Origin of the sequence: Lacticaseibacillus daqingensis (assembly GCF_003946115.1) — a bacterium.
GTDB lineage: Bacteria > Bacillota > Bacilli > Lactobacillales > Lactobacillaceae > Lacticaseibacillus > Lacticaseibacillus daqingensis.
Map to the genome: position 1 here is coordinate 1 of NZ_RHOH01000011.1, position 57,241 is coordinate 57,241.

The 57,241-nt window shown below is 55.9% G+C and carries 53 protein-coding genes (1 of these 53 cut by a window edge); 19 read left to right on the forward strand and 34 right to left on the reverse strand.

Going from position 1 to position 57,241, the window contains the following annotated elements; translation table 11 throughout:
• Positions 1-80: 80 nt before the first annotated feature.
• From EKM88_RS10910 to EKM88_RS10940, 7 genes are all read right to left on the reverse strand, one after another.
• Entirely contained in the window at positions 81-806 is a 726-nt protein-coding gene (locus EKM88_RS10910; RefSeq protein WP_125706111.1) for a glucosamine-6-phosphate deaminase, read from the reverse strand.
• An 84-nt stretch (positions 807-890) separates the two neighbouring features.
• Complete coding sequence (locus EKM88_RS10915) at positions 891-1,316, reverse strand: PTS sugar transporter subunit IIA (RefSeq protein ID WP_125706113.1); 426 nt, start codon at positions 1,314-1,316, stop codon at positions 891-893.
• A gap of 15 nt (positions 1,317-1,331) precedes the next feature.
• Positions 1,332-2,150 carry a PTS galactosamine transporter subunit IID gene (gene agaD, locus EKM88_RS10920; RefSeq protein WP_125706115.1) on the reverse strand — a complete coding sequence of 273 codons (819 nt, stop codon included), beginning with the start codon at positions 2,148-2,150 and terminating at the stop codon, positions 1,332-1,334.
• Complete coding sequence (agaC, locus tag EKM88_RS10925) at positions 2,140-2,946, reverse strand: PTS galactosamine transporter subunit IIC (protein ID WP_125706117.1); 807 nt, start codon at positions 2,944-2,946, stop codon at positions 2,140-2,142. The genes agaD and agaC overlap by 11 nt, the downstream gene beginning before the upstream one ends.
• Before the next feature lie 38 nt (positions 2,947-2,984).
• Complete coding sequence (gene agaB / locus EKM88_RS10930; RefSeq protein WP_125706119.1) at positions 2,985-4,202, reverse strand: PTS galactosamine transporter subunit IIB; 1,218 nt, start codon at positions 4,200-4,202, stop codon at positions 2,985-2,987.
• Positions 4,203-4,810: 608 nt separating this feature from the next.
• Positions 4,811-5,569 (reverse strand): hypothetical protein, encoded by a 759-nt coding sequence (locus tag EKM88_RS10935; RefSeq protein WP_125706121.1) that lies wholly within the window; start codon positions 5,567-5,569, stop codon positions 4,811-4,813.
• Between the two features lies 1 nt (position 5,570).
• Entirely contained in the window at positions 5,571-6,083 is a 513-nt protein-coding gene (locus EKM88_RS10940) for an RNA polymerase sigma factor (protein ID WP_164512085.1), read from the reverse strand.
• Positions 6,084-6,214: 131 nt separating this feature from the next.
• Between EKM88_RS10940 and EKM88_RS10945 the strand changes: the two genes are divergently transcribed.
• Positions 6,215-6,961 carry a gamma-glutamyl-gamma-aminobutyrate hydrolase family protein gene (locus EKM88_RS10945; protein WP_125706125.1) on the forward strand — a complete coding sequence of 249 codons (747 nt, stop codon included), beginning with the start codon at positions 6,215-6,217 and terminating at the stop codon, positions 6,959-6,961.
• A 127-nt stretch (positions 6,962-7,088) separates the two neighbouring features.
• Positions 7,089-7,889: a gamma-glutamyl-gamma-aminobutyrate hydrolase family protein gene (locus EKM88_RS10950; RefSeq protein WP_125706127.1), complete on the forward strand. Its 801-nt coding sequence runs from the start codon at positions 7,089-7,091 to the stop codon at positions 7,887-7,889.
• 92 nt (positions 7,890-7,981) lie between these two features.
• Here EKM88_RS10950 and EKM88_RS10955 read toward each other — a convergent pair whose 3' ends face one another.
• Positions 7,982-9,118 carry a baeRF6 domain-containing protein gene (locus EKM88_RS10955; protein ID WP_125706129.1) on the reverse strand — a complete coding sequence of 379 codons (1,137 nt, stop codon included), beginning with the start codon at positions 9,116-9,118 and terminating at the stop codon, positions 7,982-7,984.
• A 325-nt stretch (positions 9,119-9,443) separates the two neighbouring features.
• Between EKM88_RS10955 and EKM88_RS10960 the strand changes: the two genes are divergently transcribed.
• A complete protein-coding gene (locus tag EKM88_RS10960; RefSeq protein ID WP_125706131.1) occupies positions 9,444-9,767 on the forward strand; it encodes a YxeA family protein in 324 nt (107 codons plus the stop codon).
• Positions 9,768-9,849: 82 nt separating this feature from the next.
• On the opposite strand, the gene EKM88_RS10965 is transcribed toward EKM88_RS10960, so the two are convergent.
• The 4 genes from EKM88_RS10965 to EKM88_RS10980 all read right to left on the reverse strand — a co-directional run bounded on the left by EKM88_RS10965 (position 9,850) and on the right by EKM88_RS10980 (position 14,151).
• Positions 9,850-10,056 carry a helix-turn-helix domain-containing protein gene (locus EKM88_RS10965; protein ID WP_125706133.1) on the reverse strand — a complete coding sequence of 69 codons (207 nt, stop codon included), beginning with the start codon at positions 10,054-10,056 and terminating at the stop codon, positions 9,850-9,852.
• Positions 10,053-10,658 (reverse strand): DUF2975 domain-containing protein, encoded by a 606-nt coding sequence (locus tag EKM88_RS10970; protein WP_164512086.1) that lies wholly within the window; start codon positions 10,656-10,658, stop codon positions 10,053-10,055. Before EKM88_RS10970 ends, EKM88_RS10965 begins: the two co-directional genes overlap by 4 nt.
• Before the next feature lie 115 nt (positions 10,659-10,773).
• Positions 10,774-11,334, reverse strand: coding sequence for a hypothetical protein (locus EKM88_RS10975; protein ID WP_125706137.1), 561 nt, complete (start codon positions 11,332-11,334; stop codon positions 10,774-10,776).
• A 441-nt stretch (positions 11,335-11,775) separates the two neighbouring features.
• A complete protein-coding gene (locus tag EKM88_RS10980) occupies positions 11,776-14,151 on the reverse strand; it encodes a phosphoketolase family protein (RefSeq protein ID WP_125706139.1) in 2,376 nt (791 codons plus the stop codon).
• A gap of 659 nt (positions 14,152-14,810) precedes the next feature.
• On the opposite strand from EKM88_RS10980, the gene EKM88_RS10985 reads away from it, so the two are divergent.
• From EKM88_RS10985 to EKM88_RS11015, 8 genes are all read left to right on the forward strand, one after another.
• The gene (locus tag EKM88_RS10985) at positions 14,811-15,977 is read left to right on the forward strand and encodes an RNA-guided endonuclease InsQ/TnpB family protein (RefSeq protein ID WP_125706141.1); all 1,167 of its coding nucleotides are present in this window, start codon (positions 14,811-14,813) and stop codon (positions 15,975-15,977) included.
• Positions 15,978-16,168: 191 nt separating this feature from the next.
• Positions 16,169-16,330 (forward strand): hypothetical protein, encoded by a 162-nt coding sequence (locus EKM88_RS13345; RefSeq protein WP_164512087.1) that lies wholly within the window; start codon positions 16,169-16,171, stop codon positions 16,328-16,330.
• Between the two features lie 485 nt (positions 16,331-16,815).
• The gene (locus tag EKM88_RS10990) at positions 16,816-17,403 is read left to right on the forward strand and encodes a TetR/AcrR family transcriptional regulator (RefSeq protein ID WP_125706143.1); all 588 of its coding nucleotides are present in this window, start codon (positions 16,816-16,818) and stop codon (positions 17,401-17,403) included.
• An 18-nt stretch (positions 17,404-17,421) separates the two neighbouring features.
• A complete protein-coding gene (locus tag EKM88_RS10995; RefSeq protein WP_125706145.1) occupies positions 17,422-19,950 on the forward strand; it encodes a YhgE/Pip domain-containing protein in 2,529 nt (842 codons plus the stop codon).
• A 390-nt stretch (positions 19,951-20,340) separates the two neighbouring features.
• Complete coding sequence (locus EKM88_RS11000; protein ID WP_125706147.1) at positions 20,341-22,278, forward strand: BglG family transcription antiterminator; 1,938 nt, start codon at positions 20,341-20,343, stop codon at positions 22,276-22,278.
• 1 nt (position 22,279) lies between these two features.
• A complete protein-coding gene (locus EKM88_RS11005; protein ID WP_125706149.1) occupies positions 22,280-23,014 on the forward strand; it encodes an SIS domain-containing protein in 735 nt (244 codons plus the stop codon).
• 12 nt (positions 23,015-23,026) lie between these two features.
• Positions 23,027-23,305 carry a PTS sugar transporter subunit IIB gene (locus EKM88_RS11010; protein ID WP_125706151.1) on the forward strand — a complete coding sequence of 93 codons (279 nt, stop codon included), beginning with the start codon at positions 23,027-23,029 and terminating at the stop codon, positions 23,303-23,305.
• The gene (locus EKM88_RS11015) at positions 23,305-24,672 is read left to right on the forward strand and encodes a PTS ascorbate transporter subunit IIC (protein ID WP_125706153.1); all 1,368 of its coding nucleotides are present in this window, start codon (positions 23,305-23,307) and stop codon (positions 24,670-24,672) included. Before EKM88_RS11010 ends, EKM88_RS11015 begins: the two co-directional genes overlap by 1 nt.
• Positions 24,673-24,881: 209 nt before the next feature.
• On the opposite strand, the gene EKM88_RS11020 is transcribed toward EKM88_RS11015, so the two are convergent.
• From EKM88_RS11020 to EKM88_RS11055, 8 genes are all read right to left on the reverse strand, one after another.
• Positions 24,882-26,774, reverse strand: coding sequence for a BglG family transcription antiterminator (locus EKM88_RS11020; protein ID WP_125706155.1), 1,893 nt, complete (start codon positions 26,772-26,774; stop codon positions 24,882-24,884).
• A 79-nt stretch (positions 26,775-26,853) separates the two neighbouring features.
• On the reverse strand, positions 26,854-27,672 hold the full coding sequence (locus tag EKM88_RS11025) for a PTS system mannose/fructose/sorbose family transporter subunit IID (protein WP_125706157.1): 819 nt from the start codon (positions 27,670-27,672) through the stop codon (positions 26,854-26,856).
• Entirely contained in the window at positions 27,665-28,462 is a 798-nt protein-coding gene (locus EKM88_RS11030) for a PTS mannose/fructose/sorbose/N-acetylgalactosamine transporter subunit IIC (protein WP_125706159.1), read from the reverse strand. The genes EKM88_RS11025 and EKM88_RS11030 overlap by 8 nt, the downstream gene beginning before the upstream one ends.
• A gap of 12 nt (positions 28,463-28,474) precedes the next feature.
• Positions 28,475-28,951, reverse strand: a complete 477-nt coding sequence (locus tag EKM88_RS11035; protein WP_125706161.1) for a PTS system mannose/fructose/N-acetylgalactosamine-transporter subunit IIB — start codon at positions 28,949-28,951, stop codon at positions 28,475-28,477.
• Positions 28,952-28,963: 12 nt separating this feature from the next.
• Positions 28,964-29,377 carry a PTS sugar transporter subunit IIA gene (locus EKM88_RS11040; RefSeq protein ID WP_164512088.1) on the reverse strand — a complete coding sequence of 138 codons (414 nt, stop codon included), beginning with the start codon at positions 29,375-29,377 and terminating at the stop codon, positions 28,964-28,966.
• A 27-nt stretch (positions 29,378-29,404) separates the two neighbouring features.
• Entirely contained in the window at positions 29,405-30,460 is a 1,056-nt protein-coding gene (locus EKM88_RS11045; RefSeq protein ID WP_125706165.1) for an SIS domain-containing protein, read from the reverse strand.
• A gap of 256 nt (positions 30,461-30,716) precedes the next feature.
• The gene (locus tag EKM88_RS11050; RefSeq protein WP_125706166.1) at positions 30,717-31,910 is read right to left on the reverse strand and encodes an acetate/propionate family kinase; all 1,194 of its coding nucleotides are present in this window, start codon (positions 31,908-31,910) and stop codon (positions 30,717-30,719) included.
• Between the two features lie 126 nt (positions 31,911-32,036).
• Positions 32,037-33,365 (reverse strand): replication-associated recombination protein A, encoded by a 1,329-nt coding sequence (locus EKM88_RS11055; RefSeq protein ID WP_125706169.1) that lies wholly within the window; start codon positions 33,363-33,365, stop codon positions 32,037-32,039.
• Positions 33,366-33,493: 128 nt separating this feature from the next.
• Between EKM88_RS11055 and EKM88_RS11060 the strand changes: the two genes are divergently transcribed.
• Positions 33,494-33,808 carry a hypothetical protein gene (locus EKM88_RS11060; RefSeq protein ID WP_125706171.1) on the forward strand — a complete coding sequence of 105 codons (315 nt, stop codon included), beginning with the start codon at positions 33,494-33,496 and terminating at the stop codon, positions 33,806-33,808.
• A 20-nt stretch (positions 33,809-33,828) separates the two neighbouring features.
• On the forward strand, positions 33,829-34,398 hold the full coding sequence (locus tag EKM88_RS11065; RefSeq protein WP_125706173.1) for a GNAT family N-acetyltransferase: 570 nt from the start codon (positions 33,829-33,831) through the stop codon (positions 34,396-34,398).
• Positions 34,399-34,530: 132 nt separating this feature from the next.
• Here EKM88_RS11065 and EKM88_RS11070 read toward each other — a convergent pair whose 3' ends face one another.
• The 3 genes from EKM88_RS11070 to EKM88_RS11080 all read right to left on the reverse strand — a co-directional run bounded on the left by EKM88_RS11070 (position 34,531) and on the right by EKM88_RS11080 (position 38,463).
• Positions 34,531-35,415, reverse strand: coding sequence for a hypothetical protein (locus EKM88_RS11070; RefSeq protein ID WP_125706175.1), 885 nt, complete (start codon positions 35,413-35,415; stop codon positions 34,531-34,533).
• A 443-nt stretch (positions 35,416-35,858) separates the two neighbouring features.
• Positions 35,859-37,316, reverse strand: a complete 1,458-nt coding sequence (locus EKM88_RS11075; protein WP_125706178.1) for an NCS2 family permease — start codon at positions 37,314-37,316, stop codon at positions 35,859-35,861.
• A gap of 151 nt (positions 37,317-37,467) precedes the next feature.
• A complete protein-coding gene (locus EKM88_RS11080; RefSeq protein WP_125706180.1) occupies positions 37,468-38,463 on the reverse strand; it encodes a D-2-hydroxyacid dehydrogenase in 996 nt (331 codons plus the stop codon).
• Between the two features lie 184 nt (positions 38,464-38,647).
• Here EKM88_RS11080 and EKM88_RS11085 point away from each other — a divergent pair, with 184 nt between their 5' ends.
• Positions 38,648-39,709, forward strand: a complete 1,062-nt coding sequence (locus EKM88_RS11085; RefSeq protein ID WP_125706182.1) for a D-alanine--D-alanine ligase family protein — start codon at positions 38,648-38,650, stop codon at positions 39,707-39,709.
• Between the two features lie 465 nt (positions 39,710-40,174).
• On the forward strand, positions 40,175-41,197 hold the full coding sequence (locus EKM88_RS11090; protein WP_125706185.1) for an LLM class flavin-dependent oxidoreductase: 1,023 nt from the start codon (positions 40,175-40,177) through the stop codon (positions 41,195-41,197).
• A gap of 310 nt (positions 41,198-41,507) precedes the next feature.
• On the opposite strand, the gene EKM88_RS13685 is transcribed toward EKM88_RS11090, so the two are convergent.
• Complete coding sequence (locus tag EKM88_RS13685; RefSeq protein WP_225418413.1) at positions 41,508-41,591, reverse strand: putative holin-like toxin; 84 nt, start codon at positions 41,589-41,591, stop codon at positions 41,508-41,510.
• A gap of 506 nt (positions 41,592-42,097) precedes the next feature.
• Here EKM88_RS13685 and EKM88_RS11095 point away from each other — a divergent pair.
• Together EKM88_RS11095 and EKM88_RS11100 are read left to right on the forward strand one after the other, a co-directional pair.
• Positions 42,098-42,724 carry a LysE/ArgO family amino acid transporter gene (locus EKM88_RS11095; RefSeq protein ID WP_125706187.1) on the forward strand — a complete coding sequence of 209 codons (627 nt, stop codon included), beginning with the start codon at positions 42,098-42,100 and terminating at the stop codon, positions 42,722-42,724.
• Between the two features lie 146 nt (positions 42,725-42,870).
• Positions 42,871-43,446 (forward strand): helix-turn-helix transcriptional regulator, encoded by a 576-nt coding sequence (locus EKM88_RS11100; RefSeq protein WP_125706189.1) that lies wholly within the window; start codon positions 42,871-42,873, stop codon positions 43,444-43,446.
• Between the two features lie 41 nt (positions 43,447-43,487).
• Here the strand turns inward: EKM88_RS11100 and EKM88_RS11105 are convergent, their stop codons facing one another.
• The 5 genes from EKM88_RS11105 to EKM88_RS11125 form a co-directional block, all read right to left on the reverse strand.
• Entirely contained in the window at positions 43,488-44,777 is a 1,290-nt protein-coding gene (locus tag EKM88_RS11105) for an adenylosuccinate synthase (protein WP_125706191.1), read from the reverse strand.
• A gap of 168 nt (positions 44,778-44,945) precedes the next feature.
• Positions 44,946-46,100, reverse strand: coding sequence for a hypothetical protein (locus EKM88_RS11110; protein ID WP_125706194.1), 1,155 nt, complete (start codon positions 46,098-46,100; stop codon positions 44,946-44,948).
• A 199-nt stretch (positions 46,101-46,299) separates the two neighbouring features.
• Complete coding sequence (gene dnaB / locus EKM88_RS11115; RefSeq protein WP_125706196.1) at positions 46,300-47,688, reverse strand: replicative DNA helicase; 1,389 nt, start codon at positions 47,686-47,688, stop codon at positions 46,300-46,302.
• 122 nt (positions 47,689-47,810) lie between these two features.
• Positions 47,811-48,266, reverse strand: coding sequence for a 50S ribosomal protein L9 (rplI, locus tag EKM88_RS11120; RefSeq protein WP_125706198.1), 456 nt, complete (start codon positions 48,264-48,266; stop codon positions 47,811-47,813).
• Between the two features lie 17 nt (positions 48,267-48,283).
• A complete protein-coding gene (locus EKM88_RS11125; protein ID WP_125706200.1) occupies positions 48,284-50,284 on the reverse strand; it encodes a DHH family phosphoesterase in 2,001 nt (666 codons plus the stop codon).
• A gap of 150 nt (positions 50,285-50,434) precedes the next feature.
• On the opposite strand from EKM88_RS11125, the gene EKM88_RS11130 reads away from it, so the two are divergent.
• Positions 50,435-51,037: a sugar O-acetyltransferase gene (locus EKM88_RS11130; RefSeq protein WP_225418475.1), complete on the forward strand. Its 603-nt coding sequence runs from the start codon at positions 50,435-50,437 to the stop codon at positions 51,035-51,037.
• Positions 51,038-51,189: 152 nt separating this feature from the next.
• Here the strand turns inward: EKM88_RS11130 and EKM88_RS11135 are convergent, their stop codons facing one another.
• Together EKM88_RS11135 and EKM88_RS11140 are read right to left on the reverse strand one after the other, a co-directional pair.
• Positions 51,190-51,471, reverse strand: a complete 282-nt coding sequence (locus EKM88_RS11135) for a hypothetical protein (RefSeq protein ID WP_125706202.1) — start codon at positions 51,469-51,471, stop codon at positions 51,190-51,192.
• A gap of 127 nt (positions 51,472-51,598) precedes the next feature.
• Positions 51,599-51,832: a hypothetical protein gene (locus EKM88_RS11140; RefSeq protein ID WP_125706204.1), complete on the reverse strand. Its 234-nt coding sequence runs from the start codon at positions 51,830-51,832 to the stop codon at positions 51,599-51,601.
• A 345-nt stretch (positions 51,833-52,177) separates the two neighbouring features.
• Between EKM88_RS11140 and EKM88_RS13350 the strand changes: the two genes are divergently transcribed.
• On the forward strand, positions 52,178-52,336 hold the full coding sequence (locus EKM88_RS13350; protein WP_164512089.1) for a hypothetical protein: 159 nt from the start codon (positions 52,178-52,180) through the stop codon (positions 52,334-52,336).
• Between the two features lie 384 nt (positions 52,337-52,720).
• Here the strand turns inward: EKM88_RS13350 and EKM88_RS11145 are convergent, their stop codons facing one another.
• The 3 genes from EKM88_RS11145 to EKM88_RS11155 form a co-directional block, all read right to left on the reverse strand.
• Positions 52,721-53,941 (reverse strand): MFS transporter, encoded by a 1,221-nt coding sequence (locus EKM88_RS11145; protein WP_125706206.1) that lies wholly within the window; start codon positions 53,939-53,941, stop codon positions 52,721-52,723.
• Positions 53,942-54,719: 778 nt separating this feature from the next.
• A complete protein-coding gene (locus EKM88_RS11150; protein ID WP_125706208.1) occupies positions 54,720-55,229 on the reverse strand; it encodes a transcription repressor NadR in 510 nt (169 codons plus the stop codon).
• Positions 55,230-55,330: 101 nt separating this feature from the next.
• Positions 55,331-57,241, reverse strand: partial view of an HAD-IC family P-type ATPase gene (locus EKM88_RS11155; RefSeq protein WP_125706210.1) — the 3' portion only. The gene runs 777 nt beyond the window's last position; the window shows 1,911 of its 2,688 coding nt (coding positions 778-2,688); its start codon lies off the right edge, out of view; it ends in the stop codon at positions 55,331-55,333.

Below are 57,241 nucleotides of genomic sequence, written 5' to 3' on the forward strand. Positions count from 1 at the left end.
CTCGCAAGGTCTTAGGCTGGAAGACACCATCAGAAGTCTACCTGGGTAAAAAGTTGCACTTGAGTTGACAATTCGTCGTGCTATTCTAATTCCTGGCCGGCCGCTTGATCCACGTAGAAGCGACAAGGATGGGCGGCCAGCTTCAGCAACGTTGCGGGCAGCTGATTCGTCGGCGCCGTCCGCACGGTCTTGCGCACGATCGCCGCCTTCTGGGCCCCGGTCGCCATCAGTACCACTTGCTTGGCCGCGAGAATTTGCGCAAAGCCCAGCGTGATCCCGGACTCAAGCGGAAAGTCCTGATCGAAATACTTGCGCATCACCCGCTTGGTCGTCTCGGCCAGCGCCACCTGATGCGCCTGCGCGGTCACCTCGACCCCGGGTTCATTGAAGCCGATGTGCCCATTCATGCCGATGCCTAACAGGATATAGTCAATGCCGTGCAGGGCCACAAAGTCATTGATGCGTGCGATTTCCTCGGGCAGATCCTCAGCGTCGGTGCGAAAAAAGTGAATTCGGCGCGGACTGATCTGCGCAGGCGCAAACAGGTGGGTGGTCAGCGTTTCGATACAGGTCCCTTTTGTTTGAGGCGTCAACCCGACCCACTCATCAAGGCCCAAGAATCTGACGCGGCTCAGATCCACCTCGCCTGCCAGTGCACGCCTTGCGAGTTCTCGCATCACCGGGATCGGCGTATCGCCCGCGGCAATGCATAGTGTCGCGTCCGGCTTCTGCTGAACGACCGCCACAATTTCATCAACAACTTGCGTCACCAGCTGCGCGGTAGACCGAAATACTTGATCGTTCATCGTGTTCCTCCTCAACCAAAAAGAGACCCGCAAGGCGAGTCCCTCATCAATCAGACAACGCTACCAGACCGACTCTTGCTGTGGCTAAATGCCATCCTCATCTTCGTCAGGCGCATCCGTTGCGTCATCCGAAAGATCTAACACCTGCGCGGAGCGTTGCGTCACCGCAACTAACGCATTGGCGTAGTCCGGCAGGGACGCGTAAGTGCCAAAGATGGTTTCGAGCAACGAGGCAAGATTGCACCCCGCCACCACGACCACATCGTGCCGATTAAACGCCAGCTTGGCGGCTTCTTTGTACGGCGTGCCCCCCACGAGGTCGGTAAAAATCAAGGTCGGCGTGTCGGTCAGAGCTGCCTGCAGTTTGCCGCTCAGTGCTTCTTCACTTAAGTCTTCGGTGAAGTCGATAAACGTAAAGGTGTCTTGCGGCCCCGCTAGCAGGTCCAGCGCCCCTTTCATCCCGGTCGCGAACCGCCCGTGACCCGTAACGATCGTCTGATATTGTGCCATCTTTCTAATCCTCTCTTACATAATGCCGAAGAAGGAGCAAACGATACAAAGGACGAAGACGACGGCAATCAAGACGATTGGCGAGACCTTCTTTTTCTTCAGCAGCCAGAACAGGAAGAACGTGAACGCTAACGGCAGGATATTCGGGAAGACCTTATCCAGGAAGTCCTTCTGCAGCGCAACGGTCCCGATCTTCACCTTCAGCGACAGGGAAACATACGAACTGATCAAAGCGCCGATCACTGTCAGCCCCATGATGGTCGCAACGCGGGCGATGATCTCCGAGTTTTCCTGGATCACATCGATCGCCTTGGTCCCCAGGTTATAACCCAAGTGGGCAAACGGGATCCGGCAAAGGAATACGCCAACATAGACCAAGAAGTACAGGATCGGGCCAAGCGGATTGCCTTTCGCGGCAAACGACGCGGCGATCCCGCCGACGATCGGCATCAGGGTGAACCAGTAGATGGCATCCCCGATCCCGGCCATTGGACCAAACAGGCCGTTCTTCAGCCCACGAATCGTCTGACGACTCACATGCTTCTCTTCCATACTGGTCAAGAGCCCCATCAGGATGGAAACCAACGGTGGTGAGGTGTTGATGAACTCCATGTTGTCGGTCATCGCCTCGGATAAGCCCTTCTTGTCCTTGCCGAAGATCTTCTTCCACACTGGGACCTGGGCCCAAGCCCAGCCACCGGCCTGCATCCGCTCATACGAGAACGCGGCTTGCAGCAGGGAGGAGCGAATCCCCAGCATGGTGATATCATGGCTCGTCAGCTTCTTGTCTGAACCCTCAGATGTTGGCGTGGTTTTGATTTCATCAGATGCCATCTTCTTCACCTCCACTTACACCGCTTTGTTTAAGCGCTTCGATCTGATCTTGCAGCTTCTTGTTCTTCTTATCCCGGAAGAATTCGATCATCGCGAAGACCACCCCGATGACCGCTGCCGGCAAAACGTTGCTGTAGTTGATGAAGGATGCCACCACGAAGCCGAGTAACAGGAACGGCAGGTATTCCATCCGTAACAGCACCTTGAGTAGCATGGCGAACCCAACGGCTGGCAGTGCGGCCCCCGCAAGTTCGAACCCGTGGATCAGCCACTTCGGCATCGCTTCGACCAGCGCCTGCATCGGCGTCTGGGCCGCGTATGCCGACAGGAAGATCACGATGAAGAAGGCGGCGCAAACGATTGCCATCATCAGGTAAGCGTAACGGCCAAACTTTTTCGTGTCAGCCTGCTCAGCGGCCTTGTCCATGCCGGGCATGAAGACCGTGAAAATTGAGTAGAACATCAGGAGAATGTATTGCATTAACATCGCAAACGGCAGGGATAACGACATTGCCGTCGCAGGCGCAACGCCTGTCGTGTGCGCGATCACAACGGTCATGATCCCGCAGACTGCAGGGTTAGGCGGCTGGGTCCCACCAGCAGGCGTCAAACCAGCGAAGGCCAGTTCGGTCAACCCACCAGCAATGATCCCCATCTGCACATCGCCCAGAATAAGGCCCGCGACCGTACATGAAATGATTGGTCGGAAGATGTAAAGGACTTCCAGCCAGGAATCCAACCCCGCAACGATCGCGAAGAGTCCCAGCATCAGCCCTTGCATTAAGGTGATTGCCATCTGACTTCCCTCCTCAGGAAAGAGTGCTTTAGTTGTGGTTAGAAGTTCACTTGTGTCTTACGATCGCCCGGCACGTCTTGGATGTAGACATTGACACCTGCATGAACGAGCCGCATCAAGTCGTCCTTGTCTTGTTGGTCCACATAGACCTTCTTGGTCACTTCTTCTTTGCCCGGGGCAAAGTGCATGTTCCCAACGTTGACTTCCTTGATCGGCACCCCACCTTCAACCAGTGCCGCAGCATCGCCAGGAGTCTTCACCACGATGAAGATCTTCTGCCGGTCGGCTGCTTTGCTGATGATGTCGATGGTTTTTTGCAGCGTGAAGAACCGGATCTGAGCGCCGGATGAATCCGCTGTGCTCTTCATCAGCTTCTGTTGCAAAACGTCCTCAGATGCTTCGTCATTAGCAACTAGAATGAGATTGGCCCCCAGAGTCTTGGTCCAAGTAACCCCCACCTGTCCATGAACAAGTCGATTGTCGATCCGTGTTAGCAAGATATGTGGTTCTGCCATTGTCTCTTCTCCTTTGTCTTTGACGAAAAACACCTTAGACTTCGCGGGTGCGATCGCCGAGCTAAAATACACAACATGGTTCTTTTGGTTCACATACGTGGTCGTCGCCTTCACATACGAAGTCCGTGGCGTCGCGGTCAAAAACCCGCGCAGGCGAGACGGCACATTATCGACACCGGTCTGGATCGCGTGCTCCAGCATCGCCGGAGACAAACCATAGCGGTGGGCTAACAGCGGGATCAACTCATTGTCTTGGATCTCCTTTGCCGTCAACATGGGAAAGTGGTCAAACGCCATGTATGTCGTGCGGTCGATCAGCGGCTGCCGATCGGCCAGGTACAGCTGACTGACTTTGTACAGATAGTCATTATCCGAAAGGTGCATCATCTGGCGAATCGACGGCTCCTGACCGTCTGCGAGGATCAAGAACTCACGCAGTTCGATGTAAAGCGAGTGTCCACGCGCGCGCAATTGGACGCTCGGTGCATCGACAAAGCTGATCTCCTCATCGCTATTGAAGCGATCGCGGACAAAACTACCTTGCCCCTGCCGCTTTTCGATGTAACCCTTCTCTTCCAGCTCCGCAAGCGCTTTGCGCACCGTGATCCGACTGACGTCGAAGAGGTCACAAAGCTGTTTTTCGGAAGGAAGTTTGACCCCGATCGCCAACTCACCGTTGTCGATCTCACGCATCAGTTCAGCCGAAATCTGTTCGTATTGCCAATATGGTTGTCTGTTCATGATAATCACCTGCTTGTTATGTTCGTATGACAACCATAGCCTGAGTATAGTGCGCCCCAAGCGAGGATGTCAACGCTTACAATTAGAAAAAGTCAAAATTTCTAGCTACGAATTGCCCGTGTATCAACGTTCTAACACATGACATGACGGATTCGCGCATAACAGGGGCACCCCCTGCATCATTGCCGTGTCCAACAAAATCAGCGCTAGATCAACGTTCCAGCGCGGCTTTCCAACATAACAAGTTGGCTCACCTGCGCTTTCTGCATAACAAGTGTGCGCGCACAACGCGCCTTCGTCAACTGATATCGAACCGCCCCTTCGCATCGCTGATGACCCTGCCGGTTTCTTATTTTGGCGTGGCCGCCAGCAGAGATCCTGGCCCACCCCGTGAATTCGGTGTCACACCAAAAGAGGCTGAGACGAAAAGCGGTTTTAGCCCAGAGTATAAGAGCGGCTCCCTGCAAAACCCGAACTTAGGTTTTGTAGGGAGCCGCTCTTATACGGTCAGGGCGTTGCTTTTTGTTTCGTACTATTCCGGAATAGTTGTGATTCATTCTTGGGCCGTTAATTATGTCTCAGTCTCTTTGAATCACCCTAACCCGGCGTCACTTCAACGCCAGCCGAATCGCCCACACGATCCCGTACACCAGTGGCGGCAACATGATCAGCCCGAAGCACCCGAGCCCCAGGCGCACCTGCAGGTTGACATTGCTCAGCCAGTAGTCAAGCCGGCGCACGCGGGTGACGTGGTCCGTGATAACGATGTCCGCCATGGCCGGGATCTCCAGCAGGTTGCGTTTGAGCAGCGCCGCGTTCGCGCTGGTCAGCGTTTCGGTGAAGATGTTGCCATCTGTGGTCTGAAAATCAACGACGGCCCAGGTAATGGTCTCGCGCGACCAAAAATGGTGGTTGCCCGGGATGCTCATCCGCCGCTGCTTCAGCTTCATCGCCTGAATGTGCGTGTAAGGGTAGCTGAAGTACGCGGTGGGGTCATCGAGAAACTCGATCACCACCAAGAACAGCATCCGGCGGGTGGTGAACACCAGCAGGCGGTTGCCGCGCAGGCTGGCTTGCGCGGCAACATAGGCCTTGGCGGTCGTCATTTTGGGCGCGTACATCCCCATCACCCCGTCCGAGCCGGCGGCCGAGTTGGCCTCGTTGGTCATCGGCAGCAGGTTCACGAGCTGCTCCCCTGGTGCCAGCAGGTCCGTCACCTGCGCCAAGACTTGGTGCATCGTGATGTACATCGCCGCCTCGCGCGCCTTGTAGCGTTGCTGCAGTGCGCTGGTCAGCCCGCGCGGCTTCGTGGGAATGCCATTCATGGCGTTCACCACTTCAATAAATGGGTTCGATAGAATCGGCATGCTACGCCCTCCCTTGACGCAACTTCTTGCGCCCACGCGACAGGTCCTGATAAACCGCCGCGCGCGAGCACTTCAGCTGCTTGGCGATCTCCGCCGGCGTCAACCCCTGCACAAAATACAGCGTAAACACCTGCCGTGCCCTTGGCTCAAGCGGCGCCAGCAGGTCGGCCAGTGCATCGGGACTGGCGGCCGGCGGCGCCGCTAGGTACACGGTATCGATGTCCAGCGCGTCAAAGTTGCCCGCCAGGCCGCGCACGTAGTCGACCGCCTGATGCTTGGCAATGGCCCCGAGCCAGCTTGAAAATGCGCCCTTGGCCGGATCGAACTGACCGATGCGTGTCCACACCTTGTAGTACACCCGGTTTTCCACATCCTTCAGCGCGTTTTGCGCCTCGGCGGCCGGCAGGTGCCGCTTGATGACCGCGCGCACGAACTCCCCGTGCGCCGTGATCAGCGCCAACAGCGCGTCATCGGACTGCGCGCGCAACGCGGCGACAAGCGCGTCATCTTCCATGGCCGATCCCCCCTTTTTCTCCGCTACACCTATCATACGACGCGCCGACCGGATTTCTGACAGCCAAAGCGCAAAAAGTCGCGGCCACCCCCTGAAATTCGTTACGATAGAGGAAGAAAGGTGGTGCGCCCATGAGACCCACGATTGCCATTGTTGCCGACACAATGTCGGAGCCGTCCGATGTGATCAACTACAATAACGCCGATATCATTCCGAATATGATCAAAAACGCGCTGATCCAAACCGGTGGCACCCCCATCGTCCTACCGTTCCCCGAGCAGTACGGGCTGGTGAACACGCTGGTGGACCAGTACATCCGCCTGTTCGACGGGTTGATGCTGCCGGGTGGGCCGGATATCGACCCGCAGTTTTACGGCGAGGACCCCACGCCGCAAATGGGCCACGTCGTCTACCCCGAGGACGTCTTTGAGCTGGCGCTGATTCGCGCCACGGTGAAGGCAGGTAAGCCGATTTTTGCCATCTGTCGAGGGATGCAGATCCTCAACGTGGCGCTGGGCGGGAACCTCTACCAGGACCTGGAAAGCAACTTCCCCACCGCCACCATTCGCCACGCGCAGGCGCCCAACGGCCAGTACCCGCACCACCCCGTGCGCGTCCGCGACGGCAGTCACCTGCACGCCGTGATCGGCAAGCGCGCCATCGTCAACTCGCGCCACCACCAGGCCGTGCGCCAGCTGGGACACGGTCTGCAGGTCAGCGCCACGGCCCCGGATGGGGTGGTCGAGGCGATCGAAAGCACCCACGGCGACCAGTGTCTGGGCGTCCAGTGGCACCCCGAGAACCTGTACCTAGACGACCACATCCAACTCCGCCTGTTCGCCGACCTGATCCGCCGGGCCCAGGGCCGCAGGATCTAGCTCAGAAGGGCCGCCACGCCCGGCGCCCATTTTAGTCTACCGCGTTAAGGGGTTCTGACCTGACAGGGGGTGGGCCAAGTCGGTATGATTAAGTTAGGTCACCAATCTAAGCAAAGGAAGTGAGCTCATGCGCCCCATTATTGCCGTTACCACCGACACCATTCCAGATCCGTCCGTCAACACCAAGCCCAACACGGTCGACATCGCCCCGACCATGTTCAAGGACACCATCCTCCAAGCCGGCGGGGTGCCGATCATTATCCCTTACCCGAGTCACCCTGGCCTGATCGACGAAATGATCGCCGCCTATCTGCCCCTGTTCGATGGGCTCCTGCTCCCTGGTGGGCCAGACGTTGACCCGACCCTGTACGGCGAGCAACCGAGCCAAGCGATCGGCGAAACCAATCCGCCACGCGATCAGTTCGAGCTCGCCTTGATCCGGGCCACCCACGCAGCGCGCAAGCCGATGTTTGGCCTGTGCCGCGGCAGCCACATCCTAAACGTGGCTTTTGGCGGCACCCTGTATCAGGACCTCGCCACGCAAAACCCGGCGGCCCTCCGCCACCTCCAGCGCACCTCCGGCGAGTACCCGACCCACCACGTCAACATTGCGGCCAACTCGCGGCTTCAACGTCAAATCGGTGCCACCGCTTACGTCAACTCGCGGCATCATCAGGCGGTGCGCACCGTCGGCCGCGGCATGCGCGTGGCCGCCACCGCACTGGACGGGACGATCGAGGCCTTCGAAAGCATCGACGATGACCTGGTGCTTGGCCTGCAGTGGCACCCCGAGAACCTCTGGGCCACCGCGCCGGAGCAGCTCAACATCTACCACGATTTCATCCAGCGCACCCTAGCGCACCGGATCCATCGACAGGCCGCCGCGCCCCCCGCAACAGAACAGGTTGCGGCAGAACAGGCCGGCTAAGGGCACAGCACAAAAAACCACGGAACAGAAAAGGACGAGCCCACGAGGGGACTCGTCCTTTTCTATTGGGTCAGCCACCGACCGCGTGACGCTTATGGCGCCGGCACGTACCGCAGCACCGCCACTACTGGCTGATCCTGCATGTTTTCCGGTAGCACCCGCACCTCTCCGCCTTGGGCCAACACAGCGTCGGCCAAGTCGTTGAGCAGGTTGTTGTGCTTGGCGCGCTCGGACTTGAACTCCAGGCCGCCGTTGTCCAGTCGGGCGTTGATGCGGGCGCCTTGGCGAATCACCAGCATCGCCACGGCGTGCTGGTTCAGCGCGCTGATGACGCTGCCCAAGTCCTCACGGAACAGGCCGCTGCCGCGCGCCTTGTCCAGCGTTGCCAGCGTCTTTTGGTGCCGGCGGATGCCGTTGTCGAGGCGCAACACGTTCAGCGCCGCATCAAGGTCGGCCAGCGTCAGGCCCCCCGGGTTCAGTTCCACCTGCATGGAGCCGCTCAGGTAGCTGTTGCGGCTCACCTCGCGGAACACCGCCAGGTTTTGCGGCAGGCCGAACAGGATCAGGCGGCGCTGGTTCGGCTTGGAGAAGTGGTCGGCAATGTAGGTGTCCACCGCCTGGTAGTACCGGCGCTGGTCGATTTCCTCCTCCGCCGACTTCTCGTTGTGACCGTGGTAGCTGACGTGCCCCGGGCCGATCGTCTGCGCGTTGGTCTCGCCGCCGCGCAGCTCCGTCCCCAGCGTTCCCTTGAGCGTCAGCGGCGCATCCGCTGCCAACTCGGTAGCCGTCAGCACATCGCCCATGTTGTGGTACAGCGCGATGCTGTCACGCTGCAGTGCCAGCAGATCGAACTCAAAATGCCGCTGCATATCCAAAAGCATCGGCAGCACCTGCGGCATCTCGGTGACCATGGCCACCTCACTGACCGGATACTCCAGCGCGCGGGCGTACACCTGCTGGCCATCGCTCAACAGGCCCAGCCCCGGGCTGGCCACATCCGCCAAGCGCTTCGGGTCGCTCAGCCACGGGTCCAGCTGCGCGTCAAAGGCAGTCCAGGCGGCGTCCGGCCACGTGGTCGCCATCACGTCCTTGGCGTGATTGATCAGGTGGCGCAGCGTCAGCCGGTTTTTCTCCAGCTGATTGGCCTCGATCGGCAGGTACAACGACACACATGGCGTCGTCGCGGTGGCAAGAAATTGCTGTAAGGATAACTCCGTCTGAATAGGCATCGCAAAACTCCTTTCGCAAGCGGCCACGGTGGCACCTGGCCCTGGTGGCAGGTCCCACCGTGCGTCGCTTGGCTTGACCAGGGCGACCGGGAGGCGCGGTTGCGCCTCCCACTACCTCTAGCGTACCAAGTTTGAGGGTGGCGCGGCAACGTTGAGCCTTTCACCGCAAGCCGACGATGATTTAAATTGTGATAACTAATTATTTTATCGTTCGGGCCGAATTTGGTGTGCCTGTTTTATTCATTTTGTATTGTCAAGACATAGTTGTTATCATAAGTTGTATTCACGGACGTTGCTTACTGCCAACCTCAGAAAGGATCTCATCATGCGTATTGGTAAACCCATCATCAGCTTCACCGCCGCTTTGCTCCTTCTCGGCGCCGGCGTCGTGTTCTTCGTCCACACCCCCTGGACCGACCGGCTGAACCCGCTGATCCCAACCACCACCAGCTACGCCACGGTGCCACGCGACACGCAGACCTACACCAACGTCAAGCTCTACACCCGAGCCGGCAAGCCGCTGCCCGACACGCTCGGACGCGTCGGCGGTTTTGATGCCACCCGACAGTTCATTCAGATCCACCACAAGGGCCAGTACGTGCAGCGCATCCGCTACATCGCCCAGCTCCCGTACCCAGCGGCGCACTAGCGACACGAAAACAGACCACCAGACTGCCCGCACACGACTTGCGGAAGCGTCTGGTGGTCTGTTTTTTGAAGGATGCACGAGGTCACTCGTCCGGTACGTACGCCAGCAGGTCCCCGGGCTGACAGTCGAGCGCCTGGCACAGCGCGGCCAGCGTTGAGAAGCGGATCGCCTTGGCGCGTTCGTTTTTGAGAATGCTGAGGTTGGCCTCGGTGATGCCGATCGCGGCGGCCAAGTCCACCCCCTTGACCTTGCGGCGCGCCATCATCTCGTCCAGGTGCACGACGATCATACCAGCCCCTCCGTTTCTTCTTGCAGGCTGACCCCATACGCGAACACGTAGCCCATGATGAGCACGCCGAACACCGCCGTCAGGGGCAAAAACGGGTTGAACGACATCCCACCACCCAACGTTGCCGGCGTGAATGTGGCCAGAAGCCACCGGGTCAGCCATGGCAGCACCAGCTCGTGCAAACCAACGTTCACCAGACCCACGTACCCCGCAGTGATCAGCAGGCGCGCGTTGGCCCGCGTGAACACTTCCGCCTGCGCAATGCGGCTAAAGAACCGCACCCCCAGCCACAGCAGACAAGCGATCAGCCCCAGCTGCACCAGTTGCAGGCTGATCAGGATCACCCGCACCCCCAGCGTCACGGTTCCCATCAGCACCCAGTCATCATTGATCAGCCCGCCGACAAAGCCGGAATAATCCGAGTGGTACGGCGCGATCAGGTTAGCGTTGGTGTATGTGTGCCCCCCGTGGATCACCGTTGGCAGGCCCAACCGCCCCGACAGCACGACCAGCATCGACAGCCCCACCGCGATCAGCAACACCTGCAACACGACCCGCACGAACACCGCCATCCACGTCATCGCCCGCTTCGAAATCATCATTTGTCCCGCCTCCTTGGATGGCTTCAGTATCGCACGACGATTATCGATTTGCAACAAGAATATATCGATAAACGATAATTTCAGACCAACAGCAAAACCGCTTGCCAGCCTCGGCTCAGCGCGGGAAGAATCCAGCACGGTCTGCCACGAACGCTTGCCCATCAATCTCGGCCCGCCCGGTTCGTGCTGTTTTCTTGAACACCTGAATCGGATCGACATTGGGATGATTAGCATAAATGACGATCACCGTCGGATTGACCCGCTTGTAAAAGCCGTACTGCCTCACGTAGAGATTGTAAGACCCACGCCAACTCAGCCAGCTCACTGTGGTATAGGTCACCGCATAAGTCTTGCCCCGCACCCGCATCCGGAATGCGTCCGAAAACAGCATCTCTCTGCCTCGCACTTCGCCGAACGTCGACACCGACGTCTCTTGAGTCAACGCCAAAACCCCGGCAAGCGTGAGCAGGACCGCCAACCGGGTTGCGATACGCCCCACGATCCCGAGCTGAATGGCGCCATTGTTGCGCAAAATGAGCGCGCCGGTGCACAATAGCACGCAAATCAGTTCAGCCAGCGCGCCAAGGGGTGTTTGGATCAGTACAATGTTGGCCAAGCTCCCGACTAAGGCCGACATGAGTGCAACAGCAGTGAAGAGCCTTTTTTCTTTCTTCATGGGGCCTCCCGGATGACGTCAAAAAGCTAACTGACGTCATTATCCGTCAGCTAGCCTTTGAACAGGGAGATTAAATTGCGTGACTTAATCAAAGCTTACTTTAGGCGTAAGCTTTTCGACTTACTTACTTCTTTCCGGTCTTCGTCTAGCTACGCAAAGCAACGCAGAAGCAAATAGCTACGGCCCAGCACTCAGTCCCAAAGTACAGGACCAAGCACTGGGCCTAGGCTATTTGTTCTGCTAAGAACGCTTCGCCTCCGTCCGGCTACGCCGAACTCCGGTGGCGTGCAGGCTTCGCCGGCACGCATGCTCTGCTCTGGTTCATCGAGCTGCGTGGCGCATGAGGGTTGGGCTAAGTCATCCTGCCACTCGCGCCTAAGTGCGGGCGCAAGCGTCAGGCTGCCTTAGCCCAACCCTCATAACCGCGCCACTTCGCTCTTGTTACTTGATCTCCTTCCAAGACCACTCCAGGACTTCTGGGATGTCCTCGCCGTTTTCACGGATGTAGTCGTGGTGGTACTGGAGGGTATCGTCCATCTTCTGGATGAAGGCACCGGCCTTTTCCGCGTAACCTGGCACGTGGGCGATGATATCCTTGGCCAGGTGGAAACGGTCGAGCTCGTTCAGGGCGCGCATGTCGAACGGCGTGGTGATTGCGCCTTCTTCACGGTAGCCATGCACGTGCAGGTTGTGGTTGTGGCGGTCGAAGAAAATGTCTCGGATCAGGTCTTCGAAGCCGTGGAAGCCGAAGAAGACAGGCTTATCAGTGGTGAAGTAGCGGTCGAATTCTTCATCGCTCAAACCACGGGGGTCGCGGTCAGGGCTCTTGAGCTTGAGCAGGTCCACCACGTTGATGAAGCGGATCTTCAGCTCTGGGAAGTTGTCGTGCAGCAGGTTGATGGCCGCCAAGCTTTCCATGTTTGGCTCAGTCCCGGCAGCGGCGATGACCACGTCGGGTTCCACGCCATCGTCGTTGGAGGCCCAGTCGATACGCTTGAGGCCCTTGTCGGCCAGCACTTCGGCTTCGGCCATGGAGTAGAACTGCGGCCGCGGCTGCTTGGAGGTGATCAGCAGGTTGATGGTGTTTTGGCTGGTGAACACCTTCGGCGAGATCGCCAGCAGGGAGTTGGCGTCGGCCGGCAGGTATTCGCGGATGAACTCACCCTTCTTTTCGGCCAAGTGGGTCAAGATGCCTGGGTCTTGGTGCGTGTAGCCGTTGTGATCCTGCTGGAAACTGGTGGAAGTCGATACCACGTTCAAGGACGGGTATGGCTTGTGCCAGTCTTCGCGGCTGGCTTCGCGCATCCACTTGAAGTGCTGCGTCAGCATGGAATCCACGACGCGCAGGAACGCCTCGTAGGAGGTGAACAGGCCGTGGCGGCCAGTCAGCGTGTAGCCTTCGTTGAAGCCTTCCGCCTGGTGTTCAGACAGCTGCGAGTCGATGATGCGCCCACTTGGGGCCAGCCCTTCGTCGCGGCCTTCGTGGTTGATCGGTTCGAGCCACTGCCGGTTGGTGGTTTCAAACAGGCCGAACAGGCGGTTACTCATGGTTTCATCCGGGCCAAAGACGCGGAAGTTATCCGGGTTGAGCTTGATCAGATCGCGCAGGTAATCGGACCAGATGATCATATCCTGCTTGACGTTTTGGCCGCGCTTGGAGTTATCCAGCGCGTAATCGCGGAAGTCTGGGAGCACCAGCGGCTTAGCGTTCTTGCCGACGTTGGTGATCGGGTTCGACGCCATGCGCTTGTCACCCTTCGGCGTCATCGCCTTGAGTTCAGGACGCAACACGCCGTTGTCGTCAAACAGTTCTTCCGGCTTGTAAGACTTCAGCCAGTCCTCCAGGGATTCCGCGTGCGTCATGTCGTCGCGCTTCACTGGGATCGGGATCTGGTGGGCACGGAAGGAGCCTTCGATCGGCTCACCGTCCCAGCTTGCCGGGCCGGTCCAGCCTTTTGGCGTGCGCACGATCAGCACTGGCCAGTGCGGCATCGTGGTGTCGCCGGTTTCGCGGGCGTGCTTTTGGATGGCCTGGATCGACTCGATGGCGCTATCCATCGCCTTGGCCATCTCTGGGTTGAGCTTGTCGGCATCGTTGCCTTCAACGAAAATCGGTGCCCAGCCCATCCCCTCGAAGTACTTACGCAGGTCGTCATCAGACTTGCGCGCAAGGATCGTCGGGTTGGAGATCTTGAACCCGTTCATGTGGACGATCGGCAAAACGGCCCCGTCCGTGATCGGGTTGATGAAGGTGTTGGAGAACCAGCTGGCTGCCAGCGGGCCGGTTTCGGTTTCGCCGTCACCGGTCACGGCTGCCACGATCACGTCTGGGTTGTCGAGGATGGCGCCGGTCGCATGGCTCAGCGCATAGCCCAGCTCGCCCCCTTCGTGGATGGAGCCCGGGATCTGCGCGTTGGCGTGACTGGCCGCCCCACCTGGGAAGGAGAAGCGCTTGAAAAGGATCTTCATGCCTTTTTCATCCTGCGTGATGTTCGGGTACTTCTCGGTGTAAGACCCGTCGAGGTAAGCATTGGAGATCATCACCTGACCGCCGTGACCGGGGCCTTCAATATAGAACATGTTGAGGTCGTACTTGTTGATGATCCGGTTCAGGTGCGTGTAGATGAAGTTCTGGCCCGAAATCGTGCCCCAGTGGCCGATCGGGTAAAACTTCACGTCGCTGGATTCAAGCGGCCGCTTCAACAGCGGGTTGTCGGTCAGGTAGAGCTGACCCACAGAGAGGTAGTTCGTTGCCCGCCAGTATGCGGTCATCTTGTCAAAGTAGTCTTTCGAGGAATAGTCAACGGCTGTCGTCATGACGATACCACCCTTTTCTAATTGTTGGTTACAGTATACCACCACAAAACGGAAAAATCACTTAGAACTGCTTAAAAACACTTAAAGCGTCGCGACATCCAACTAATTGTAGTATAGGCCACCCCGCGCGCGAACTCTATTAATCTGCTTATACTGGGCAATCAGGCCACCTTGGCCAATTTATGCGCCAGTGAATATTCCGCGTGGTAAAATTAAGGTGTCGCAGGGTCTCATCTCTCAGTCATGTCAACCGACAACGCGCCTCGCGCGTCGACGAAAGGAGGCTTGAAACTGTAATCAAAAATGTGTCATAAAGTGTCATAGTAAGGTGTAATGAGGGACAATAATTGAGTGGAAGATTCCCTCGTGCTCAAATCAAACGAAATAGCCAGAAGCATTGGTGTGAAGGTCAAGATTCTTACGGAAACAGGAAACATCTTGTCAGATTTTCGTAATCTATCTTAGAGACGACAATTTCATTGTGTCTCTCACCTAAAGATAACCAATTTGTCTCTTTTAGCTATAATTTGTTTGAGCGATTAGCCAAGTAGTTTAATACCCAAGTTAATCTCCTCAAGAAGAAATGACGTAAGGCTTAATCGGCATCGTTCATGTTTTTAGCTGAAGCCGTCTTATTCCAACGAGAGGAGGTGAACCGAATGATTAAAACACACAAAATCAAAATATATCCCAACGCCACGATGCGAAAAGTCTTGAACAGCCTGTTCGACTATCGGCGGTATTGTTACAACCAAGCACTGGAAACGTGGAACGCGATGTACGACGAATCGACCATCTTGGCTGATAAGTCACGGCGTCCCAACGAACGTAAGGTACGCGACGAGCTAGTTGAGAACAAGCAGGATTGGCAATATCTTCAATCGGCGCGGGTCTTGCAACTGGCAGTCCGTGATCTGGCTAAAGGGTGGAAGAACTATTTCAACCCTAAGATGCCTAACCACGCTAAGCCGCGATTCAAGTCTAAGAAGTGGTCCAAGCATGTCTTTAAGACCGATCGTGCCAAAGTGATCGATGGGCGATTGCGGCTGGATAAGCCGCACGGTTCGGGCGTTTGGTATGATATTCGGTTGGCTGAGATACCACGCTGGCAAGGTGCAATCAAACTTGTCACCGTGATTGAAGAAGCGGACGGGTATTACGCCTGCTTAGCCATTGAGGTTACGGACACCGTCGTTGAAAAACACGGGGATCGCGTAACCGGTGTTGACGCCAATGTTGCGCGATTTGACTACAAAGATGCCAATGGGTATCAGAGGATCAATACATTGCCACAACGACTACTCAAGCTGTACCAGCACATCACCGCTTATCAGCGACAACTCGCACGTAAACGGGTAACGAATCCAACGAATTTCCGGTCTAATAATTACCGTGCAACGAGAACCAAGTTGAAGCGGGATTATCAGAAAGTCAGCCGGATCCAGGAAGACTTGCTCAAGAAGTTTACGATCAAGCTGGTTGCCGAGTGGGATGTGATTGCCATCGAGGACTTGGATAATTTGCACATGCGCATGAACAAACGTCTGGCGAAGAACCTTCACCGCTCGATGTTTGGCAAGTTCAAGCAAATGATGGTCTACAAATGCGCGTGGCGCGGTGTGAGGTTGGTGCTTGTCGATCCATTCTACCCGAGCACCCAGCGTTGTTCGCAGTGCGGCTATATCAAGACTGGTGATGACAAGATTGGCCTCAACGGCAATCACTTGTATCACACGGGACACGATGACTATGTGTGTTACCAATGCGGGGCAGTGATGCGCCGTGATGAAAATGCGGTTGAGAACTTGATTCAATATGCAAGCTAATCATTCAGGGTATGGCTAATGCCTTAAGGTTCAAGAGTTGGTCAATGTCGCAAAGGCCGATGCCTACGTGGGAATACCAATGTTGACGGGACTAAGTAAGATGCAGAATGTCAATCAAGAAAGGACATATATAAACCTTTATTGGTGCCAAAGAGACATTCTTCCACGTTTTATATAGCAGGCGGATCATCGTGAACAACTCATCATTTGACTGGATTGTCGCTGGCTTCGCGGCCTTCGCGTTCATCCTGTTGATTCGTATTCAAGCGCCACTCCCCGCCATCGTCATCGCCTTGATGATGATCGGCGTCATCTGGATCGACCGCACCCAATCTGGTGCCCGCCGATCCTGACCGGCTATCCGCTTCCGATGAGGGAGCGGATTTTTGTTTGCCACCATTTCCATGCGCTGTTTTTTGGGCAATTTCTCGGGTCTGCCCAAAAAACGCCGATAAACTACAACTTGTAGGTTGCGCACTTCAATGTATCAGTTTATATTTACCTCTTGTAATATTCATCTGCCAGAATGTTCTGGTTGCAACTAAGCTGGCTGGGTTGCGAGGTAAGGCGCGCACTTGTCCCGAACGCTTAATACTGGGAAGGTTGGGTGACAAGGTTTCTGCGTCGCTTACTGCTTTCCGGTCTTCGTTGAGCTGCGTGGCGCAAAGCAACGCAGACGTGTCCAGCTACGAACTGGCACTCGGGCCTAAGTTCAGGCCCAAGCACCAGTCCTTGCTCTGCCTGTTCGAACGCAGTGAGTTACAGGCAGACATGCGTTAGAAAGGCTAGCCAGTCTGCTAAGCCCGCTTTGCTTCGCTCTGGTAAGAAAGGAGTCACCATGGTCAAACACCGTAACCTCGATCACGAGAAGATCCTGACCGCCGCCCGCGCCATCGCCTGCGAGGATGGGTTTCAACAGCTCACCTTTCAGACCTTGGCCAAGCGGCTCGGGATCCGCTCGCAGTCGCTTTATAACTACTATGACAACATCGACGGCGTGATCGAAGCGATGGGGACGGACTTCATGAGCGCGCTGTACGCGCAGCTGATCGAAGCGTCCACCGGCTTGGCCGGTCGCGACGTCCTGGCCGCCTACGCAGAGAACGCGCATGCGTTTTTCCAGTCACACGGCGCGCTGGTGCAGCTCTTCTACTACGTGCACCACTACCCGGAAAAAAGTCCGTTCGTCCAGGCCACCGGGAAGGTCATTCAGCTTTTGAAGCGGCTGATCAGCCACGTTCACCTCGCCCACATGTCGCATGAGGCTTATGTGCAGGCGCTGATCTCCAGCGTCCTCGGCTTTTCCGTGCTCGAGGTAATGGGCTTCTTGCCCCCTGACCCCGACCAGGCTGATTCTTACGCCCAGCTGGTTCAGTTGTATCTTAATGAAGTAGTCGCCGATCCGACCCCGGTGTCGGCAGTCTAAAGGAGTGTTTTAGAGTCTATGATCAAAGATGAGTTCGGCTTCATCAAAAAGAACAAACTGATCATGTTGTCCGTTATGGTCATCATGATCATCCCCTTCCTCTACTGTGTCTTCTTCCTAAAGTCCGTGTGGGACCCTTACGGCGACACGCAGGCACTGCCCGTCGCCGTGGTCAACAACGACCACGCCGTGCAGTATCAGGGCAAGACGCTTGATGTCGGGGATCAAACCGTCAAGAAGCTCAAGAAGAATCACGAGCTCGGCTGGCGGTTCGTGACCGCCAAGCAGGCCGCGAAGGGGTTGAAGGACAACAAGTACTACACAGTTGTCACGATTCCTTCGAACTTCTCCAAAAATGCGGCCACACTGTTGGACGAAAACCCGAAGAAAATGCAGCTGACGTACAAGACCAACGACTCCCTGAACTATTTGAGCCAGGTCATCTCCGGCATCGGCGTTGACAAGCTCGACAAGGAGATCCGCGCCAACGTCACCAACGCTTACGCCAGTGCGATTTTCGACCAGATCAAAACGGTCGGCAAGGGCTTCAAGGAAGCGGCCAGCGGCGCCACCCAGCTCAATGAAGGCACCGTCAAGCTGGACGATGGCATCGACACCTACACGGTCGGCGTCTCCAAGGTGCACGACGGGATCCAGACCATGAGCCTGAAGGTCAGCCCGCTGACAAGCCAGATGAACCAAGCGGCGGCTGGGGCCACTAAGCTGAGCAACGGCTTGACCACTTACACCAACGGGGTTGGAACGCTTGCTAACGGCATCAACACCATGGCTACCAGCGTTGCCCCGATGGGTGCCAAGGTACCGCAACTCGTTGATGGCATTGGTAAGTACACAGCGGGCACCGAGCAATTGGGCGCCGGCCTGACCGAATTCCAAACGAAAACGGCGACTCTTCCTGAACGGACGAAGGCACTTCAACAAGGCGTCGTCGACTACACAGGGGGGGTTGGTCAACTTTCCGGTTACCTTGATCAGCTCAACCAGAACGTTAGTGCCATGCCAGCCAGTGTTGACGAGCTCAAAGCCGGTGCAGACACCCTGGCCACGAATGCGGATAAGGTCGAAAGCGCCCTCAAGGAACTGAAGAGCATTGCGACCGCGAACCAAACCGCGTTTGATGCGGATTATGCGGCTACAATTCAGGCGTTGAATGAGGCAGGTGTTACACCCGATAGCGCCGCTTATCAAGCCGTTGTGACACTGCACACGAACCAAACAGACCGCAATAAAGCCGAACTTAAAACACTGAACAGTATCAGTCTCAATCGCATTATCCTAAACACCGCCGCGAAAAAGATTCAGGCTGGGGTCAACGATAAACTGGTTCCAAAAACAACCGAGCTCACTGCCGCAGTTGCCAAGATTAGTGACGGTGCCAGTCAGCTCAATGAAAAGAGCCCAGAGCTAACCAATGGGGTCAACGAACTGGTTGCTAAGGTCCCCGAAATCATCACTGCGATACAACAGCTCAACAACGGTGCAAACCAGCTGAATGCGAAGAACGCCGAACTGAATGCCGGCGTGCAAACGTTAGGTAGCAGCGTGCCAACCTTACTTGCTGGCGTTCAGCAGCTACAAAACGGGGGCCAACAGCTCACCGCTAACAGTAGCGCCCTCACGAGTGGCAGCAACGAACTCGCCACCAAACTGACCGCCGGTGCCGCTCAGCTGCCACAGCTGACGGACGGCGTGGCTAAGCTCCTCGATGGCACTACGCAGTTGACCAACAATAGCGGTCAGCTGACCGATGGCATCGGCCAGCTCAACGATGGCTCCAAGCTCTTAGCCAAAGAGCTGAAGTCCGGCGCCAAGCAGGTCAACGGCATCAACCTGACCGATAAGACCGCCGACATGATGGCCGCACCGACGAAGGTCAACCACACCTTCTTCAGCAAGGTCGCTAACTACGGCCACGCGCTGGCCCCTTACGTGCTGTCCCTTGCGCTTTACGTTGGCGCACTGGTCTTCAACTTCGCCTACCCGATCCGCAAGGTTTCGCGTGAAGATGGCACCGCAACGCAGTGGTTCGCATCCAAGGTGGTCTTGGGTGGCCTGGTCGCCACCGGCATGGCACTGATCGAAGCCACATTGATCATGGCTTTTGGCATGACCGTGCAGCACGTTGGGCTGTTCTACCTGTTCGCTTGGCTGTTCGCCATGGCGTCCATGTATCTGGTCATGTTCCTGTCCATGTGGCTGGATAACCCCGGTCGCTTCGTTGCGATGGTGCTGCTGATGCTGCAACTCGGCGGTGCTGGTGGGACGTTCCCGATGGAAATCACCAACGGGTTCTACAACGCCATCCACCCATTCCTGCCAATGAGCTACTCCATCATGGGCTTCCGTCAGGCCCTGACCAGCGGGATCGCCAGTGGCACCGTCAACGGCGCCATCGGGTTCCTGCTCGGCGTCATCGTTGTCTCACTTGCCCTGCTTTGGGTCGTGATGCAATGGCTGCAAAAGAAGCACCTGATGGGTGTTTCACAGCTTGATGACAACCAGAAGCTTCAGGCAGTTGAAAAGTAACGAAGATATCTGAAAACCCGCTGATTGCGTCCAATGCAATCGGCGGGTTTTTTATTGGCCTTGTCAGTGTATCGCTACCTTTAGGTCGAAGCGAGAATCAGGCTTCACGTGTCTCGTTTCCGCGGATACGGCAGAAAGTTAGTCGCTCTGTTTGAATCTATCACATCCTAATATCGTCCATAAGCATTTCAACACAACATGAATCATCAATGATGGCCTCGAATTTACATGCTTTTAGCATTGTATTTTGAAAATAATGCGTTGTTTTCGGGGTCTATCGTGCCATGGAAGCATAGGCATGCAGTTTACTTCCAAAAATCTGACAACAACTTGAACTGCCAGGAAAATGTAAGCGATGTTACACTGACGAAGGAAGGATGAGATTAGCCCATGAATGAACGCGCAAAGATTCTACTTGAAATGATCCTTGCCCGAGAAACGATTACTCAGCAAGAAGCCGCTATCTACTTTGGTATTTCGGAGCGTACGATCCGAATTACGCTAGATGAGATCGACGCCTTCTTGATGGCTAATCATCTACCGGCGCTACAAAAACAAACGAAGACCTACTGGCAATACAACGGTGACTCTGATGCAGTCCGGCGTGTACTCGCTTTAACGAGCAAAAAAAACGCAGCCGATTTTTGGCTAGAACCGGAATACCGACTTCACCTGACCTATTGCCAGATTTTATCAGCAACCAACCGAGTAACGATTGAACAGTTAGAGAAAATTGGTCAAACAAGCCGTTCAACTGTGAATAACGACATTCGCAAGTTACGTGTGAGCTTGGCAGAAAACGGACTCCGACTCGAGGTCGATCCACGTGCTGGATTCATGGTTGTTGGTGACGAAGCGACACTTCGTATGCGTTACGTAACGGCGTGTGCATATTTACGGCGGTACTCTGCTTCCACCCCACTATTCGATGAAGCCAAGCAAGAGCTACTTCGTTACTGTGTCGAGCAACTTGAGCAGGGCCAGCGTCGTGAGCTGACCTACGAATCCTTCCTACAATGCTTTGACTATCTCGCAATTACCGTCTGGCGGTTAAATCAGGGACACGCCCTAAATGGAGATACACCAAGACAACTGCCACGTCCGTTACAGCTTCTGGAACCAGTCTTTGCGCTAAAGTTCACGGATAGCGAGGTTACTGCGATCCAGGCAACGATTCGTCAGGCCCACCTCCTAAAAGATGAGCTGATCGATCGCGGATTGAATCTAACGTTAGATCTACTCGCAAGTGAATTTGCACTATACATGAGCCATACCCTGCAAATTGCATTCTTACAATCATCAACCTTCCTTAAAAATTTAACCATGCACCTTCAAACCGTTATTAATCAGCATCAGATTCCCACCGCATCTCCCTTGTCAGCCGAGATGATGGCCAGTATTCAACGTCAATATGCGTCAACCTACACCGCGGTCCGCGAAGCCGTGGCTGCTATCCCCGCGTTAGCGGAACTAGGCTTCGGTCGCGAAGAAGATTTATGTCTCCTGACCGTTCACGTGGTATCGGGCGTTGAGCAAGCTCGCGCAGATGTGGAAAAACGACTCAAGGTATTGCTGGTATGTCACCTCGGAGTCGGAACATCACAACTTCTAAGGCTACGACTGAGTGGTGTGTTCAAGTTTCAGGCTCAGATTGCTTCAGCTAAGGATGTTGAAAATGCGGTCCCGGATGCGCCGAATTACGATCTGGTGCTGTCGACGGTGCCACTGCATGATACCTCATTGACGTATATCAAAGTATCACCCTACATTTCCGCGCCAGAGCTCACTCGACTGGGTGGGCAAATCAATCACGTGATTGACCGGCGCTTAAAAGAAAACTATCAGAACTTAGAAGAGGAGTCGCGAAGTCCAGTGCTAAAAGAATTGCTTACCCCACGTACGATTAAAACAGATGTTGCGGCAGCCGACTGGGAAGACGCGATCCGCAAGGCTGGTCAAATCATGGTCGATGCAAACATTATCCAGCCAAGTTACATTCAGCAGATGATTGACGGCGTCCGGGAATTCGGCCCCTATATTGTGATTCTACCAGGCGTTGCACTCGCACATGCCAGCGCGACTGACGGCGTTAATCGCATCGGTATGAGCTTAATTACGCTGGCTTCCGACGTTAAGTTTGGTCACAAATCAAATGACCCCGTGCACACGGTCATCTGTCTGGCAACAGTTGACCACGATACGCACCTGCGGGCGCTGTCAGAACTGGTCACCCTGCTTAACGACGAGACTTTCCAAGCCAGTCTCTCTGCCAGTGATAAAGACAGCATCGTTCAATCTATCCAGACTCTTAATCAATCGGAGGATTAACATGAAAAATAATGAGTTTTATGAAATCGTTAGCGAACAAATGGCACGTCAAAATACGAATACGGCTAAAAGTGTTGATGAAGCCGCCCACTATTGTGCCGAATCTGTTTCAAAAGGGCGCGTGATTCACGTCTTCGGGACGGGTCACTCGCAGATGTTTGCGATGGAAGTCTTCTATCGCGCAGGCGGGTTGGTTCCGGTCAATGCACTGCTATCCCCTCATTACGCCTTACAGCCTCGCGCTAAACTCAGCACATTGCAGGAACGCGTCGAAGGTTTCTCTGATCAGTACTTTGAATTGGAGAATCCGGATCCAGCCGACACGCTGATTATCGTCTCCATCTCCGGACGCAACGCGGCATCTGTTGACATGGCACTTAAAGCTAAGGCGATCGGTTGCAAAGTAATCGCGTTGACCTCACTGGCGTTTGCTGAAGGGGTATCCAGTCGCCACTCCTCAGGGAAGATGCTTAAAGATATCGCCGATGTCGTCATTGATATCGCTTGCGAAAAAGGCGATGCAGCGCTGAGTATGCCAGGGCTTGCGCCAAAATTCTGTGGCACGTCTACTGTCCTTGGCATGTTGGCAATGGAATCTATTATCGCTCGAACGGTTGAACTGATTGTCGAATCTGGCCAAACACCGCCAATCTATGTTAGTTCAAACCTCGATGAAGGTGATGAAATCAACGCTGCATACATCAAACAATATAGCCCGCTGATCACCAACCTGTAGGAGATGCTAAAAATGAAAATTATGACAGTGTGTGGCATGGGTGTTGGTACAAGTCTGATGCTCAAAATGACCGTTGAATCCGCGCTTGCCAAGCTTGGTAGATCTGCAGAAGTGCAGCACTGGGACCTTGGTACGGTTGCCGGCCAAGAGCATGACTTCATCGTGACCTCAGATGAATTCAAAGATAATTTTCGAGATGATCCAAACGTTGTATTCATTACCAACATCATGGACGTCAATGAAGTACAGACCAAACTTTCGACGTACTTTGCCGAGCGAGGTGATCAATAATGCTAGACTTCTTGCTTCAAATCGTGCAGACCCCGGCCATTATTCTCGGCTTGATCGCAATGATTGGCTTGTTGCTACAGCGCAAGTCATTCGGTGCCGTGTTCTCCGGAACAGTCAAAACAGCGGTCGGCATGTTGATTGTCGGGGCTGGTTCAACATTGATTGTGACTGAGGTGACCCCCTTCTCAACCGTCTTTTCCGAAGTGTTTCACCTTAACGGTTTTGCAACAAGCTCGGAAGCCGTTGTTGGTGCCTTGCAGACAAACGTCAAGGCAATCGCGGCAACTTCAGCATTAATCATGGGACTTGGGTTCGTGATCAATCTTCTGGCTGCGCGATTCACGCCGTTGAAGTACATCTTCTTGACGGGTCACATGATGTGGATCCTCTCCATTGTGATCGCTAGTGGACTGGTCATGGGCGGCTTTTCAAACAACATGACCGTTGTAATCGGGGCATTGCTTCAAGGAATGATCACCTCGATCTTGCCTTCGATTGCACAACCATCGGTCGAAAAGGTGACTAAGACGAGCATGTTCGGAATGGGGCACTTAACCACGTTCGGCACCGTCTTGGCTGGGTATATTGGCGGAGCCTTAGGTAATAAGGATAACGACGCGGAAGACATCAAACTTCCCGCCTATCTGAGTTTTTTCAAAGATACGGCAATGTCAGTATCAATCGTGATGGGGGTCTTCTATCTCATCTTATTCATTATCGCGGGACCGGATGCGGTCAAGTCACAAACCGCGGGCCAAAACTATTTAGTTTTTGCCCTGCTTAAGGCAATGGGCTTTACAGCCGGCATCCTTGTCCTGTTACAGGGGATTCGGTTGTTCCTCGGAGAAATTGTCCCGGCGTTCAAAGGGATCTCCGACAAGCTTGTCCCCGGTGCATTGCCCGCCTTGGACGTGCCAGTGCTCTTCGGGTTTGCACCTAATGCGTTGATGATCGGTTTCTTGTCCGGTATCATTGGCATGCTCCTAGGTATGGTAACAAGTGGTGCAGTGTTCGGGATGGTCCCACTAATCTCGATTATCGGGTCGTTCTTCACCGGTGGGGTCGCAGGTATCTTTGGTAACGCTCGCGGTGGCCGGCGTGGCGCCGCCATTGCGGGTACGGTATACGGCTTCTTACTGATATTCTCTTCGGCGCTGTTTGCACGTTTGGTCAACTTAACGCAATATGGCGTCAAAGGCGTCGGTTATGACTGCACGGATGCCGTAGTGGTCGGCCTGTTACTGAAGAACCCTTGGATTGGCATCGGCATAACGGTTGCCGCCTTCGTTCTGATGTGCGTCATTGAAGTGAGACGTAAGGCTGCCGCCCCTACTGAAGCGGCAACGTCACCTGCAGATACTAAGTAAAGCTGACCCATAGCAACTCATCTGCTAATAGTTCATCACTCCCCTATCAAGGCGTTGCAGTGTACCAGACTGTAGCGCCTTTTTAATTCTCATGAAGTCGCCAAGTTTCGCGATTCGATTAGCTCATCGTTACGCTTTTAGGCGCTTCTAAGCCACTGATCATCGCTAAAAACTACCAGTCTTATTCGTCATCTGGTACTCTCTTAATTTTATTTAAGTCGCTTATTCAGAGCAGAAATGACATTAAACAACTGCTTTGCGTCAGTTGCGCTATAAACTGCTTCGATAGACTCAGGGTCGTTCATTAGTGCAGAGAACAAGGTGCAAAGGAAGTTTAAGTCCTTATCGCCGTCACGCTTAGTCTTAATCATGATCAGTACCTTCACAACGGTATTGTCCCAGAGGATGGGGGTATCTAGCGCTACAACAAGACAGAGATTCCGTCTGAGAATCCGCTTAATATCATGTATATGAACCAAACCATTTCCGACTTCTTTGTAGTCAAGCTGCCAAAGTGCCTCAGCTTTCAGATTATCGATCTTAACGAAATACTGACGAATCTGCTCGTCAACATCCGCCTTTGAACGTGCTTTAATCCTAAGAAAACTATATTCGTTAACGTACTTTCCAATGATTTGCTGACTCAACTCATAATTAAGCGAATTTCCCTCTAATTGCTTGGAAGTTAACCGATTTGCATCCTTAATAACGAGCGTTTTTGCTGCATAACTATTCTTAATGTCTCTAGATGAAATCAGAATATCAACATCAGCCTGGGGTGATTCAGGATTTTCGATAGTTCTAACGGTCAATCTTGGAGACTTGATTCGGTTAATTCTAGCTGAGTATAGTAACTGCTCTGCACGGTTATGCGCTGTATACAAGCCAATCACCTTTGGCGCGTAACCAATTACTTCAATAGCACTTTGGAAGTACAGGATCAGATAACCATACTCCCCAATCGGCAACTCTGCACTGAGGAGCTCTCTTGAGATGATCTTTGCAGCAGAAATAGTCATCTTGGCTGCAAAGAGATAGTTACGGAAATTATCAAAAATTTCGTGACCTTGAATCGGCACCTGGTAATCAACTCGCTTTTTGAGTTGAATGATATGAAGCAAAAGCGCGTGAAGCAGCGCCGTCTGGCCTGACAAATCAATGCCAAAATTATCAGCAATCTCCGCAACCACATGCTTTAGGCACAATCCGGCCTCGTTTGCGTCCGTTTCACCCTCAACTGTTCGAATCATCTTCTTTAGCGACAGTTGATACGCAATATACTTAATCGTATTATCAGTGAAACTGACCTTAGTATGCGCACCACTTAGCAAATTCAGTAGTTCGGTAGCAACGCGCCTCTCAATAGAATCTGAATAGTGTGTATTGAAGGTTTGAGCGTAATGCAGGCGACTCTCTGCCTCAATCCGACTCACCGCGATAATTGTGTGAATGGCGATATCATTAACCATACTGTCATTGAGGTCAATATGATGGTTGCTCGTAACGCTCTTAACCACGCCACGAATCAACGCTAGCTTTGTGGCATCCTTATCGTAAGTGCCCTGATTGTACGCTGATAACCTACTAATAAAGTTATGATAAAAACAGTCAGAAATGGCTAGGCGTAGCTTTACCTCATCGCCAGTGACATAAATCCCTCTATTCGGTTTTCTGATAATCTCTAAGTCATAGCGCACGAACAGTTCTTGTACGCGCTGCATATAGCGACTAAGGGTGGAGTAACTAACAAAGATCTCGTCAGCAAGATCCTCGTACCGAAGAAATTCTTTAGCCAGTAAAATTTTCTGCGTTAGATAAGCAACTCGATCATAATTGTTCAGGATAAGGTCTTTGAACTTAACTAGCCCTGTATCGCCAATAACGTATGGATAGTTAGACTGGAGCAAATATCCTTTCCCTCTTAATGAAATGAGATACTCGCCATCTTGATTAACGATTTCACTAATACGTTCTAGATCCTTCTTAATCGTACGCGAAGACACGCCAAAGTAAGATGCCAAACTAGCAGATGTAACGTACTCTGAGCTCTTCTTTAGATATCCTATAATCAATAACTCACGATTGGTAAATTCGGTATTCATAGCAATCACCTCCGTGCTGTTAAAAAAGGAGAACACCCACCGGTATCCCCCTTAACACTACAATATTGGTTTGTTTCAATCAAAAAATTCCGATGAAGGAGCCAATCAAACCGATTGCGATGGTAATCATCAAGATGAACATTGAACTCTTCTTCTTGCTCTTCAAGAGCCAGAACATGAACAGTGTATAAAGCAACGGCATCAGCAATGGGAAAATCTGATCGATGTACGTCTGGAGTTTGAACGCAGTGTCCCCAAACTTAAAGGACAATGGTGTAGTCAAGATAACCATCTGAGCACTCATTGCTCCGATCACCATTAACCCAACGATCGTGGCGGCCTTCGAAATCTTCGTAAAAAGACTAGATGAAGAGATATTGGTCAGAAGATCCGTCCCAAACTTATAGCCATACACGCCAGAGTAATAGCGAATAATCATGTGTGGCACATTGAAGGCCAGCAGAAAGAGAATTGGGCCAAGGATATTCCCTTGCTTGGCTAATGGAAGCGCAAGCGCCGTCGCGATGATCCGCAACGTCCCCCAGAAGAACGAATCACCGATTCCAGCCATCGGGCCCATCAGACTAATTTTGATATTGTTGATAGTGCTGATATCGAAATCTTCGTCTTCACTGGCTTTCTTTTCAAGCGCTGCCGTTACACCCGTGATTAGCGGAACTAGGTGCGGCGTTGTGTTGAAAATTTCCATGTGACGTGTCAATGCTGCCGCTTGATCTTTCTTGGTGTGATAGAACCGCTTGATTGCTGGCCACATGCCGAGAGCAAAGCCCAGCGATTGCTGCCGTGAGTAGTTATACGAATTTTCCAGAATAAACGAATTCCAGAATATTTCACGGAAGAATTTCTTGTCCTCTTTGGAGTATTTCGTCTTAGGCATCGAACAAGTCCTCACTTTCATCTTCTTGATTATGACTAGTACCATCGCTGCTGTTACTGTCATTAGCCGCTGGCTTCATATCGAAGACAACAACGAATGCAAGCACCACACCCAGCAGGGTAACTGCCAGGATTGGCATCTTCCCGTAAGCAATCATCAAAAAGCCAAGAAGGAAGTACAAGAAATTCTTCTTGTTCATCATTGGCTGTAGCAACAGCGCAAACCCAACTGCAGGAAGCAGGTTACCAGCAACGGTCAAACCATTCATAATAACTTCTGGAATCGACTTCACAAAACTATCAACCGCCGTTGATCCGAAGAGTAATGCAACAAAGACAACAACGAAGTACATCAGGCACTGAAGGAAAAGTCCAAACATATTGAGCCAATACATTTGTTTGACTTTGGCCTCTTCAGCTAGCTTTACCGCGTAGTCCATAAACCAGCTACGAACGATAAAGATGAGTACTTTAACAGACTGCGCAAGTAAAGCAATTGGCAAAGCGAGTGTTAGTGCAACTGCCGCACCTTTACCAGAAATAATCGCAAATGCGGTACCTAGGCTTGCACCAACTAACACATCTGGTGGAACAGCGGCACCAACCTGGATCGCCCCCATGAAAACAAGTTCAAGACTGGCACCAATAATAATACCGGTTTGCAAATCGCCTAAACCTGCACCAATCAATGTTGAAATAACAAGCGGCCGATTGACCATTGGGGTCCCACCCATTTTTTCAACGAACCAAACTAGTGCGGTAATTAAGCCGACTATCAATGCTTGTGTCATTCTATTTCACCTCTATTTGACTAGGTCTGACAGTTTCTTTGCGGAATCTGAAGCAACGAGTCGGAACTCGACTTCGTAACCATCCTTTTGCAGTTTTTTTAGCACTTCTCGTTCGGCGTCTGTTGCGTAAGCGAATGCTGTGATTTCTGTTTTACCAGAAGCAGCCTGTAACCCGCCGATGTTTAGCACTTTGGTCTTTTCGTCAACATGGCGTAGGATATAATCCGCCCCGGCAATTGTGTCGGTTACAACGAACGATTTGTATTCCGCAATTTTCGGATTGTTGAGTAACTTAACCGCATCTTCCACGCTTCGAATTGCCAAGCGAACACCATCAGGTTTTGCCATCTTCATTGCCGCAATGCGAAACTCATCCTTCGCGGCACTATCACTTGCGATAATAATTGCGTTGTAGCCTAAGCTACCTTTCCAGCTGTAAGCAACCTGGCCATGTAACAGCCGGTCATCTATTCGAACTAACTGAATCATATTTTCACCCCTCTAAAAGTCATCTTCCAAATCAGCATTAACCAGATACTCATTGACAAACATCATCTGTTCTCTTCCCTGACTGATGATCTGGTTCAACCGATCAGCATCCAGTTCGTCATTGTTGACAGTTAAAATTTCTAGGAGCATTGGCAAGTTTATCCCGGTCAATACCTTTACCTTCGACATGTCGATCAGCTTCATCAACTTCTGGTTGACGCTTCCGCCGAACATATCGGTAAGGATGACTAGGTCTGCATCCTTATCTTGAAATTCTTGAATCGCACGATTGATTTTCTGGTCTAAGGGTTCCTCATCGACGTACATATCAATCGCTCTTACACGTTCTTGGTGACCCAGGATCACTTCAGTTGCAGATAGTAATCCACTGGCAAACGCACCATGCGTTGCAATAATAAAGTTCACAAGCACACGCCTTTCTTAGGGTACTAATTATTTAACGGTTTTGTTGATGTAGTGGGTAATCTGAGGATACATTGTGCGACTCAGATCACGGCCGTTCTTGGTTGCAGTGAGATAGCTGAGAACCTGAAGGAATGTAATGTAGAGCATCGGGTAAAAATCGACGCTGTTCGTATCCAGCTTGACGGTGTCTTCTGTACTGTTTCTAGAAAGCAAAAAAGCATTTGGCGTGATTTCGTGGGTGATGAAATTACGAATTTTCTCCGCTTTTTCCAAATCTACTTCTTGTTCGGCCATCAGGAAAAACACGCTCTTGGCATTAAATGAATTCTGCGGGCCATGGATAATTTCTTCGATTTCATACGTATTGGTTAATACTGGAACCATCTCCATGAACTTGATACCGGCCTCTTGAGCCGTTGGCCACAGCGCACCGCCGCCCGCAAAGAAGAAGGAACCTGCCTCGGCCATGATATCTTCATGATCCTCGAACCATTTTTCTGCCAAACCGATAGTGGTTGGCATATTATCGGCGACTTCCAGCAATTCATCCCAGTAATTCTTTTGCTCGTCTACTGAAATGTCACCGTTGTTCTTTGCCAGTTGAATAACTAGCAAGTTCAACGCAACCAGAGACAGGGTGAAACCAGATGTTCTAAACATGTATGGCTCGTTAACGCTACCAATTTCAAACGCATATTTGGCTGCTTGCGCGATTGGTGCATCAGCCTTTTCAGTCAGTGCAACGGTGATACCGCCTCGGCTATCAATATCTTTAATCGTATCAAGAACCGTCTTGGTCTTCCCAGTTTGTGAAATGAACAAGTATAGCGTCTTTTCATCAATTCCGTTCTTGATGATGTGATTGAAGAAATAGTTCGGGTAGTGTAACTCAATCTCAATTCCTAACTTCTCTTCAGCAAATACCTTTGTCCCAAATGCTGCATTGTACGAGGAACCAGAAGCAATAACAGTAATATGCTTTGCTTTGACGTTTGCGAACTCAGCCTCAATCTGATCAGCTGTCTTAACGCGTTTACGCGTTAACTTTGGAATATCTCTGATGACTTCCATCATTGTCTCCATCTAAATCACCTCTTCAACTAGAACTATAGGCGGAACTGAAATCGTTTCCACTTTGAAAGGTTCACTAAATTAAGTGAAGTTTATAAACAGTTGCCGACTAAAGCGGTCACTGACCTCAACATAAAAACAAAACTACCTATATTTCAATATATGACGCGTACGTTAATTCGATGACACCCCTAGTCTCAAAGCAATGCACACCAAAAAACAGGCACCGTCACTTGATAGACGGCGCCTGCTTTCCGAATTTCATCATTTAGTGCACGTCTTCGTGCGCGTACACATCCCGCACGATCATCAGCTCCTCATTGGTCGGGACGATGATGGTCTGAACAGTGGCGTCCGGGGTGGAGATGTTGATCTCCTTGCCACGAGCCTTGTTCTTCTCGGGATCGATGGTGGCACCGAGGTACTGGAGGTGCGCCATAATGCGGGCGCGCATCTCGCCACCGTTTTCCCCCACGCCGCCGGTGAAGACCAGCGCATCCACGCCGTTCATCACCGCGGCGTAAGAGCCGACGTACTTCGCGACGCGGTTGGCGTAGATGTCCAGCGCCAGCTTGGCCAGCGGTGCCTGGTCCTCCACCGCCTCTAGGTCGCGCTGATCCGGCGAAAGCTCAGACAGCCCGAGCAGCCCGGAGCGGTTGTTCAGGATCTTGATCATCTCGTTGAGGTCGGTGATCTTGAGCTTGTCCATCAGGTACGCCAGCAGTGAGGGGTCGATGTCCCCGCTGCGCGTGCCCATGGTGACGCCGACCACCGGCGTGAAGCCCATGGAGGTGTCAACGGACTGGCCGTCTTGCACTGCGGTGACGCTGGAGCCGGAGCCTAGGTGCATCACGATTTGACGCAGGTGATTGGCCGGCCGGCGCAAAAATTCGGCAGCGCGCTGGGACACGTAGCGCACCGAGGTCCCGTGGGCACCGTACTTGCGGGCGCCGTAGTCCTGATAGTAACGGTACGGGATGCTGTACAGGAAGTTCTCGGCGGGCATGGTTTGGTGAAAGGCCGTGTCAAAAACGGCCACCTGCACGGCCCACGGCATCATGCGGCGAAAAATGTCGATGTACTTGGCCTCCACTGGGTTGTGTAGCGGGGCAAAGTCGGCGAGCTCATTGATGTGTTGCAGCACCTCATCCGTGATCTCCACCGACTCGCTGTACCGCTCGCCGCCGGCCACAACGCGATGGCCAATCCCACTGATCTCGTGCAGGTGCTTCACCAGCCCAAGGTCTTTGAGTTGCGCCATCACGTCCGCGACCGCCTCATGGTAATCCTTGATGGAATGACCGGAACGAAAGACTTGGTTGCCGTATTTAATTTTAACCGTGGATTCCGGTTGGCCCAGCCGGTCGATCAGACCGTCGGCCAACATCACCTCGGCGGGCATGTCGAATAACTTCCACTTCAAAGTCGAACTCCCTGCGTTCACTGCTAATACTTTCGTCATCTTGCCCGCTTCCTTTCTATCGGTGCCGTGTGTTAAAACCGCTTTCACCGTGTGTGTTGAGCATAGCACTGTTCAGCGGCGGTGATTGGTGAAGTCACTGCCCCACAACAATGAGGATAGCCACAGCTAATCCTTGTCCGTGGGGTGTGCCTGATGCCACGCCTGGATCTGATCCAGGCGCGCCTTGACCTTGGCCTCGCTGCCCAGGGTCGTCGGGTGGTAATAATGATGGTTAACTAAATTGTCCGGCATTGTCTGCATCGCCGTCAACTTATCTGCTGTGTCATGCGCATATTCGTAATCCTTGCCGTACCCGAGGTCCTTCATCAACGGGGTCACCCCGTTGCGGATCTGCAGCGGCACCGGCTCGGCCACGGTCGCCTGCGCGTCTTTTTTGGCCGCTTCGTACGCCGTGTACAGCGCATTGGACTTGGGGGCTAGGCTCAGGTACACGACCGCGTGGGTCAGGTGCACCGCGCACTCCGGCATGCCGATGAACTGGCACGCCTGAAAGACGCTCGTGGCGATTTCCAGCGCCCGCGAGTCCGCCATGCCGACATCCTCGGAGGCAAACCGCACCAGCCGCCGTGCCACGTACAGCGGATCCTCGCCACCTTCCAGCATCCGGCTCAGCCAGTAGATGGCCGCGTCCACATCTGAGTTGCGCATCGACTTGTGCAGCGCCGAGATCAGGTTGTAGTGTTCCTCGCCGTTCTTGTCGTACAGCAGCGCCTTTTTGGTCAGCAGCTGCGCCACGTCCTGCTGGGTCACCACGGTGCGGCCGTCTTGCGGCTTGGCGTTGGTGACCGCCAGCTCCAGCGTGTTGAGCGCCACGCGCGCATCCCCGTTGGCAAATGTGGCGATCGCGGTCAGCAGGTCGGCGTCGGCCGTCACCTGCTGGAGGCCGTAGCCGCGCGGATCCGTCAGCGCGCGTTGCAACAGCGTGGTCAGATCAGCCACCGCCAGCGGCTGAAGCACAAACACCCGCGCGCGCGACAGCAGTGCGGCGTTGACCTCAAAGGACGGGTTCTCCGTGGTCGCCCCGATCAGCGTGATGGAGCCGCGCTCCACGTAAGGCAAAAAGGCGTCCTGCTGGGCCTTGTTGAAGCGGTGAATCTCATCGATGAAGACGATGGTGGCCTGCCCCAGCTGCCGGTTTTGCTCCGCCTCCTCCATCACCGTGCGGATCTCCTTGATGCCACTGGTGACCGCCGAAAAGTTGACGAAGGCCGCCTTGGCCTGGCGCGCGATCAGCCGTGCCAGCGTCGTTTTGCCCACCCCGGGCGGTCCCCAGAAGATCATCGAGGGGATCTCACCTGCTGCGATCAGCTTCGTCAGCACCGCGTCGGGCCCGACCAGCTGGCTTTGCCCGACGAACTCAGCCAGCGTCTGCGGCCGCATCCGGCTGGCCAAGGGTTGCAGCGCCGCGCTTGTGGATGCGAATAGATCAGCCATCGTAACCCCTCCTTTGTTTCACGTGAAACGCGTTTGGCTTCCTCAATGATAACATCTTGACGGGATGTGCTACACTGGGAGCAGAGATTAGAGGATTTCTTAATCCTCAGAAAAATGAGGGGCAACCAATGGCCGATACACCTTTTCCAACCGGCGAATTCGCCGCTTTTTCTACTGCTAAAATGTCCTACTTCCTTCCCGTGCAAAACGACATCACGCGCGCAACCGTGGATGCCTTCTTCGGTGACGACGCCAAGTTCGTGGCGCTGACGCCGATGCCGGCCGTGGAGATCCACATCCCCCACACCGAGGCGCAGATCGCGACCCCGGGCAACCTGATCGCCAAGTTCGCCAACGGCAAATACAAGGTGATCGATGAAGCGTACTACCGCAAAAACTTCAATGATCCGCTGACGGATCAGGACCAAAACGGGATCTACTGAACCCCGGATCGGAGACTTTTATGGCACACTTTGAGAAGTACCACCCCCTGCTGTCCGCACACTACCAGCTCGACTGGCTGACGCTGTACCGGCTCAAGGACATCTACCGCCTACGCCAGGACGTCGACCAGGCCGCCTTGTCCGGCCGCACCGTCGACCACTCGATCGAAGCCACCGCGCACTACGTCAATGAGGCGATGCGCTTCGTGATGGCCGACAACTCCCTCCTCTACGGCATCGGCGACCGTCAGTCCAAGGCGTTCCTCGGCAGCATCTGCCTCTGGCGGTTTGATTCGGCAATGACCGAAGCCCAGTTGCGTTTCGAAGTCCTGCCGGAGACCCCCGCGGCTGTGATGGCAGAGATCCTGCCGCGCGTGGCCGGCTTCGCGTTCTTCGAGCTCGGCCTCAGCACCCTGTACGTGCTCCTGCCGGCCACCGCGACCGCCGAGATCGCCCAGCTGGAAGCGACGCACTTCGCCCAATCCCCCACCGACCACACCCGCGCCCTGCCTGATGGGTCAAAGGTCCCGCTGGTGCGGCTGACCCTGACCCGCACTACCGTGGCCGAGAAGCCCGAGTTTCAGTTCTGACATTCGCCTGACGCCCAAAGACACTGGGCCAACTCAACGGCCCCAAACGCCGGGCCAGATAAAACGGCGCCCCTGCCCACCCTCACTTAGGGTTAGCAGGGGCGCCGTCTGCTGTTCTGGTTAACTCGCCCGCTACAGCGGAAAATTGACGCCATCCCAATCGTCGATCCGCTCAAACGAAAACTGGTCACGCGCCATCGGAATATCCACGCTGGTGCCGTTTGGGATCAAACACATCTGGTCAGCCTCAAGAGCGGTTTTGTAAAGGCTCCCGACAGGCGTCGAAGTGGCATCATCAGTGGCGATGACGAGGTCCATCGCCACCAGGCCATCCATGTCTGCCCCCATGCCGGGCTCGTCATCAAGCGACAGGGTGGCCACATCAGCGGCCACTAAGGCGCCCGCCATGGGTTGGTCAAACCCCTTAATGTTGATCAAAAGCGCCCCATCGCTTTTAACCCAAATATCGCCCCCTGAACCATGCCAATGCCCGGCCAGGTAAATGCGCTGCTGGGTAAACATCGCGCCTGCTTGTGGGACCCCGAGAACATTCGTTAATTTCGGTGTCGCCGCAGCGCTTGATTCCGATGCCGCGGCAGCACTTTCCGCCGCCGACTGCTGCGCGACCTTTTTTTGCGCGGTGACAATTTTAGCCTGTAACTGGGTCAACTTCGTGTGAAGCGACCTGGCCCCATGCTTAACCTTAAGCGCGGCCTTAACTGTCGCCACTGCTTGATCAAACTGCTGTTTTTCCAAGTCACGCGCGGCCTTTAGATACCCTTCCGTTTGCTTCAAGTATGCCGCGGCCCGCGTACTCTTCCCATTCTCGTCCAGCGCATTGCTAAAATAGCTATTGGCCTTTTCGAGATCGTTTTCAGCCACGGCATCTAACCCACGACTGATCGACCGCGCGTCATTAGGCGCCTGCGTTGGTGTGCTGCTTTGACCACAGCCACCTAATAACCCCACTGTCATCAACAAAGCCATCGTGCCTTGAACCCACAAACGGTGTCCCATCGAATCATCCCCCAAGTTAACAGCCCTCACCGCCACAATCCATTCGCCTCTAATTATATGCGAGTTGGGTAGAGAAGGCTATTTGGCACCAAAAAATCCGCTGCGCCCAGCGGATTTTTTGGTGCGTTGTCGATGACAGCACGTCTTCTTTCCAATCTTCGTCGAGCGCCGCAAAGCAACGCAGACGTGTCGTGCTTCCGTTCGGCTTCGCCTCGCTCCGCAGGTCTCATGAAGCTGCGCTGCATGAGACAGCTACGCAAACGCCCTCGGACCTAAGTGCGAGTCCAAGGGCGTTTGCGTATCTGTCTGTTCGAACGAAGTGAGGTACAGACAGACATGCGTTAGAAAGGCTAGTCAGCCTGCTAAGTACGCTTCACCTCCGTCCGGCTACGCCGAACTCCGGTGGCGCGCAGGCTTCGCCGGCACGCATGCGCTGCTCTGGTTTACAAGATCGCCAGCACCACGAAATTCAGGATGAACCCAACGCTGACGATGGCCAGGATCGGGTGAATGTCTTTGGCTTTGCCGGTGATCAGCTTGACCAGGCAGTAGAAGATGAAGCCGGCGGCGATGCCGTAGGAGATGTTGTAGACGAAGCCCATGACTACGGAGGCCATGAAGGCTGGCACGGCTTCGGCCAGGTCGGCCCAGTCGATTTCCTTGAAGCTACCCATCATCATGACCCCGACCAGGACCAGCGCTGGGGCAACGGCTTGGGTCGGCACAACGCTGATGAGCGGCGCGAAGACGGCGGAGATCAGGAAGGCGCACGCGGTGGTGACGGCGGTCAGGCCGGTGCGGCCACCGGCGCCGATGCCGGCGGCGGATTCCACGTAGGTGGTGGTGTTACTGGTCCCGACGATCGCGCCGATGGAGGTCGCGATGGAGTCAGCGAACAGCGCCTTATCCATCTTGGAGGAGAAGCCGTGGCCCTCTTCCATCGCCTTTTCGTCTGCCATGGAGAAAATCCCGGTGCGTCGGCCGGTCCCGATGAAGGTTCCCAACGTATCGAAGGTGTCGGAGAAGCTGAAGGCAAAAATCGTCATGAGCGACATCACGATCTTGTTTGCGCCGGTGAACAGCGAGCCCATGCCATCGCTGCTGAAGGCGGCCCCGAAGGTCGTGCCCAGCTGGTGGATGGAGCTGCCCAGGGAGTTGGCGCTATCGAAGGAGAGGCTCGTCACACCCATTGGAATGCCGATGATCGTGGTGGCAATGATCCCGATCAAAACGGCGCCTGGGACCTTTTTGACCACGAGGACGGTCATGAGCACCAGCCCGATCAGCGCGAGGATCACACCAGGCTGGGTGAAGTTGACCAGGCCGGGCACGATGCCGCCGCCGGTGACCACGCCGGTAACGCCGCCCTTGTAGCTCGTGGTGGCCGCATTGTACGCCGCGTTGTTGATGCTCAGAATGTTCGAGCTGTCGGAGGTGAACTGGAGGAAGCCGGCGTTCTTCAGGCCGATGTAGGCGATGAAGACCCCGATCCCGCCGCCGATGGCATGCTGCATCACTTCAGGGATCGCCATGATGATCATCTTGCGGACCTTGGTGACGGTGATCAGCACGTTGATCAGGCCACAGATGAAGACCAGGGCCAGCGCCTGCTGCCAAGAATACCCGAGGGCAAACACCACGGTGTAGGTGAAAAAGGCGTTCAGGCCCATGCCCGGCGCCAACGCGTATGGCACGTTGGCGAACAGCCCCATGACCAGTGTCCCAACGGCACTGGCGATGATGGTTGCGAGGAACACTGCCTGGGACGGCATGCCGGCCAGGGAGAGGATCTGCGGGTTAACGAAGAGAATGTACGACATTGCGAAGAACGTCGTGAGCCCCGCCATAATTTCGGTTGATACTTTGGTATTATTCGCCTTAAGCTGAAAGAATTTTTCCATGCTGCACCCTTTCGTTCGCGTTTGATAGAATCAGTTTACCGAGCGATCGGGAAAATTGCAAGTTAAAATCCGGTTTATTTTGATTACTTTAATTTTAATGTTCGTGTTTTAATCGAGCCAATAAAAAAGCCGCACACGGCGGCGATCACAGTTAGCGCGGGTGCACCTCGGTTTCGGTGGCCCCCACGGTCAGGAATTCGATCAGGTAGTTCAACGAGAACTCCACCATGTTTTGCACGGCGGTTTCCGTCAGGTACGCGATGTGCGGCGTCAGCACAACGTTCGGCATTGCGCGCAAACGGTCCCATGTCGGGTCCTCAAAGCGGCCGGTTTCCTTCAGCGTCAGCAGGTTGGCCGATTCCCGCTCGTAGGTATCGATCCCAGCCCCACCGAGTTGCTGGTGCTCAAGCGCGTGTAGCAGGGCCTGCGTGTCGATCAGATTGCCGCGTGCCGTGTTGATGAGTAGCGCGTTCGGCTTCATTTTGGCCAGCTCAGCGGCACCGATGATGTGGTCGTTGGCGGCAATACCGGGAATGTGCAGGTCGATCACATCCGCCTGCGCGAACAGCTCATCCAGCTCAACGTACTCACAGGCCAGGCTGTCATCCTGCACCGGGTGTGGGTCGTAGGCGAGCACCTTGGCGCCGAAGCCGTGGAACAGCTTGATCGCCGCGCGACCGATACGGCCGGCACCGACCACGCCCACCGTCTGCTGGGCGAGCTCGCGACCCAAGAACGCCGTGGCGGCCTGATAGTCGCTCGCGGCCAGCTTGGCCTCTACCTCACCCAGTCGCCGTAGCAGGTGCAGCGTCGCCGTCACCGCGAATTCCGCGATGGCATTGGGCGAGTAGGCCGGCACATTGGCGATACGGATGCCGTGCGCTTGCGCCGCCGCCAGGTCGATGTTGTCCGTCCCCACGTTGCGAATGGTCAAAAAGCGAATACCGAGCGCCGCCATTTTGGCGAACATCGTCTGGCTGTACGGCGTCGTCTGCAACACGTTGATGCCATCGAAGCCCGCGGCCCAGTCGATGGTGGTGTCATCCAACAGCTCTTGGTGGATCTCAAGCGTGTGGCCGGTCGTGGCCTGCCACTGGGTCATGTAAGGGATCTCGTCGTCATGGGCACCGTAAACAATGATCTTCACGCAAACTCACTCCTGTGGTTGAATTTAGATTGTGTCCAGTATATCGAATGTGTCTAGGCTTGGCTAGCAAACCTCACCCCGCTCTCATTCAAAAAATGATTTGTTCTGTATCATAACAGTACCCGTCCATCCCTCAGTTGTGTTATGCTTAAGGTTCTAAAACTATCGGGAGGTTTTAATACCTATGAAAATTGTCGTTTTAGCCGGCGGGCGGAGCACCGAGCGGAACGTGTCGATCTCCAGCGGCTACCGGATCACCAACGCCCTGCGTGACATGGGGCACCAAGCTACCTTCATCGACCTGTTCCTCGGTTACGACCTGCCAGACGGCGCCAGCGCGGATTCCGTTTTCGCCGACGCCAACACCAGTAAGGACCTGAAGATCTCCGATGCCGTCCTCACCGATGACGACATCAACGCGATGCGCACCGACGGCTCCACCCAGCTGTTCGGCCCGAACGTCCTGGCCATCTGCAAGGCCGCCGACATCGTGTTCCTCGGCCTGCACGGCGGTGATGGCGAAAACGGGAAGGTCCAAGCCGTGCTTGACCTGAACAACATCCGCTACACCGGCAGTGGCTCGACCGCGTCCGGCATCACCATGAACAAGGTGTACAGCAAGGAGATCATGCTGTACCACGGCATCCAAACCGCCGCGTTCGTTGAGATCACGAAAGATCAAGGTGCAACCGGCCACACCCTGCCGTTTGCCTACCCGGTCGTCGTCAAGCCAACCTCTGGCGGTTCCAGCGTCGGCACCCACATCGTGCATGACGCCGCCGAGCTCGAAGACAGCCTGGTGGACGTCTTCCGCTTTGACAACAGCGCCATCATCGAAGCCTTCGTCACCGGTCGCGAATTCTCGCTTGGCGTTGTCAACGGCCACGCCTTCCCTGCGATCGAGATCAAAGTGCACGATGGCTGGTACGATTTTGAGCACAAGTTCCAGGAAGGCCACACCGACTTCATCACCCCACCGGACGACCTCGATGACGCCGTTCACGCCGAAATGAAGCGCGTCGCCGTCCAAACCATGAAGGTGCTCGGCCTGCAAAACTACGGCCGCGTGGACTTCTTCACCAATGACGACGGCGTCTGGGTGATCGAAGCCAACAACCTGCCGGGTATGACCCCGCTGTCCCTGCTCCCACAGGAAGCCGAAGCGGAAGGCGTCGCGTACGGCGACCTCGTTGAAAGCATCGTGCAGGGGAAGATCAAGCTTTATGAAGATGGGATGACGAACTAACCAGAGCGAAACAAAGCGCACTTAGCAGACTGGCTAGCCTAGCAAACGCCCTTGGACCCCGCACTTAGGGTCCAAGGGCGTTTTCGTAGCTAGACACGTCTGCGTTGCTTTGTGTAGCTCGACGAAGACCGGAAAGAAGTAAGCATGCCCTGTTGCGGAGCGAGGCGAAGCCGAACGGAAGCAAGTCGGAAAGTATACCACCAAGGTTTCACAGTCAAAAGCCCCCGGGAAAAGCTTGCGCCCGGGCTTAGGCGCGAGTGGCAGGATGGCCTAGACCGCACCAACATAACCACGGAGCTCAACAATCTATAGCGAAAAGCAAACTAAAAAGCGGCCAACCCGACAGTTTGGCCGCTTTTGATTTGCAACGAGACGTATCATTTGGCGCCACGCCGCACCTAGGCTACCATAAGTACAAGGCCGCAAGCACCGACCCGCGGCCCCAGAAAGACGGAGGAATTGGATATGACCAAGAAAATTGGGTTCCTGAGCTTTGGCTTCTGGCAGAAGAACAATTCCGTGGTAAAATCCGCGCAGCAAAGCTACGAGGAATCAGTTGAGCTGGCGGTTGAGGCCGAGAAGCTCGGTGTCGATGGCGCATGGTACCGTGTGCACCACTTTGCCGATCAGATCGGCACGCCCTACCCACTGATGGCGGCGATCGGCGCCAAGACGAACAAAATCGAGATCGGTACCGGGCTCGTGGACATGCGCTACGAGAATCCGTTCATGATGGCGGAAACCGCGATGTCCACCGATATTTTGACCCAAAATCGGGTGCAACTCGGCGTCGGCCGGGGCTCCCCGGAGCAGGTGCAGGACGGCTGGCGCTACTGGGGTTACGACTACACTGAGGAAGAAATCAAGGACGTCGCGCGCGCCCGCACACTGAAGTTTCTGGAGCTCCTGAAGGGCGAGCCGTTCGCTGAGCCTAACGCGATGCCGATGTTTCCGCAAGAGCCAGGCCTGCGCCGACTGGAACCTTTTTCCCCAACGCTGCAACAGCGGATCTGGTGGGGGGCTGGGAGTCAGGCGACTGCGATCTGGGCGGCCGAACACGGCATGAACCTGCAGTCCTCCACGCTGGTCAACTACGAGACCAGCGAGCCATTCCACGTGCAACAGGCCAAGCAACTGCGCGCGTTCAAAGCGGCCTGGGCCAAGGCGGGGCACCCGTTCGCGCCGCGCACTCTGGTGACGCGCTCCATCATGCCGATCGTCAGCGACCTCGATGCGCGCCTGTTCGCCAACGGTAGCCAGACGCAAGATGAAGTCGGCTACCTCGCCTACCACCAGAACCCGACCATTTTCGGCAAAACCTTCGTGGGCGAGCCGGACAAGCTGGTCAAGGAGCTGGCGGAGGACGAGGCCATCAAGGAAGCCGACACCGTGCTGATCACCATTCCGTCCACGCTGGGCATTGACTACAACGTGCACGTGCTGGACACCATCATGAAAGACATCGCGCCAGCGTTGGGCTGGCGGTAGTCACGGGCCGGCCGTGTTCCACGTGGAACACGGCCGGTTTATTATTGTGTGGAAGGGTGTTACCGCTGCAGATTGGTGAGAAGCGACAACGAAGCTATCTCGGTTTTCTGTTCGGGTCCCTGCGTACGTTTCTCATAATTCCCGTCACCAATTTGGCGACTTTTCGTTCCACATGTTATACTCTAGGGGAGTTAAAAAAGCCGATGACGCAATGCGCCACCGTCAAGGCAAGGCCGGATTTCTCCGGTAGCTAGCCGACTACGTTATAACTTGACGTCATAACCGTTCCCATGCTGGCCAGCACGAACGGTTATTTTTTTGTGTCGTTTTTCATGATTGCCACAATCAGGCCGCCAAAAGCGATCATCAGGGACAGCGCTTCGAAAACGCTCATGAGTGCTCCTTTCAGAGCAACAACCCAAGAGAACCATAGGCATCACCCCCATCTTTCGATTGAAGCTAGCCACCGTCCGGCTTTTCCTTGTCTCAACCATCATACTGGAAAAGGCAAAAATACGCGAAAAACGCTCTGGTCGCTTCTCATAATTCGTCCCCCTTCCTCCCCGGTTGACACCACCCTGCGCGGCATGCGATACTACTTGCGGTGCCAAACCACGACTAGGGAATGGGATCGGCGCTTCGGCGTTCTGAAGGTCGCTGCACCTGGTCACTGCCACGAGCTTGCTCGTGGCTTTTTTATTGCCGCGTGGCGACGTTTTCCTTTTTCCCATTGACGTCACCGCACCAAACCGGTATCATCGATCACAGACAAATACGCTATTGGGTTGGCCCGTCGTCGGGCGGCCGACCTAGGCACGCACACCACGATCGTAGGCACGGCGCATGAGCGCTGGAAGATCGTGGCGCGCGTGCCTTTTTGCTTAAAATTAGGAGGCACTAATGTTATCTGTGTATCTTCGCGGCATGCTCATCAGCATCGCCCTCGTCAGCTCCATCGGCATGCAAAATCTCTTCGTCTTCAACAGTGCGATGAGCAACCGCTGGCGCCGCGCCATGCTGGTTGCCGCCTTCGTGTGGCTAGCGGACACCTGCCTGACCGTTGTCGCGTTCCTCGGGATGGGCGCCCTCATCAGCCAGAACCAGTGGCTCAAGCTGGTGATTTTACTGGCCGGTGGTGTCATTGTATGCTGGATGGGGATCGATATTTTTCGCAGTGCCAATCAAACCGATTACAGTCATGCCGGCGCCCCACTGCCGCTCAAGGTGGCCTTCACCAGCGCTTGGGCGGTGGCGTTCGCGAATCCGCAGGCGCTGATCGATACCAGCGTCTCGCTTGGCGCGATGCGCAGCACGCTGAGCCACGGTGAAGTGGTGCCGTTTCTGCTTGGCATTTTGACCAGCACATTCTTGTGGTTCTTCGGCATCACACTGGTCATTAGCCTGCTGAAGGACCGACTCCCCAAGCGCTTGCTCGTGTGGGTCAACCTCCTGTCCGGCGCCATCGTCGCGATCTACGGCGCCGTGCTGATCTGGCAGGGCGTCCGACTGGGACTGCGGCTAATTTAACGCGTCATGCGTCAATTATTTCCCGGGCAATTTTCTCTGCGCAATGATTTGGCTCCACTGTGCCACCCAAACGGCCCCGTTGCCCAACCATTTTGGCGGCAATCGGTCCCCATTTCGGCGATGATAATGGTAAGGAGGCGGTATCGATGTACCTGAGCCAACAAATTCAAACGCACCGCAAGTTGCTCGGCCTGTCGCAGGAAGCGCTGGCCACCAAAATCTATGTGTCTCGCCAAACCATCTCCAACTGGGAAACGGGCCGCAGTTACCCCGACGTTGAGAACCTGTTGCTGCTCAGCGTGCTGTTCGACCTCTCCTTAGATGAGCTCGTCAAAGGAGACGTGAAGATGATGAAAGAGTCAATTACCAATGTTGCACTGACCCGCTTGGGCAAGCAAATGATCGGTTTCAGCTTGGCGGCCATTCTCTCGCTTGGCCCCTCGCTGTTCCTGCCCAGCCCATGGTGGGTCGTTGCCCCGATCGTCTTATGGGGACTGGCAATGGTCGCCGCCACACGCATTGAGCGGCTGAAGAAGCGCGCCAACGTGCAGACCTATAAGGAAGTGCTCACCCTACTGCAAGGCGGCGATGTCGCAACGGTGCGCCGCCTGCGCAACCGGCGCAAGGATCGGTGGGCCAAGGCGTTGCTGGTGCTGGGCTTCGCCGCCGTGGCAGCGGTGCTCACGGTGCTAGTAATGTTACCGTATCTGCTTTCGCACTGAGCGCAAAAAAAGAGGCGATCACTCGCCTCTTTTTTTGCGTCTTACAGCTTATCCCAGATATTCGCCAGAATATTGGTCTGTTCGCGGTCAGGACCAACGGAGAACGTCAGCAGGTCCACGCCTATCAGCTCAGCGACGCGGTTGACGTAGTTGCGCGCAGCTTCCGGCAGGTCGGCCAGGGTCTTGGCGGCGGTGATGTCGTCGTCCCAGCCTGGCAGCTCTTCGTAAACCGGCTGGCACTGCGCCAGTTCTTTGAGAGAAGCCGGGTAACGCTTGATGATCTCGCCGTTCAGCTCGTAGCCCGTGCAGATCTTGATGGTCTTGAGACCCGTCAGAACGTCCACGGAGTTCAGGCAGAGGTCAGTGACCCCGGCCACGCGGCAGGCATGGCGGACAACCACCGCATCAAACCAGCCAATGCGGCGTGGGCGACCGGTGACGGTGCCGTACTCGTGGCCGGCTTCACGGATAAAGTCGCCGTCTGCGTCGAACAGTTCGGTTGGGAAAGGCCCGTCACCGACGCGGGAGGTGTAGGCCTTGGCCACACCCGCCACGCGATCGATGTGGCTGGCACCGACCCCAGTCCCGGTGGCGACCCCACCAGCTGGGTTGGAGCTGGTCACGAATGGGTAGGTCCCTTGATCGATGTCGAGCATCGTCCCCTGCGCGCCTTCAAACAGAATGTTTTCGCCTTGTTCGAGCGCATCGTTCAACAGGACCGTGGTGTCGCACACGTACGGCTTAAGCTGTTGACCATAGGCGTAGTATTCCTCGAAAATGTCATCGAATTCGAGCGGCTCAACCCCGTAGATCTTGGTGAACAGCTTGTTTTTCTCCGCCAGGTTCGCGCGCAGCTTGGTCTCGAAGGTGTCGCGTTCCAACAGATCCGCGATGCGGATGCCGACGCGCGCGGCCTTGTCCATGTAGGCCGGGCCGATGCCGCGGTTGGTCGTACCGATTTTGTCATCGCCCTTGCTGGCCTCTTGGGCCTTGTCGAGGGCGATGTGGTAAGGCAAAATCACGTGCGCGCGGTCGGACACGCGCAGGTTGGCGCCTTCAACGCCTTGGGCCTTCAGGGTGGCGAGCTCGGTCACCAGGCTCTTCGGGTTGACCACGACGCCGTTGCCGATCACGGACAACTGGTGCGCGTGCAGGATCCCGGACGGAATCAGGCGCAACTTGTAGACGACGCCATCGCTGTGGATGGTGTGGCCGGCGTTATCACCGCCTTGGTACCGGCTGATGATGTTGGCGCCTTGGCTGAGAAAGTCGGTGATCTTCCCTTTCCCTTCGTCGCCCCACTGCGTGCCTACGATAACTACTGTCCCCATGTTTAACCGCTCCTTCGTGTGTTTTCGCTAACTGCCACTAGCTATTCTAACAACAAGCCTGACATTGCACAAGTAAAATCCGAATAATGATTTTCGAATCGAATCATGCACAATAAAAACCCGAACGATAATCGCTCGGGTTTTCTTTTTCATTGAAATAGCCGAATTCTAACGACCGCTGTGCAGGCGCGCCTCTTGCAGGTATGCGTAGACGTGCCCGAACGCGAGCTCCTGCACGGCGCCGAAGCTCAGCGTCTCGTCCTCGTCCGTGTCATCAGCATGCATCACGAAGGTCGTGCCGGTCACGTTGCGCGGCACGCCCATGTACTGCGCGCCGGCCTCCTTGGTGCGCACGCGGATCACGCGGTCGAACGCCGCAGCCTCGCCGACCAGGCTGACGAAAAGGTCGGACCCAGCGTCGAACTCGCGGTCGGCGTTCAGCACCGGCTGTTTCTCCAGGTGGTGCGCCGTCATCCACGCCGTGTACGCGCCGATAGTTTGCAAGTAGTCGCTCGCCAACGTCACGCTTTGCAGGCCGGTCAGCCGCAAGACCACGTACCCACCGAACTGGCCGGCCATATCCCGCAGCTGCAGGACAACGACCGTTGGGTTGACCGCCAGCACCCGGCCGACGTAAAACTGCGCGGCGTTGCCCTGCGGCATCACCGCCACCAGCTGCCCGCTGACCTGCGCGTCACTTAAAATGGCCGCCAACTGCCCGTCATTTTGGTGAATGTCGGTGCGCACGTGCTGCAGCTGATCACGGTTTTGCACCACGGTGGTTTCCAAGTGCAGCTCCAGGCCCTGGAACTCGATGACGAGCACGTCCGTGAAATCGACCTGCAAATAGCGCACGTCCGTGTAATTGAACTTGTTGAACACCGCCAGCGTGAACCGGTCTGCCGCCACCGCGGTGACCTGGCCTTCAAGGTAGGCGTCATCATCGGCCAGCATCACCAGGATCACCTCCTGGCTTTGGTGCGCCTGCGCCGCGAGCTGACCGATCAGGTCACGGGTCGGGTCGAACGCATACGGGTGCGCGGGCGCAGGCAGCGCGATGAAGTGCCGGTCTTCTGCGACTTCGATGCGAAATGTCATATCATCGAGGTCATCGCCAGCAAATTCGACCTGGTCAATGGCGGTGAAGCTGATGAGGACGGACCCATCCGCCAAACCGGCATCGTTGTACGTCGACAGCACGACACTGGTTTTGCCCAGCACCTGCACGTACCCCGTATAAAAATCCTCGGTGTCGCGTTGGTACACATTGATCAGCAGCTGCTCGTTCAGCGCCGCCATAAGACTCATTAGGATGGCATCCAAGGCGCATCCTCCTTCTAGTTTTTGTATTGCCCGGGAAATATAGTGGTGCGTGCTTACTTCTTTCCGGTCTTCGTCGAGCTACGCAAAGCAACGCAGGTGCATCTAGCTACGCCAAGTCACTTGGGGCCGAGAACGCCCCAAGCGCCTCGGCTAGGCTAGGCTAGCTGACCTGCTAAGTGCGCTTTGCTTCGCTCTGGTTCTACTGTCCCGGCACGTATGCGATCGAGCTGAACTTGTTGTAGGACTTCACGAACAGCAGCTTGACGGTGCCGCGCGCGCCGGAACGGTTCTTTTCGATGATGACTTCCACGGGGCCGACGTTTTCGTCGTCCTCCGAGTGGTCGTTTTCGTCTTCGCCGTCGCCATCGGGGTCACGGTAGTAGTCGTCACGGTACAAGAACGCCACGATGTCGGCATCCTGCTCGATCGAGCCGGATTCACGAATGTCAGACAGCACCGGCCGCTTGTCCTGACGCTGCTCAACGCCACGGGACAGCTGGGACAGCGCAATCACAGGGCAGTGCAGTTCCTTGGCCAGCTTTTTGAGCTGGCGGGAAATCGCGCTGACTTCCTGCTGGCGACTTTCCTGACCGGAGCCTTCGATCAGCTGCAGGTAATCGATGACGACCAGACCCAGCGGACTGTCGGTGTGCTCGTGCTCTTTTTGCAGCTTAAGGCACTGAGAGCGGATCTGGGCGACGCGGACGCCGGGGGTGTCATCGATGTAAATGCTGGCCTGGCTCAGGCTGCCCATGGCGATGATGAGGTGTTGCCACTCCTCCTCGCTGAGCTGGCCGGTGCGCAGGTGGCCGGCGTCGATGCTTCCCTCGGCGCACAGCATGCGGTTGACGAGGGACTCGGCGCCCATTTCCAGGGAAAACATGGCGACCGTCTTGCCAGTCTTGGTGCCGACGTTCTGTGCGATGTTCAGCACAAAAGCTGTTTTCCCAACCGCCGGGCGCGCGGCAAGGATGATCAGCTCGTCTTCGTGCAGGCCGGTGGTAATTTTATCGAGGTCCTTGAAGCCGGTCGGCAGGCCGGTGATCTCCTGATCATTCTGGTAGAGTTTGTCGATCTCTTCCATCGTGGTGTTAAGGACTTCTTTGATCGGGCGAAAACCGGACCGGTTGCTACCATCGCTGACCGCCATGATGGACGACTCGGCGTTTTCCACCAGCCCCGGCACATCGGACTGCTCGTCGTAGGCCTGCTGGATGATTTTCTCAGAGGCTTCGATCAGCCGGCGCAGCTGCGCCTTTTCCGCCACGATTTTGGCATAGTAGACGACGTTAGCCGCGGTCGGCACGGCGTCGGCCAGCACGATCAGGTACGGCATGCCGCCGATGTCGTCAAGCTGGTTGTGCCCATCGAGGTACTCGGACACGGTCAGCGGATCGATGGCGTCGCCACGGTCGGACAGCTCGTTCATCGCGTGGAACACCAGCTGGTGGGCGCGCTTGTAGAAGTCGCCTTCCATCAGGTACTCGGCCGCATCGATCAGGGTGTTGGGCGTGAGAAAAATGCCCCCAAGGACGGCTTGTTCTGCTTCAATGTTCGCCGGCGGCATGCGCCTGATCTGATTGTCCATGGGTCACCCTCCTGTGGTTTGCGTTGCATCCTATATAGTGTAGTAGATTTGACCGGTTGGCGCAACGGGCGCGACTGCATCAAAAAAGCGGTTGTGCTGTGTCCGCAACAACCGCTCGTGATTTATTTCTGCTCGGTAATATGCACGCGAATATTGGCCTCAACCCCCGGGTACAGGGTCACCTTGACGTTGCGGTAGCCGAGCGCCTTGATCGGCTCTGGCAGGTCCATCTTGCGCTTGTCGACCTTGATCTGGTACTGCTTCTCCAGCGCCTGGGCGATCTGCTTGGACGGGATGGAGCCGAACAGGCGGGAATCCTCACCGGCCTTGCTTTGGATCTGCACGACGGTTTTGTCATCTTCGAGCTGGGCCTTAAGGGTTTCCGCGGCGGCTTTGGCTTCAGCCTCCTTCTTGGCTTCCAGCTTTTGCTGACCGCGCAGGGCGCTCATGGCCTGCGGTGTGGCAGGCTTGGCCTTACCGGTTTTGATCAGGAAGTTCTGGCCGTAGCCGTCTGGGACTTCCTTGACTTCGCCGCGCTTGCCTTTGCCGCGGACATCTTGGGTAAAAATCACTTTCATGTTAATCCTTCTTTCTTCTAATCCTGGGCGGCCGCGATCGCCTGCTCAAGCATCTCACGCACTTCCTGCACCGTGTGCCCACTGATCTGGGTCGCGGCATTGCTGAGGTGGCCGCCGCCGCCGAGCTCCTCCATCACGCGCTGCACGTTGACATCCCCGAGGCTGCGCGCGGAGATGCCGACCGAATCCTGGGTGCGGCGAGTGATGACAAAACTCGCGTCGATGCCGTCCAGCTGAAGCAGGGTGTCGGCCGCCTGGGCCGCGATCACCGGATCGTACAGCTTCGCTTCTTCACCAGTACATAATGCCATACTTGGCGCGATCATTTCAATTGTGTCGATGAGGTGATTCTTTTGGATGTAGTTGCCGATGTTTTCCTTCAGCAGGTTCTGGGTCATCAGGCCGTCCGCGCCGTTACTGCGCAGGTAGCTGGCCGCGTCAAACGTGCGGGTGCCGGTGCGTAGGGAGAAGTTCTTGGTGTCCACGGTGATACCGGCCAGCATCGCGGTGGCCTCCAGCTTATTGAGGGCCGGTGCGCCAGTCGGCTGGTACTCGAACATCTCGGTGATCAGCTCACACGTTGAGCTGGCGTACGGCTCGATGTAGACGAGCATCGGGTTTTCGGGGAACTCCTCGCCGCGGCGGTGGTGGTCAATGATGACCGTGCGCGCCGACAGCTTTTGGTACAGCGCGGGGGCTGCTGTGATGGAGGCCTTGGAGTGGTCCACCAGGATCAGCAGGCTCTTATCGGTGGCCTGGGCCAGCGCCGCCTCGGGGGTGACCACGGCGTTGGCGATCTCGGGATCCTGTCCCACCGCCGTCATCAGGCGCTCCACGTCGGTGTGCAGGTTGGTCGGGTCAACGACCACATAGCAGTCCTTGCCGTTCATCTGCGCGATGCGCCGAATGCCCAGCCCAGCCCCGATCGCGTCCATATCCGGGCGCGCGTGGCCGACAACGAAAACCTTGTCCGTCTGCTTGAACAGCTCCTGCAGGGCCTGGGCGATCATGCGCGCGCGAACGCGGGTGCGCTTTTCCATCGGATTGGTTTTGCCGCCGTAAAAACGCGCCTGCGCGCCTTTTTCCCGGACGACGACTTGGTCCCCGCCGCGGCCCAGCGCCAGGTCCAGGTTGGACTGGCTGGTGACCGCCAGCTGGGAAAGGTCATCCTCGCCGTATGCGATCCCGATGGACAGCGTCAGCGGGAAGTTTTGCTTGGAGGTCTGCTCGCGGATGGTGTCGAGGATCTTGAACTTGTTCTGCTCGACTGCCAGCAGCGAGTCCACGTAGCTGATCAGGATGAAGCGATCGGCCGCCACGCGCTTGACGAACATGTCAAACTCGGCCGCCCAGTGGCTCATCGTGTTGGTGACGTAGCTGTTCAGGTTAGTGACGGTTTGGTCATCCATCGTCTGAGTGATCTCGTCGTAGTTATCGAGGAACACCTGACCGATCGCCAGCCGCCGCCCCATCGCCGCCTTTTCGATCTTGGCGTAGCGCGTGATGTCCATCAAGTAGACGACGCCGATGCTTTTTTGAATCGTCATCTCGAACTCGTGCGCGCCCCACGTGATCGTGCGCAGGGTGCTGTCGTCTTGATTGGCGGCGATCAGCTTCGCGAGGTCGGGGTCGACCGTGCTCAGCGACTGGCCAAGCAGCTCGGCATCACCGAAGTACTGCTGGAGGTAGGGGTTCGCCCACTCGATCTCGAGCTGCTCATTGTAGATCAAGATCCCCACCGGCATCTTGATCAGAGCTTCCTGCTCCCCGCGCTTGATGCGGTACGCAAGGTTAGAGATGTAGCGCGTGGTGTTGTCGGTAATGCGAGCCAGCGCAAAGAAGGTCGCGATCATCAAGCCGACGAGGAACACGAAAAGGACCAACGCTAGCCACGGCCGGATGAACGCGGCAACGACCACGTCGATCAACGCCAGACCGCCCATGATGGCAACGATCCAGCGCAGTCGCACGTCTTCTAGAAAGGCCGGTAACTTGATCCGGGCCAAGAGTTTTTTCACAATTTTTCGCTCACTTTCACATGGCGCCTAGGCGCTGCGTGCTAGGGTTAAAGAATTCTTAACCATTCTACCACATCGGCCCGCGCGGCGCGTTGACGGCGGGGCGGCCAGACGCCTATGATAACCCTAAACCCTACCTGGAGGCCCCTGATGACAACCATTCCCGACTTCATGACCCGCGACACCGCCTACTGGTCCAACCAATTCGACATTCCGCCCGCCCTTCAGCGCACCGCCAAAACGCTGTGCTGGGAATACAACCAGACCCGCCCCGATGCGGCGGACGAACGGCGCGCGCTGCTGACCCAGCTGCTAGGCACCAGCACCGCCCAAACCTTCATCGAGCCGACATTTCACTGCGACTACGGCTTCAACATTTACAGCCACGGCCTTTTAGTGATGAACTACAACTGCAGCGTGCTGGACACCAGCCCGGTACACCTGGGGGACGGTGTCTTCATCGCGCCCAACGTCTGCCTCGCCTGTCCGGGTCACGCCGCCTTGGCCGACCAGCGCGCAGCCGGCATCGGCTACTCCGCCCCGATCACGCTCGAAGATAACGTGTGGCTCGGCGCCAACGTCGTGGTGCTGGGCGGCGTCACGATCGGCGCCGGTAGCATTATCGGGGCCGGTAGCGTCGTCACCCGCGACATTCCCGCCGGCGTCATCGCCGTGGGCAGTCCCTGCAAGGTCGTGCGGCCGATCACCGAGGCGGACCGACTGACGTTGCCAGCGGATCATCGATTAGCGTAGCCCCCCACTTTTGCGGGATTTTAACCCACCAATTGTCTTTCTACCACCATAATAGCCGCAAAAAAGCATCCAGTTTGGGATTCAATCTCTAATCTGGATGCTTTTCAGTTGTCATACTTCTCGTGGCCAGCGCCGCCCCCTGCCGAGTGCCTTTACCCATGCATATACCGAAAGGCGCCGTCGTTGCGCCCCTCACCGCGCTGGATTCCGTGACGCCTGCGTTGATGGTAGGTGACGAGCGTGTCCTCAAGCGCCACCAAGACGAAGAGGGCCGGTCCAAATCTAAACCAGTACGTGAAAAGGTTGCCCATATAGCAGGCGGCGACAAACATCACCGCGGTGACGACAGCTGATACCCAGAGGGTCAAACGCTCCTGCTTGCGCTCACGAAGCCATTTTTGCAGTTCTGCCTCACTTAGTTTTCTTTCCATCATTCAAGCCTCCTCGGCACTCGCCATCCACCTACTCTGATTCTAATTGGCAAGAATTATAGTTCACTAAGCAATCCCTTTCAACTCAAAAAAGCAGCCAGCGTCAGCCGACTGCTTGCCAATATCAACTTCAAAGATTCCGCGCAATCACGTACAGGCCACCCAGTCCGGCAGCCAGGCTTAACAGGTACCAGTTCAGTCCGGTCTTCATCGGCAACTGGTTCACGATCACCCCGAGAACGAGTAATAAGACGAGCGTCGTCAACGCGAGTTCCCGATTGATTCGCTTGGAGCGAAAGATCTCGTACACGACCCAGATGACCAGCCCAAGCGACACGAGGTTCCCTGCGATTAGCTTAATCATGGCATCCCTCCTCACAAAGCTTCGATCCAGCAACATGCCTACTAACGGTGATGAACACAGCGTAAGCAGGCGCGATTGTTTTGTCCAGTGATTGGCTTGCCTGTGAATGATGAGAATCGCGACCAGCGCGCGGTGCCCCTGTTCGCCCGTACGGTGCCGCTTCCTTGCTTCAAGGCCAGCCCCTTCTCATCCGGCACACAGCGTTTCTGGGCGGAAAAGCATTTACTTGGTATACTAAGCGCTAGCAGGAAGTGCTATGAGCGGTGGTACCAACCAATCGAAAGAAGGTGAGGCCCATGAACGCGAGGTTCATGACCCCAAACTCTGATGAAAGGAGGTACACGTTTGTTCGCAGTTACGCTGTCCGCAGCGCAACTTTTACCGGGTATCAGCTTACTGATTGCGGCGATCGTGGGTCTAACGGCTCTGGTCAAAGCGATCACCGCGTTGCTGAAAGCAATGCGGCAACTGATGCGCGAACTCGGTCGTTACCGAGAAAAATGAGCAAACTAAAACCGCGCCTACCTTCGCATAGGGACGCGGTTTAGTTTGCGTTCGTCAATGCCACCGTCCTTAGAACGGTACTGCGAGAACTGAAAAGTTCCGAGAAGACGGCGTGTTACCAGCACGGCGTCTTTTTGTACACCCACAGTATAACATAGCCGTAATTTGTTGACAAAAATGCCAGACTTGGTTGAAAGCGATGCGCGAGCTCGGTCGCTACCGAGAAAAATGAGCAAACTAAAACCGCGCTCAACTTCGCAAGTAGACGCGGCTTAGTTTGCGTTCGAAAATGCCACCGTTCTTAAAACGGGACTGTGAGAACTGAAAAAGTCCGGGAAGACGTCGTGTACTACCACGGCGTCTTTTGCACCGTCTGTAACCCGCTTAATCCAGGTCCTCGCCCATCGTCTCGCGCCCAAGGGCCAAGACCGCCACCACGGCGATCAGGATCGCCGCGGTGAAGATGCCGAAGATCCAGCCGAAGCTGACCTGTTTGGCCACGAGGCTACCAACCAACAACGGGCCGACGATCCCGCCGATGCGCCCGACGCCGGCGGAAAGGCCGGAGCCACTGGAGCGGATGACGGCCGGGTACTGCTCAGGGGAGTACGCGTACAGCGCGCCCCACGCGCCCAGGTTGAAGAATGACAGCAACATCCCGGACGCCATCAACAGCGGCAGGCTGGTCGCCAAGCCAAAGCCCAAGGCAGCCAGTGCCGTGCCCGCCAAAAACGTGGCGAGGACGAGCTTACGGCCCCATTTTTCAATCAGCCATGCAGCCACGAAGTACCCCGGCAGTTGGGCCAGCGTCATGATAAGCACGTAGCCGAAGCTGTGGATCATGGAGTACCCTTTCAGGACCATCACGCTTGGCAACCACAAGAACATGCCGTAGTAAGAGAACACGACCATGAACCAAACCGTCCACAGCATGATCGTGGCCTTGCGGTACTTGGCCTGCCAGATGTCGGTCAGCGCCTGCCAAAGGCTCGGCTTGCGGTGCGCGTTGGCGAGGTAGGCCGGCGACTCCTTGACGCCTTCACGGAAGTACAGCGCGTACAAGGCCGTCAGCCCCGTCAGCACCATCGCCACGCGCCAGCCCCAGGTCGGGATGACGAAGTAGGAGATGACCGCCGCCAGCAGCCAACCGGCCGCCCAGAAGCTTTCCAGCAGCACAATGCTGCGGCCGCGGTGCTCGACCGCCACGCTTTCAGACACCAGCGTGGACGCAACGGGCAGCTCCCCGCCCAGCCCCGCGCCGATCAAGAGGCGCAGGCCCATGAACATGGCATAGCCGGTCGCCAGCGCGGAAAGCGCGGAGCCGAGGGAGAAGACGAGCAGCGTGATGATCAGGACCAGCTTGCGGCCCACGCGGTCGGCCATCATGCCGAACAGCACAGCCCCGATGGCCATGCCGATCGAGCTGACGCTTCCGATCCAGCCCATCTGAACGGCATCCAGGTGCCATTCCGGGGCAACAGCGGCGATGATGAACGACAGCATGCCGACGTCCATCGCATCGAACAGCCAAGCGACCCCGACGCCGGTGATCAGGCGAGCGTGATGCGCGAGACTGGTTGGTTCAGTGGTCTTAGCGGGTGACATAGTTTTCCTCCAAAAATCCTCAATTGACGTGTCTTGACACCTTGTCGCCTCATATTGTCTGGGATTTTCAGCGAAATGTCAATTGATTTGCTGAAATTCTGTGCAATTTGTCACGAAGATTCAGCTCCCCCATCCGAAAAAAACCACCCTTGACGTTAAAGCTCAACGTTAAGGGAGGTTGTTGGTTTGCCAATAGTTTTACTAGGAAGTAGTCGGCTTAGTGTACGGCGCGGATCGGTGCTAAGCCATCCTGCCACTCACGCCTAAGTACAAACGCAAGCTTCCTATAGGGGGCCCTGAGTGCCTTCGATAACGGATTTTTTGCCTCGATCCGCAGCAGGGCGTTGCTTCCGTTCGGCTTCGCCTCGCTCCACAGCTGGACGTGCTTACGAGCGACACAAAGCAACGCAGTCATGTCTAGCTACGCAAACATAGCCATTTCACCGGATATCTGAGATGTTCGCAATCAGAGGACGGAGGTTCAGCCCGTGACGCTGGAAGCGGAGGCGGGTGGCGAGCCAGCGTGAAATTGCTGTTAGCTGGCGATCTTTGCCGGCTTACAGCAAGGGCGGGTCTCGAGACCGCCCTTTGGCTCGGGAGAGCCCCACGCGTTCCGCCGCCACCCGCCGGAGCTGGAAACGTCACGGGCTGGACCGGAGTCCGGAAATTTAAAACACACTCTAGGCTAGCCAGCCTGCTAAGTGCGCTTCGCCTCCGTCCGGCTGCGCCGAACTCCGGTGGCGTTCAGGCTTCGCCGGCACGCATGTTTCGCTCTGGGTTATTCAAACAAATACCCTTTCCCCCGCAGCGCGTCCTTGATGGCTTTGAGCTGTTCGGGGGTGTCGAACGCGATGGTGTGCAGGTGCACGCCACCGGTCAGCTCGGAAAGCAGGTGGCCTTCGTGCTGCTTGACGCGGCCGACGAAGAGGTTCACGTCGGTGCGGGTCTTGACTTGCAGCTGGCCACGCAGCTGGCCGTAGATGGGGTGGTCCACCACCACGTCCAGCAGGGTGCCGCCGTTGTCGACGATGGTGGTCATTTCATCGGCGGCCTCTTCGGGCGTGTGGCGGCAGACGATGACGACCGAGTGGGCGCTGGGACGCTCGTACTGGTAGCCTTGGGGGGTGGCGATGATGGCCTCCCCTTGCGCGCGCATGAGTGCGATGTCGCCGACGATGGTCTGGCGGCTGACGCCGAAGTGCTTGGCAAACTGGCTGGCGGTCATGGGGGCCTCGTGGTCGCTGAGCGTCGATTTCATTTGGGACTGGCGTTGGGCACTGGTTAACATGATTTAGTCACACTCCTCGCTAAGATAATACGCTAAAACGCGCGATGGGGGAAGGCTTTCCCAGACACATCGCGCGTTTTGGCCAAAATTGGTCCAGTTGATCAGGCGCCCCGCTTGAACGCGTACTTATGCAGGCCCATGCGGATCAGCTTGTCTGCCTCAGTCACCACCAGGGTGATGAAGCCGACCGCCACCGCGATCCCCCACTCGCGCAGGGACATCGGCGCGGTCACGAAGACGTTTTGCATGAACGGCACGTAGGTCAGGGCGAACTGCAGGAGCATCATGCCCCCGATGATGACGAAGGCCATCGGGTTGGTGAACAGCTGCTTGGAGAACGCCAAGGCGTGGGTGCGAATGTTGAAAAGGTAGAAGACTTTGCCCAGGATGATGATGTTGACCATCATCGTGGAGGCCGTGGCCGCATCCACGAAGCCGTTGTCCAGCAGGTAGTCGTGGGCGAGCAGGCCCAGGCCGGAGATCATGATCGAGACGTAGATCATCTGGAAGACGTCGTGCTTGTTCAGCATGCTGGCGCCATTGGGCCGCGGTGGCCGGGTCATGATGCCGTCCTCGGCCGGTTCGAAGATGAAGGCCAGCTGAATCGTGATGGCCGACACCATGTTGATCCACAGCATCTGGCTGGCGTTCAGCGGCATGTCGTCTTGGGTCAAAATGGTGAAGGCGATGACCAGTCCTTCGGCAAAACTGGTCGGTAGCAGAAACAGGATACTCTTTTTGATATTGTCGTAAATCCGGCGGCCCTGGGCGATGGCGCGCTCCATGGTCGTGAACTTGTCGTCGGTCAGAATCATGTCGGCGGCGTCCTTGGCGACGTCGGTGCCGGCGCGGCCCATGGCCACCCCAATGTCGGCCTTTTTCAAAGCCGGCGCGTCGTTGACCCCATCGCCGACCATCGCCGTCACGTTGCCCGCGTCCTGCAAGGCAGTGATGATGGCGAGCTTGTCGGCCGGCGTGGTGCGAGCAAACACGTCCGCAGACACCATCGCCTGCGTGCGGTCGCGGTCGTTCATCGCGGCCAGCTGCGTGCCGGTGACCACGTGCGGCTGCTCGGCCAGGCCGAGCTTGGTGGCGATCGCCAGCGCCGTGTCGGGGTTGTCCCCGGTGATCATGCGCACCTTGACGCCAGCGCGGCGCATGGTGCGGATCGACTGAATGACTTCCTCGCGCGGTGGGTCGATGATGGCCGCCAAGCCGAGGAAGGTCATCCCCGTCTGGCAAAAATCAACGTCGATCTCGGCCACGTCAGCCGGCACCACGCGGGTCGCCACGGCGATGACGCGCTGACCGTGCTGGGAGTACTGCTTGGTCAGCGCCAGGTAGTGGGCCTGATCAAAGTCCAGGTCGGCGGCCTGCGCCATCGGCAGCACCTTATCCGGTGAGCCTTTGAGGAAGATCTGGCGGGTGCCGTCCGGCCGGACCACGAGCTTGGCCATGAAGCGGTAGTCGGAGTCAAACGGCAGCATGTCCAGCTCTTCATTGGCTGGGGCCTCTTCGTACCCCTTGTGGTACGCGGTCAAAAAGGCCCCGTCGGTCGGCTCCCCGTTGATCTGGTAGACCCCATCGATCTCGGCCAGCGTCGTGTCGTTGGCCTCGTACCCGGCTTCCAGCAGGTCGGCCAGATCCGCGTGCGCGGCCAGGTCAACGGTTTCGCCGGCCAGCTCGAAGTGACCTTCCGGCGCGTAGCCGGTGCCGGTCACGTCGTACGTATGCGCCGGCGTGATGATGGTGGTGATCGTCATCTCGTTTTTCGTCAGCGTCCCGGTTTTGTCCGTGGCGATGATGTCAACGGAGCCCAAGGTCTCCACCCCGGGCATCGTCTTGACGATGGTGTGCGCCTTCATCAGCTCCTGCATGCCGCGGGCCAGGACGACCGCAGTGGTCGCGGGCAGCCCTTCCGGCATGGAACCGACGATCATGGTCACCACGGCCAGCGCCAGGGTGCCCAGCGTGTAGTGGCCGGACCACAGCCCCAGCAAGAACAGCACAAC

Excerpts from the sequence above, each read along its gene's own strand:
- EKM88_RS11135 (WP_125706202.1), bottom strand. The coding sequence starts at position 51,471 with ATGATGGAAAGAAAACTAAGTGAGGCAGAACTGCAAAAATGGCTTCGT.
- EKM88_RS11150 (WP_125706208.1), bottom strand. The coding sequence starts at position 55,229 with ATGTTAACCAGTGCCCAACGCCAGTCCCAAATGAAATCGACGCTCAGC.
- EKM88_RS10985 (WP_125706141.1), top strand. The coding sequence starts at position 14,811 with ATGATTAAAACACACAAAATCAAAATATATCCCAACGCCACGATGCGA.
- EKM88_RS10955 (WP_125706129.1), bottom strand. The coding sequence starts at position 9,118 with ATGCCTATTCAGACGGAGTTATCCTTACAGCAATTTCTTGCCACCGCG.
- EKM88_RS11015 (WP_125706153.1), top strand. The coding sequence starts at position 23,305 with ATGCTAGACTTCTTGCTTCAAATCGTGCAGACCCCGGCCATTATTCTC.
- EKM88_RS11090 (WP_125706185.1), top strand. The coding sequence starts at position 40,175 with ATGACCAAGAAAATTGGGTTCCTGAGCTTTGGCTTCTGGCAGAAGAAC.
- EKM88_RS10970 (WP_164512086.1), bottom strand. The coding sequence starts at position 10,658 with ATGATGATTTCGAAGCGGGCGATGACGTGGATGGCGGTGTTCGTGCGG.
- EKM88_RS13685 (WP_225418413.1), bottom strand. The coding sequence starts at position 41,591 with ATGAGCGTTTTCGAAGCGCTGTCCCTGATGATCGCTTTTGGCGGCCTG.
- EKM88_RS11105 (WP_125706191.1), bottom strand. The coding sequence starts at position 44,777 with ATGGGGACAGTAGTTATCGTAGGCACGCAGTGGGGCGACGAAGGGAAA.
- EKM88_RS11130 (WP_225418475.1), top strand. The coding sequence starts at position 50,435 with ATGACAACCATTCCCGACTTCATGACCCGCGACACCGCCTACTGGTCC.
- EKM88_RS11075 (WP_125706178.1), bottom strand. The coding sequence starts at position 37,316 with ATGGAAAAATTCTTTCAGCTTAAGGCGAATAATACCAAAGTATCAACC.
- EKM88_RS11045 (WP_125706165.1), bottom strand. The coding sequence starts at position 30,460 with ATGGAGACAATGATGGAAGTCATCAGAGATATTCCAAAGTTAACGCGT.
- EKM88_RS11055 (WP_125706169.1), bottom strand. The coding sequence starts at position 33,365 with ATGGCTGATCTATTCGCATCCACAAGCGCGGCGCTGCAACCCTTGGCC.
- EKM88_RS11065 (WP_125706173.1), top strand. The coding sequence starts at position 33,829 with ATGGCACACTTTGAGAAGTACCACCCCCTGCTGTCCGCACACTACCAG.
- EKM88_RS11095 (WP_125706187.1), top strand. The coding sequence starts at position 42,098 with ATGTTATCTGTGTATCTTCGCGGCATGCTCATCAGCATCGCCCTCGTC.
- agaB (WP_125706119.1), bottom strand. The coding sequence starts at position 4,202 with ATGAACAGACAACCATATTGGCAATACGAACAGATTTCGGCTGAACTG.
- EKM88_RS11100 (WP_125706189.1), top strand. The coding sequence starts at position 42,871 with ATGTACCTGAGCCAACAAATTCAAACGCACCGCAAGTTGCTCGGCCTG.
- EKM88_RS11010 (WP_125706151.1), top strand. The coding sequence starts at position 23,027 with ATGAAAATTATGACAGTGTGTGGCATGGGTGTTGGTACAAGTCTGATG.
- EKM88_RS10995 (WP_125706145.1), top strand. The coding sequence starts at position 17,422 with ATGATCAAAGATGAGTTCGGCTTCATCAAAAAGAACAAACTGATCATG.
- EKM88_RS11145 (WP_125706206.1), bottom strand. The coding sequence starts at position 53,941 with ATGTCACCCGCTAAGACCACTGAACCAACCAGTCTCGCGCATCACGCT.
- EKM88_RS10945 (WP_125706125.1), top strand. The coding sequence starts at position 6,215 with ATGAGACCCACGATTGCCATTGTTGCCGACACAATGTCGGAGCCGTCC.
- EKM88_RS10990 (WP_125706143.1), top strand. The coding sequence starts at position 16,816 with ATGGTCAAACACCGTAACCTCGATCACGAGAAGATCCTGACCGCCGCC.
- EKM88_RS11060 (WP_125706171.1), top strand. The coding sequence starts at position 33,494 with ATGGCCGATACACCTTTTCCAACCGGCGAATTCGCCGCTTTTTCTACT.
- EKM88_RS10910 (WP_125706111.1), bottom strand. The coding sequence starts at position 806 with ATGAACGATCAAGTATTTCGGTCTACCGCGCAGCTGGTGACGCAAGTT.
- agaC (WP_125706117.1), bottom strand. The coding sequence starts at position 2,946 with ATGGCAATCACCTTAATGCAAGGGCTGATGCTGGGACTCTTCGCGATC.
- agaD (WP_125706115.1), bottom strand. The coding sequence starts at position 2,150 with ATGGCATCTGATGAAATCAAAACCACGCCAACATCTGAGGGTTCAGAC.
- EKM88_RS11035 (WP_125706161.1), bottom strand. The coding sequence starts at position 28,951 with ATGATTCAGTTAGTTCGAATAGATGACCGGCTGTTACATGGCCAGGTT.
- EKM88_RS10980 (WP_125706139.1), bottom strand. The coding sequence starts at position 14,151 with ATGACGACAGCCGTTGACTATTCCTCGAAAGACTACTTTGACAAGATG.
- EKM88_RS10975 (WP_125706137.1), bottom strand. The coding sequence starts at position 11,334 with ATGAAGAAAGAAAAAAGGCTCTTCACTGCTGTTGCACTCATGTCGGCC.
- EKM88_RS11000 (WP_125706147.1), top strand. The coding sequence starts at position 20,341 with ATGAATGAACGCGCAAAGATTCTACTTGAAATGATCCTTGCCCGAGAA.
- EKM88_RS11025 (WP_125706157.1), bottom strand. The coding sequence starts at position 27,672 with ATGCCTAAGACGAAATACTCCAAAGAGGACAAGAAATTCTTCCGTGAA.
- EKM88_RS11085 (WP_125706182.1), top strand. The coding sequence starts at position 38,648 with ATGAAAATTGTCGTTTTAGCCGGCGGGCGGAGCACCGAGCGGAACGTG.
- EKM88_RS10935 (WP_125706121.1), bottom strand. The coding sequence starts at position 5,569 with ATGCCGATTCTATCGAACCCATTTATTGAAGTGGTGAACGCCATGAAT.
- EKM88_RS11140 (WP_125706204.1), bottom strand. The coding sequence starts at position 51,832 with ATGATTAAGCTAATCGCAGGGAACCTCGTGTCGCTTGGGCTGGTCATC.
- EKM88_RS10950 (WP_125706127.1), top strand. The coding sequence starts at position 7,089 with ATGCGCCCCATTATTGCCGTTACCACCGACACCATTCCAGATCCGTCC.
- EKM88_RS10965 (WP_125706133.1), bottom strand. The coding sequence starts at position 10,056 with ATGATCGTCGTGCACCTGGACGAGATGATGGCGCGCCGCAAGGTCAAG.
- EKM88_RS11020 (WP_125706155.1), bottom strand. The coding sequence starts at position 26,774 with ATGAATACCGAATTTACCAATCGTGAGTTATTGATTATAGGATATCTA.
- EKM88_RS10915 (WP_125706113.1), bottom strand. The coding sequence starts at position 1,316 with ATGGCACAATATCAGACGATCGTTACGGGTCACGGGCGGTTCGCGACC.
- EKM88_RS11005 (WP_125706149.1), top strand. The coding sequence starts at position 22,280 with ATGAAAAATAATGAGTTTTATGAAATCGTTAGCGAACAAATGGCACGT.
- EKM88_RS11070 (WP_125706175.1), bottom strand. The coding sequence starts at position 35,415 with ATGGGACACCGTTTGTGGGTTCAAGGCACGATGGCTTTGTTGATGACA.
- EKM88_RS10940 (WP_164512085.1), bottom strand. The coding sequence starts at position 6,083 with ATGGAAGATGACGCGCTTGTCGCCGCGTTGCGCGCGCAGTCCGATGAC.
- EKM88_RS11050 (WP_125706166.1), bottom strand. The coding sequence starts at position 31,910 with ATGACGAAAGTATTAGCAGTGAACGCAGGGAGTTCGACTTTGAAGTGG.
- dnaB (WP_125706196.1), bottom strand. The coding sequence starts at position 47,688 with ATGGACAATCAGATCAGGCGCATGCCGCCGGCGAACATTGAAGCAGAA.
- EKM88_RS11030 (WP_125706159.1), bottom strand. The coding sequence starts at position 28,462 with ATGACACAAGCATTGATAGTCGGCTTAATTACCGCACTAGTTTGGTTC.
- rplI (WP_125706198.1), bottom strand. The coding sequence starts at position 48,266 with ATGAAAGTGATTTTTACCCAAGATGTCCGCGGCAAAGGCAAGCGCGGC.
- EKM88_RS10960 (WP_125706131.1), top strand. The coding sequence starts at position 9,444 with ATGCGTATTGGTAAACCCATCATCAGCTTCACCGCCGCTTTGCTCCTT.